We start from the raw sequence: 56,624 nt of genomic DNA on the forward strand, positions 1-56,624 counted from the left end.
GGCTCAGGGCGGGCGAACGCTATGCCGCGAAAAACAGCTTCGTCATCAAGGCCGAGCTCGGCAAGGCCGGCGCGAGCCATGACCACTGATCCGGAGGCGCAACGATGAAACAGATCACCGCAATCATTCGCCCGCAACGGCTCGAAGCCGTGGAAACGGCACTCCATGCATTGCCGCACCTGCCGGGTTTCACGGTCTTCACCGCCAGGGGGCACGCGCGCGGCCACGGTCAGGATCACCGTTTCGTTGCCGACGAATGGAACCCGGATGGGCACGATGCGCTGGTGCTGCTGGTCCTGTGCACTGACGACGATGCGCCCGCAATTGTGGAGGCCGTGACCGCAGCGGCCCATACCGGCCAGCCGGGCGACGGCATCGTCGGGGTCACTGAGCTTGCCGCCGCGGTGCGCATCCGCACCGGCGAACGCGACGCTGCGGCACTTTGAGGGATGGCCCATGTTTGAACGCATCATCCGATTCGCCATCGATCAGCGATGGATCATCTTGCTGGCCGTGCTCGGCATGGTCGGGCTGGGCATTTACAACTACCAGCGCTTACCGATCGACGCCGTGCCGGACATCACCAACGTCCAGGTTCAGATCAACACCGAAGCGCCCGGCTATTCGCCGCTGGAGGCCGAGCAGCGCGTCACTTTCCCGATCGAAACGGCCATGGCGGGCCTGCCGCTGCTCGAGGAGACGCGCTCGCTGTCGCGCTACGGGCTGTCGCAGGTCACGGTCGTGTTCAAAGACGGCACCGACATCTACTTCGCGCGCCAGCTTGTCAACGAACGTATCCAGGAGGCACGCAGCAAACTGCCCCCGGGGCTCGCGCCGGCGCTCGGACCGATCGCCACCGGTCTCGGTGAGATTTACATGTGGACGGTGGAAGCCGAGGATGGCGCCCGGAAACCGGACGGCACAGCCTACACGCCGATGGACCTGCGCGAGATCCAGGACTGGATCATCAAGCCGCAGTTGCGCACCGTGCCGGGCGTGACCGAGATCAACACCATCGGCGGCTATGCCAAGGAGTTTCACGTCGCGCCGCTGCCCGACCGCCTGGTGTCGTTCGGGCTTTCCATCAGCGACGTCGTGACGGCGCTGGAGCGCAACAACGCGAACGTCGGCGCCGGCTACATCGAGCGCAGCGGCGAGCAGTACCTGATTCGCGCCCCCGGACAGGTGTCGAATATCGATGATATCGCCAACGTCATCGTCGGACACGCGCGCGGCGTGCCGATCCGCATCCGCGATGTGGCCGAGGTGGGCCTGGGCAAGGAGTTGCGCACCGGCGCCGCAACCGAGAACGGCCGTGAAGTGGTGCTGGGCACGGTGTTCATGCTCATCGGCGAGAACAGCCGGGACGTGTCGCGCGCGGTCGATCAACGCCTGCAGGCGGTCAACAAGACGCTGCCCGCAGGCGTCGTCGCGAAGACCGTCTACGACCGCACCTTGCTCGTCGACAAGGCCATCGCGACGGTCAAGAAGAACCTGACCGAAGGCGCATTGCTGGTCATCGTGATCCTGTTCCTGTTTCTCGGAAACATCCGTGCGGCGATCATCACCGCCCTGGTGATTCCGCTGGCGATGCTGTTCACCTTCACCGGCATGGTGAGCAACAAGGTCAGCGCCAACCTGATGAGCCTGGGCGCGCTCGACTTCGGCATCATCATCGACGGGGCGGTGGTGATCGTCGAGAACTGCGTGCGGCGCCTCGCGCACGCACAGACCGCCGCCGGGCGCCCGCTGACGCGCAACGAACGCTTCCATGAGGTGTTCGTGGCATCCAAAGAGTCGCGGCGCGCGCTGCTCTTCGGTCAGCTGATCATCATGGTGGTGTATCTGCCGATCTTTGCGCTGACCGGGGTCGAGGGCAAGATGTTCCACCCGATGGCGTTCACCGTCGTGACCGCGCTCGTGGGGGCGATGATCCTGTCGGTGACCTTCGTGCCGGCTGCGGTGGCGCTGTTCCTCTCGGGCCCGATCAGCGAGAAGGAAAACCACGTCATGACCTGGGCCAGCCGTGGCTATGCGCCGAGCTTCGACTGGGTGATGGCGAGAAAGCCGCTGGTGCTGACGATCGCGTGCGTTTGCGTGGTGTTGTCGGGCTTGCTCGCGACGCGCATGGGCAGTGAATTCATTCCGAGTCTCGACGAGGGCGACGTGGCCTTGCATGCGTTGCGGATTCCGGGCACCAGCCTCACCCAGTCGATCGACATGCAGGTGCAGCTCGAGCAGACGGTGAAAGCCTTCCCCGAGGTTGACACCGTGTTCGCCAAGATCGGCACCCCCGAAATCGCCACCGATCCGATGCCGCCGAACGTGGCCGACAACTTCGTGATCCTCAAGCCGCGCGAGCAGTGGCCCGACCCGGAGCGCCCCAAGGCCGAGCTCGTCGCCGCGCTGCAGGCGGCAGTGCAGCAGGTGCCGGGAAACAACTACGAGTTCACCCAACCGATCCAGATGCGTTTCAATGAACTCATCTCGGGCGTGCGCAGCGACGTCGCGGTGAAAGTGTTCGGCGACGACATGGAGGTCATGGCCGAGACCGGCGAACGGATCGCCGAAGTGCTCGAAGGCATTCCCGGGGCCGCCGACGTGAAGGTGGAGCAGACGACCGGCCTGCCGATGCTAACGGTCCGGATCGACCGCGACCGGACCGCCCGACTGGGCCTGAACGTCGCCGATGTACAGGACAGCGTCTCCGCCGCGCTCGGCGGGCAGGAGGCCGGTGCGGTGTTCGAGGGCGACCGGCGTTTCGACATTCTGGTGCGGCTGCCCGAAACCTTGCGCAGCGACCTCGATGCGATGCAGCGCCTGCCGATTCGCCTGCCGGGCGGGGACAACGGCATGGCCCGCGGGTTCGTGCGCCTCGGGGATATCGCGAGCATTCAGTCGGCGCCCGGTCCCAACCAGATCAGTCGCGAAAACGGCAAGCGCCGTGTGGTCGTGACCGCGAACGTGCGGGGGCGCGATATCGGCTCATTTGTCGCGGAAGCGGAAGCCCGGATCACCGAGGCGGTGCAGGTGCCGACGGGTTACTGGACGACCTGGGGCGGCACTTTCGAGCAGTTGCAGAGCGCGACGAAGCGCCTGCAGATTGTCGTACCGGTGGCACTGCTGCTGGTGTTCACGCTGCTCTTCGCCATGTTCGGCAACGTCAAGGACGGCCTTCTGGTGTTCACCGGCGTGCCGTTTGCGCTGACGGGCGGGATTCTCGCGCTGTGGCTGCGTGACATCCCGCTGTCGATCTCGGCCGGCGTCGGCTTCATCGCACTGTCCGGGGTCGCTGTGCTGAACGGACTGGTGATGATCTCGTACATCCGGAGTCTGCGCGACGACGGCCTGGCGCTCGACCACGCGATCCGCGAAGGCGCGCTGACGCGCCTGCGTCCGGTGCTGATGACGGCATTGGTCGCGTCGCTGGGCTTCGTCCCGATGGCCATCGCCGTCGGAACCGGTGCCGAAGTGCAGCGGCCACTGGCGACGGTCGTGATCGGTGGAATCCTGTCCTCCACCGTCTTGACGCTGCTGGTGCTGCCCGCGCTGTACCGACTCGCGCATGGCCGCGATGAGCAAAGGCAGTTGTCCCGAATCGCGGTCGCCACGGCGGCTGCAGCGCCCGTTGTAAGCATCTGATTGAATTTAAACAGGGTACGAACGCTGCCGCACCGCCTACCAGCGAAGCGCGCTCGAATTCGTACCCAACTGAGAGAGGTCCAAATGAAAGCACGTAGAAAAATCGTTATTTGTGCAGCCCTTGCCGGCCTGACCGGATGTGCGAGCCCCACTGTGCTCGAAGGGAAATACTCGGAGGCGGACGGGTGGCGCAAAGGAACCATCGTCGAGATCGGACCCGCGAAAAGTCTGAAGCGGCCGTCCTTTTATGACTGCAGGACCGAGGCATCGTATAAGAATGACAACGAGCTGTATGTACTGGTCGCGTTGTTGACAAATGGACACCCGCATGCACGTGCCGCTAAGTTGCCTGCTGATGCGCAATTGCAGGTCGGTGACAAGGTCTACGTGAATTTTAAGGACTGCAGCGCGCCGATCCCGAAGCGCAGCTCATGAACACTCATCCGGAACGAATTCAGTTGATGCGCTTGTCAGGTGGGATGTGGGGATCGTTTCGGTTAATCAACCGCCCGAGGGATCCTGGTTGGCCGCGTCAGGACCGATACGATGAGTGACGACATCCATCACGAAGCGTGGCGCGATCGAGTGGCCCCAGACCTGCTCGACGCGGTGCGCCAAGGTGACGTCCCGGAGGTGCTGAGGTGGCTAGATGACGGACGGCCCGCGAACTGGCAGGACAGCGAGGGTTGCAGCCTGGTTTTCCTCGCCGTCTATCACCGTCAGTGGGCCGTCATTGATAGCCTATTGGCGCGCGGTGCATCGGTAGACCTGCCCGATCGTCGAGGATGGACGCCGCTCTTTTGGGCCGCTTTCAACGGACATGCGGACATCGTCTCCTTCCTGATCGGCCGCGGCGCGAATCCCGACGTGCGGACCGAAGACGAGGAGTGGCCCTTGTTCTGGGCCGTCTTTAAGGGCCACACGTCAGTTGTCCGGCATCTCCTGCTCGGCGGCGCAAAGCGCGATCAACTCGATGGGGACGGACATGACGTGCTCTGGCTCGCACGCACGTTGGGGCGACAGGACATCGTTGCCATCCTGGAGGGGCCGCGAGCCCGGCGCACGAACCGCCCCCTCCCGGAGAATTCCGATGGGACAATTTGATTCCGCCTCCCCCTGTCACGCCGAACGCATATCTTGGCGCCACGACCTCGCCGACGTCTGGTGAGGCGAAGCCGAGATCTCCCCGTTCAGCCACCCCGGTGCGGGCGGCAAGTCAATGCCCGTGCCGGTGATGAATATCGGGGAAATGGGGGTGTTTGTGGGTCAACGGAGGGTGGCTGTGCCAATGTTCATGTGGCTCCCTCCCGTCCCACTCGAAATCGTGTTCATGCCGATGGTGTTCGTCATGCACGTGACGGTGGCGATGCGCAAGCGGTTCATGCGTGTGTTCGTGTTCGTGATGCTCCGTCAGATGCAGCCACACGCCCCAGCCCATCAGGCCAGCTGCCAGCCAGAACGCCGGAGAGGTTGATTCGCCGAGCAGGAGCAGTGCCACCGCCGCGCCGATAAAAGGGGCGGTGGAAAAGTAGGCGCCGGTCCGTGCCGTGCCGAGGCCGCGCAGAGCCAGCACGAACATGACCAGGCTGATGCCGTAGCCGAGCAACCCCACCGCCATGGTTGCGAGAACCGTTGCCGGAGGCGGCATCGCGGCACCCAGTGACAGCGCGAGCACGCCGTTGACGGTCCCTGCGATGATCCCCTTGCTGCCCGCGATGAACAGGGCGTCGGAGGCCGAGACCCTGCGCGTCAGGTTATTGTCGATCGCCCAGCACAGGCAGGCTGCGGCCACCGCGACCGGACCAATCCAGGTCGTTGTATCGCCATGCCCCGTCGCCCACGACAGCACGCCGCCACCCGCGACAATGGCGAGCATGCCCAGCACGATGCGACGATCTGCGTTCTCCTTGAACACGATCCAGGCGATCACGGCCGTGAGCACGGCTTCGAGGTTCAGCAACAGCGAGGCCGTCGAGCCGCTCGTATATCTCAGCCCAAACAGCAGAGCGACGGGGCCGAGCACGCCACCGAATAGAATCGCGCCCAGCAACCAGGGCCACTCTGCCCGGGTGAGGCTAGACGCCTTCCAGCCACGATCCCGAACGAGGCGGACCAGCGCAAGGCCGATGCCGCTGCCGAGATACAGCAGACCACCGAGCAAGACTGGCGACAACTCGCCGATCAGCAACTTGGCGAAGGGCGTGCTCGCGCCGAACAAGACAGCTGCAAAGAGGGCATAGAGGACGCTGCTACGCATCGTTCAGGCGGTTCGCGAAATTGACCAAGGGCAATCTGCCGATCATTAATTATGGCATGACGCTCCCTACCGCTGGGCGCGGTCGGGGAACCCGGATCAGAGCACGCGTTCGATCTGTCCGTATGCGCCGCGCGTCTTCAGTGTGATAGTGACTTCACTGCTCGAACGGTTGCGCCAGAACCAGCCGTGCTTCCCATCGAAGGCCGCTTGCAGCGTACCGGCCTGTGCCGGCCATTATGGAGATTCCATAAGGGTCGAGCAATACCTGCAGACGTCGCACCATTTACACGCCCCCTCCTGCCTCTCTCGCCCAGCCCAGTCTATGTTTGAAGCATAGCTCGCGTATTTCCACTGACGCAAGGCGAGTTGGGGACGTTGTATGCGTTCGGGAATGACCCTTGCTGCGTCGACCGGACTCAAATTTCTTGTCCGTCCCGCCGATGACACTGCAGCAGTTGATCCCCGTATTGATCGGCAGGAAACGCAGGAGACGCAGCGCATCGAGGCCAATCGCAGCGCCCTGATACGCATGCACGCGCCAACGCTGGGCAAGGCCGATGCGCCGGTCATCATCGTCGAGTTTCTCGATCCCGCGTGCGAAACCTGCCGGGCGTTCTATCCGCGCGTGAAGGAGATGATGGCGGCGAATCCGGACAAGATTCGCCTGGTGCTGCGCTACGCACCCTTCCACAACGGGTCCGACAAGATCGTCGCTGTGCTGGAGGCGGCCCGCCGGCAGGGCAAGTTCTGGCCGGCGCTCGAAGCTCTGCTGGCGTCGCAGGACGAATGGGCACCCCATCATACGCCGCAGCTTGGGCTGGTATGGAAGCACCTCGAGCAACTGGGGCTGGACTTGGAACGCATGGCCCTGGACATGACTTCGCCCGAAATCGCCAAAGTGATCGAGCAGGACCTTGCGGATGCAAGAACCTTGAATGTAACCAAGACGCCGGAGTTCTTCGTCAATGGCAAGCCGCTGCCGAGTTTTGGCTATGAACAGTTGCGATCGCTCGTCGACGCGGCGCTGTCGGAGGCGCGTGCGCGCTGATGCGATGCAGCGAATCACGGCGTGCGGTACCCGACCAAGATCATCCTGGTCACGCCCAACGGGGGGCCGGGCGCGCGAAGCGGGCTATGTACTATGCGTGAAAGACCATCACCCGAAACTGACCGAGTGGATCCTGCTGACCCAGGCTGGCGTGGGAGGCTCACTGAGCGAAGAGACGCGCTCGGAAACCTCCACCACCGGTCACTGCCGCAACGAAGTACGCCGATGCTGGGCATTCGACGCGATCGATCGTCTCTATAAAGCCGAACGGTGGCAGAACCTCAAGAGTTTTGCCACCTTCAAGGGTGAGAGCACGGTCGGCGGCCGTACGACATGCGAGCGTCGCTACTACATCAGCAGCCTGCCGGCCGACGCCGAGAGCTTAGCCAAGCCGCTCGAAGCCACCGGGAGGTCGAGCATCGAGCAACAGCTTCAGCGTCTGCTCCGGCAATTCTAGTCATAAGACGTGCCTCGAAATCTTTCACAAGTCTTACAAGTCGCTGACTTAAAGGTAATTGGCGAGTCATCCTCTTGTCGGTGCCGCCTCCTTAGCATTGCGCTATGGTCTCCACAGTTGGAGGCCTGAGTTCAGCCGAATATGTTGAAGGAGAAAACACCATGTTAAAGATCACAGCAATCGCCTTTGCTTCCACTTTCGCACTTTCCGCCTTCGCAGCCGGCACTACTGACGTCCAGCGCTCCGTCGAGCTCAAGGACGGAAGCACGGTGCACGTTTTTCAGGACGGCAAGATGGGGATGGAAAACAAGTACGGTCGGGCTTTCCTGATGCCTCAAGGGCACGTTATGGAGGCACGCGACGGCACCCGGATCGAGATGAAAGGAAACGAGGTCTGGCGCGTCGAAGCGCTAAACAGGTTCTCAAGCGGGAGCTGATATTTTTCGTCCGCACCGTGCGCGAGCTCAGCCCCTGTTAAGGGGCTGAGCCAGTTTCGGGGGGGACGAAAAGGGGCTCTCGGGATCCATGCACTTTCTTTGTACCATCGACCGCAGCACCGCTTCTTCGGCCACGAATGCTGCAATTGCAATCGGGTCGAACTGCGTCCCTGCCGAACGCAAAATCTCCTCGCGTGCCGTGTTGAAAGGCAGTCCGCGGCGATAGGAACGATCCGAGGTCATGGCGTCGAGCGCATCGATTACCACGAACAGGCGGGCACCGAACAGAATCGCTTCGCCGCACAGGGCACGCGGATAGCCCTTTCCGTCAAAGCGCTCCTCGTGGGACGCCACGATCTGGACGGCAACCTCCATTCCGGGCAGGCGACAGACGAGGCAGTAGCCGTCCCCGGGATGTCGGCATATCACGTCCCTCCTTGTCGCATCGACGCCTTCCTTCAACAGGATGCGGTCGGGCACGCCGATCTTGCCACTGTTGTGAAGTTAGCCCCCCAATAGATCTGGGGCGACGCCTCCCAGTTGGGTTGGGGGTCTTCACCTTCTTCGGCCGATGGCTGCACCGGGTTGAACGCCATGAAGCACTTCGGGCAGATGCCGGGGCCGACTTGGCGCATTTACGGATGCATCGGGCAGGTGTATTCGCTCCCGGGAGCCTTGTCCTGCGCCGGTTCGGCTGCGGAGGACGTCGGATTCAGCAGGTAGCGTCAGGCACGACGTCGACGTCAATCACCGACCTGCGCTCCGCAAACCGTGTTGCATTGGAGAAGAGGTTCGAGATGCCCCGCCGAAATTGACGACGAAGGTCCACACCTGCGTCGATGTGCTGGGCAATCCGATTCGCCGATTCGCCTCCTTCTGACGGCCAGCCAGGTGGCGGATGTGACTCAAGGCGCTGCCTTTGTCGACGCGATCCCTACCGATGCCGTCATCGCCGTCAAGGGCTACAACAGCGATGCCCTGGTGGCCGCCATCGAGAGCACCGGCACCGAGGCCATCATCCCGCCGCACAGCAATCGCAACACCCAACGCAACGTCGACTGGCTTCGATACAAGGCTCGCAATCTCGTCGCGCCATTATTCAATCGCCTAAAACAGTTCCGCCGCCTGGAGCCTCGCAACGACAAGCTAGCGAACCGATTCCATGCCTTCTTGCATCTCGCGTGTGCCTATCGACGGTTGCGAAAACCTCTACGCCGGGAACAGCACGGGTCATTTCTCTCCGTCGTGAAGACTTGTTTCGTTCACGTCTATTCCCATCGACATTCTGTCATTTGAATGACGCACATGTAACACACACGCCATCTTTCGGTCAGCCATACTGATGCAAACTGAGAACGTAGAGGATCAGGAGGCGCCATCATGTCAAACATCGTAAGCAAAATAACCATCGGATCGCTGCTGCTGGCAACCTTGGCTGGTTGTACGTCAACGGGGTCAGTAGCTGACATCCCCGAATCCATCGCGAACGCCACAACGCCTGCGGAGCATTTGCGAATATCTCACTATTTCGCAAAAAAAGCATCTGACTATGAAGCGGAGGCCCAGCAGCACGAAAGAATGGCAGTTGCCTACGCGGGACGTCCGAGAGGTGATGCGGGCATGTGGGTCTCCCACTGTGGATCCCTGAAATCAAGTCTCACAGCTGCCGCCAAGGAAGCACGGGCTCTTGAAAAGGAACACCGTCAGATTGCTTTGGAACTTGAAAAATAGCCCGCGTAAGCAGAACGGGTGAGACGGACGGCCGAGCATAGGAACTTTTCCGGGCGACTAAAGATGGGAGCTGTAGCGGCGCCGGTGCTGACAGGTGTATGACCAAAATGTAATCGTTGGACTTGTGTACGGTAAGGTCTTCGTGCCTAGAATACATAATCCAATACCAGTAAATCCTCAAAGCATATCAGGATGAGAAAGTTATTGATCGTCGCTACCGCGAGTATTCTCACGACCTGCGCATTTGCGGACGATTCGGCCCGCAGCCCAAACGCCGCGTGAAATGAAGGATGGGGCGACCATCTAAATCTTCAAGGACGGCAAGACGGCCATGCAGGACAAAGCGGACTGTTTGCAATTTGACTGAAAAAGTCTTCTACAGTAAGTCCTGTACGCGTTTTCACCGACGCCTTGATTGCATAATGCGCCCAAGATGACTGAAGAAAACTCCTCCTGCCAGACATTTCCTCTGCCGTTTCTTGAGGTCATTCCATGAAGACAATTATGGTCGCTACCACTGTTGTGGCCCTTGTAGCGCTGGGAGGATGTGCGGGCCCCACCGTGCTTGAAGGGAAATACTCGGAGGCGGACGGTTGGCGCAAAGGAACCGTCGTCGAGATCGGCCCGGCGAAAAGTCTGAAGCGGCCCTCGTTCTACGACTGCAGGGCCGAAGCGTCGGACAAGGAACGCAACGCCCCGTATGTGATGATCGCGTTTAGGCGCAATGGACACCCCTATGCGCGTGCCGCAAAGTTGCATGCCGACTCGCAGCTACAAGTCGGTGACAAGGTCTACGTGAATTTCAGGGACTGCAACGCACCGATCCCGAAGCGCGGCTCATCAACATCCGATGGGGAGGAATTCAATTGATGCGCGTGTCGCGTGGGATGCCGGGGATTGTTGCGACGGATCAACATCCGAAGGGTGTGGGTTCGCTTCGTCAGAACGATTACGATGCATGACGACATCCAACACGAAGCTTGGCGCGATCGAGTGGCCCCGGAACTGCTCGACGCGGTTCGCCAAGGCAAGGCCCCGGCAGTGCAGAAGCACCTCGAGGCAGGACTGTCCCCCAACTGGCAGGACGCCGATGGGTGCAGTCTGGTGTTCCTCGCCGCCTATCATCGTCAGTGGGCCGTTATTGACAACCTGTTGGCGCACGGAGCATCGGTCGACTTGCCCGATCGCCGCGGGTGGACACCGCTCTTTTGGGCAGCTTTCAACGGCCATGCGGAGATTGTTTCATTCCTGATCTCCCGTGGCGCCAATCCCGACGTGCGGAACAAGGATGGGGAGTGGCCTTTGTTCTGGGCCGTCTACAAGGGCCACGCGGCGGTCATCCGGCATCTTCTGATCGGCGGCGCAAAGCGCAACCAACTCGACGCGGACGGCCATGACGAACTCTGGCTTGCAAGGTCTCAGGGGCGTCAGGACATTGTCGCCATTCTGGAGGGGCAGCGAGCCCGGCGTACCTAGTGCTCGTTGCCAGGGACTTGTGGCAGGTCAGTTTGCCCTACCTCTCGATTTCGCTCCTGCAACGCGCATTACCCGCGTTCGTTTGCCTTAGCGATGCAACTGAGATCAGGACAGACACCTTCGGGCGACATATTGATCTACGAGTTCGGCGTGCGGATCGATGAAAATTCGCGCTCCGCCGTCGAAGACCAGATCATCCGCGCTCGCCGGTTATACAACGACTTGGTGGCGCAGATCCGCGCCGTTGTCGCCGAGATGAATTCTTATGTGCTCAACAATTCTGGGGGGCGGGCGCAAACACTACACGCTGAAGTCGAGGCACTCGACAACGAGTTCGACTCAGCGCGGGCCAGGAACGACGAGTCGGCCATGAAGTCAATTGCTGAAACGCGCTGGAGCAGGTCGCGTGAATTGCACTCGGCCCTGACCGAAACCCGAAAGCACTTGAAAGGCGAGCTACAGTCGCGCTTCCTTGCGCGCATTGGCAAGAATTCCGCCTGCGACACCTACCACGTACGCAGCGAAGCAGTTGCCAGCGGACTGGGTTGGGCTACCGCCAACGCAGTCCTTGAGTCCGCACTACAGGCTTTCAGGAAATCGATCCAGCAAGGCCGGGGACCGCGCTTCAGCATCGGCGCCGACAAGGTACAGGATACGTTGACATTGCAGTTCCCCTCTGCCGGTGGTGTGCTGGCCAAGGCCCTATTGGAAGGCAAGCATCGAGAACTGGCGCTTTTGCCGACCAATGGCTGCGGACGGCGCAAGTACGGTGAGTTCCGCTTCCGCCTCGGTGCCGCCACTGCCAACACCTATGCCACGGGTACTTGGCAGTATCACCGCCCACTGCCCGAAGGCGCGCAGATCGTGGTCGCACGTCTTGTGCGGCGCAAGATAGGGAAGGATTACAAGTGGGCAGTGCAGCTCATGGTCAGGCTGCCCGAACCGGTGTTCATTGTGACCGAGGCGCGCAAACCACTGGCGTCCGTCCACTTCGGATGGGCGACCGATGTCGAGGGCCGGCGGGTGGCGGCGATAGCAGATTCGGCCGATCCACACGCGGCGCGACTCGTGTGCCTGCCGCGACAGGTCGAGGAAACGCTGAAACGGGTTGCCGCGCTGCAGTCCGAACGCGACACCAGCCGTGACGGGATCATCCCCTTGGTGAAGGCAATCGAGGCGAACGAAGACTGGGGCGATGACGTACTCGTCGAATTGGCGGCGCTGCGCAAGCTGCCGGTACACCACGTGGCCATCAGCCGGTTGCACCGATTATGCCGCATGCTGCGCGAAGCGCAGGCCCTGCCCGAATGGCTGGACGTCTGGCGCAAGGAAGACCGAATACGTTGGCAGTCAGTCGCGCACATGGCCAGGCACGCACGCAACACGCGGCGCGATTATTACCGTGATCTTGCTGCCGACCTTGTCAGACGTTACGACGCAATCGTGCTCGAACCGCTCGAGTTGGCCGATACGTTGAGGAAGATCGACGAAAACACTGGCGAGCGCGGTAAGTTCGGACGTAAGGCGCGTTCCGGCCTGATGGTCGCGGCGCTTTATGAACTCGAGTCTGCGATTCGTTGGTCCGCAACCAAGGCGCGGTCAGCGGTCCTGGAATTGATCGGCAAGACGGCGAACTGCTGCGCTGTGTGTGGCGGACAGGTGCGGGCCGCTGATGAAGATCACCAACTGCTCCGTTGCCTGGACTGTGGTGCCGATCTTGATCGCAAGAAGAATGGCGCCGCCATGGCATGGCAGGTGTGCCTCGCGCAGCGTGAAGACGCGGTGCGCGACTTCTGGATCGAAAGGCGAGCGGCACATGAAAAGCAACGCGCGACCAAGGCGGAGCGGCTCGTTCGGATGACCGAGGGACGTCGGCAGGCGCGAGGGGGCAATGCAGCCAAGCCTCGGTGAGCTTCATAGCTTGCTAGATGAAGCATGCGGTTCCCAACCAACCCGTAAAAAGCTATGATTAAATGCGTTCCGCCTGAGGCGGGAGCGAGCCATTGCTTCGGCATCGTAGAAGCGACGAGTGGGAAAACAAGTCTTTCTCTAACTGAACCCGAGACGGCATCTGCCGTCTAGCCCATATTCGAGGGCGGGCATGAGGCGGTTCTTCGGCTGCCACTGGTAGCCCAGTTCGGTCACACTCTTTTCGGCGGCGTCGAAGTGACGCTCCGCGAGCAGGTTGAAGTTTGAGCTTGCCCCGAAAAGCGGACGCCATGAAGTGAGGTTCTAAGGCTTCATGTAGGAACGTGAGATGAACGCAAGGATACCGAAGCATTCCCCTTCTTACACCACGCCGCGGGACACGATCTTCAGGCATTGCCCCTACGTCCAACAATCCGCGACGGAAATGCGACACGTGCGAATGGCCATTCGCCGGAAGGACAGTCGAAAACGACAGGTTCTGGGCCGTCTACAAGGGCCACGCTGCCGTCATCCGGCATCTTCTGATTGGCGGCGCAAAGCGCAACCAGCTCGACGCGGACGGCCATGACAAACTCTGGGGCGTCAGGACATTGTCGCCATTCTCGAGGGGCAGCGCTCCAAACGTGACGCGTGAGGCAAGCAGCAGGTCCGGAGGCCCCGCGGTTAAACAAAACTCCAGAGTGCAGCGCACGTCCGCCTGCAACAACAACGCGGGCGTGACGCGCCTGACGGAATCTTAGCGCGAAAATCGCGCCAACTCCGAGTTCCAGGCTGACACAGCGTGGTGAACGTATCTTGACAATGAGAAGACCGATGCAATGTCCTACTTGAAGGGGTGCTCAAACGAAAGATAAAGCAGCACTCCTCGCGTCCCCGAGGACGCCCCCACGTCGACGGGCCGGAAGAACCCATAAACGATTACCCGAAAGGGCCGCGGAAATCGCTGCCCGGTCGCCGAACTTGAAGACGCCTTTGGCCTTCCACATTAATCGTGCCCCACGACCGGGATCACCTGATCAAGTGCAGTTACGCAGCCCCACCCGGCGTCCGATTTTCCGGTTCGCGCGTTTTGGCGAATGGCCGCCAAGCTGAGTCGGCCTGTTCCTCTTCACACAGCAGTTCCTGCTTATATTCGTGGATCACGGTATCGCCGACGTCCATCGACTAGTGCTGCTCGCCGGCATCGACGGCCCCCAGCATGCCTTGGCCGGTCGCAACAAAAAGGTTGCGAGCGCCCCCGGCCGACTTGAGCGACTCGGTAATCAGCGCGATCAAGACTCTCCACGCCTTCGCATCGGATGGATTCTGCGCGAACCAGTGCTGCAGTAAACGGAGTTCCGATTCCCCTGCAAGAGGCGTTTCACCGGGTATGTCCTTCACTGCACAACCGCCGGATCTACGCCACCTCGCTCGATTACGAGAGCTTCGCGGTTTTTGGCCCGCTCGCCCTGCTCGGCAACGCCTTCTATCCGGTTCTTATCCATCGGCTCGCAACTTGTGCTCCAGGCTTCCACGCAAGACTCGGTCGCCCTCACGCAGTTGCGCTTGGCTTCGTTCGAAGTGATCAACCCATGGCGGGACTTGCACCCGCAGGAGCGCGCCCTTGCTGGGCGCACCAAAAGCAACACCGGCTTGCGGCCGGTGTCAGGTGACAATTTGTACAGGGACCGTCAGCGACCACCACGGTTTGGATGCAAGGCCCTTTCAAGGCGCCAGATCTCATCGCCCTTCATCATGATCTTCTGACCATCTTTGGTCTCCATCACGTGCCCCTCCGCCATCCTTTCAACACGGCCGAATTTGTTCTCCATGGCCATCTTGCCATCCTTGAAAATATAAACCGTCGAACCGTCCTTCATTACATACGATTTTTCGACGGTACTCTGGTCGACTGCAAAGGCCGACGTCGCCACCAAAACAGACGCTGCAGCGAGAATAAGCTTCTTGAGCATGATTTACCCCTTTACATTCACAAACTACAGCTGACGAAGTTTAGCGGATGATCAACCGGCGGATTTCGAGCCTTAGTCATGCTCCGCATGCCCCATGCCAGACATTAGTTCACAGTTCGAACTTTCCAACAAAACTTGGCACCGACATATTCCACCCCACTCTCTGCGCAGACTGAGAAACTCAGCATCCGCAACTGCGCCACAGGAAGTCGGGCATTCCAAAGACTTCTAGGGAGTGTCAACTACCTCCGCGATCACGATGCAACTCCCGCTCAAGACGCCAGATTTCATTGCCCTTCATCATGATCTTCTGACCGTCCGCTGTTTCCATCGTGTGCCCTTCCTTCATGGTAACAAGGCGCCCGAATTTGTCCTCCATGGCCATCTTCCCATCCTTGAACACATACACCGTTGATCCATCCTTCAACGGGTACGACTTCGTCACGTTCCCGTCGTCTACGGCCAACGCAGATGCGGTTACGAGAAACGACGCAGCGACAATTGCGCACTTCCTGAGCATAATTATCTCCTCGTAGGGAATATGCCAATCCAGAATATTGGGGCGGCACGCACCCTACTTCAGTACATCTATTCTGCACTAAGCAGTTGCTTATACCCCACTTCCGATGCCCTGCGCTCAGCGACCTCCTCGGTACATCGGATTCTCGTCAACATATACAGTTACCTGATCCGTGCCTGGGATGATCTTCGATAGCGGAAAACTAGCAGTTCCCAACGTGTCGAAGGTCCACGTAACAGTTTTTTCACCGACGCGTATTGCAATAGTTTCCATTCGCACTACATTAATATGGCGAGTCTGTCCGTCAATGGTAATGCTCCGCTCCGCCTTCGCCAGCGACGTATATCCATAGCGGGCGAGCTGGCGCTCCTGGGCAGCGCTTGCGGCAACCTCGATCAATACTCCCACTTGCGTTCCACTCGGCTCGGAATACTGCTCGCCCGCAAGTGCGTTCGCAGTCCCAAACAGCAGGACTGACGCGCAAGCTACGCTAAATACAGTACTTTTCATCCTTCACTCTCCCGTAGTATCTGGCGCTATCGCTCGATTTCGCTACGCCACGAGTAGATACTAGTCTGGAGCACCTGACGGCAGAATGACTTTCCAATTACTTCCTACTCATTATCCTGCAACCTTGCGGAAAGCAACAACGTTGTTTGAGCAGGATTTACGCACGAACGATGGCAGATCGGCCTGCTCCGCCGTTACAGCGCGCAGGCCGATCAATCGTAGTCACACGACGATCGCAAGTAATTCAGTTTGTCTGATGCTCGCGATGTAGCTCGTTCTCTAGACGCCAGATTTCGTTACCCTTCATCATTATTTTTTTTCCATCCTTTGTTTCCATCGCGTGGCCTTCCTTCATCGTAACAACTTGCCCAACTTTGTTCTCCATCGCCATCTTGCCGTCCTTAAAGACGTAGACCGTGGAGCCATCTTTCAACTCATAGGCTTTCTCGACATTTCCTCGGTCAACTGCGAATGCCGAGGTGGCGATGATCACGGATGCGGCTGCGGCGATTGCTTTCGTAAGCATGATTGACTCCTGACAGTTAAGTGGTAGAACTTAAAAACTAACGTTTACTGCACGACGCCTTTTGGTTGTGAAACCGGTGTGCTATGTGCAAGAAGCACACTTGATCAACGCCCCCGATACATTGGGCTCTCATCCACGTACACAGTCACGCCGTCGACTCCAGGCAAAATATTCGACAAGGAGAAATTTCTCCGTGGATATGCATCGAAGGTCCAATTAACCACCTTTTCTCCGAAACGGATCGAAACAGTCTCTAGTTGGACGACATTGATATGCCGGGTGTTCTTATCTACGAGCAAGGTACGGTCAGGAACTCCGGTTGATTCATACCCATAAGGGGCTTTCTGTCTCTCCGTGGGTTCGCTCGCTGATCCTCGAACGCCCTCGACCCAGTGCGAAGTGCCAGCTTCTGAATAGTCAGTGTGTGCAATTGCCGACGAGGCCGTTGTGAACAGCAGCGCCGAGATAGCAGTGGCACGGCAGATATTGCGGTTCATAATCATTCCCCAGGACCAATCAAGCGAGATGCTCCTTATCGAGCGACCGTAACCTGATGGTAGCAGCGAGCATCTGACATTGGCATGACGTAAAAATTACATTCCTGTCATCGACGTGTCACTTTGTAAAAACCACTGTGAGCACGTATATAATTTATCCATGCACGCTCTGACAACGCAACAAATCCTTAGCCAAGAGCATTCGCGCGCCGGAGAACTAAAAGTGCAAAATTCTGTCCTGACCGAGAATCGTTAAGCAGAGCACTTCTCGGAGTAGACGGGCAGCCCTTCTTTCGAACGGATCCCGGACTGACGGAATCCACTTTGGAGTTCCAGTCATGCTCATATCCGAACTGCTCGCTGCCCATTTCATGACACCTTCGGCGATTTCGTTGTGCGTCCGACAAGGATGGATTGGCAAGCTGGACGATCACGTTCGCCAATGAAATTTGGCTGGCGCAGCTATCCGCGATCACCGATTGGAACTCGTCGATGATGTTCTTCCTGACCATGATGCCCCTTGCAAAGTAGCCGCTGACAAGTCACGACATGAGCTGCCAGTATTAATAACGAATGCGTACAGTCTATGATACGAAAAGGTATGTGCCGTCGCTTGCGGCAACATTTAGTTGCCACTACACGTGCAAATGAATGATTCTGTGATTGCCCCGCGTTTGCGCCGTCCCGGAGTTGTAGTCACGGGGCGTCTTCGCATTCAACTTGCTACGGGGAATTCGTTGCTGGAGATAGGAAAAATGGAGTCGCGGAAGCAATATGCAACATGGCTAGAGCTTGCTGTTGCACCTGAATGGATGCGAGGTTCATGCAAAATCAAGGTGCACGAGGTTGGCGGAAGAGGACGGCCTTGCTTTGCAATTTCAATGAACAACCGGTGGTTGTGCGCAGCCAGCGGATGCCTGACAGTATTCTTCGGCCTCGGTTCGGCGCTGCATTTCCTGAAGCTTTGGCGCATCGAAAATTTTGAACCTGGCGAGGCTCACATTGGCAGTGTCGAATGTAGCGACTCCCGCCACTGTCTCAGCATCGGGGGCGATGGTAGTCTGAGGCGTTGCAGGGCCAACCCGAGTAAGTAACGCTCAAGGACCCGCTTCCGCTTCTCGTCTGGCAGGTTGATGCCGTTGTCGGGAGGGGAGCATCCATCTCATTGCTTACGCAGAGCCCACTCTTCAGGCATCGAAGATGCGTTGCTTTCGATACAGGTGCAGCGACGGGTATGGACTGCGCCGGCAGATTGACTGAAGGTGCCTGCCTTCCCTCGCCTTGTAGACATCCCTCACTCGAAGGATGTCGGCTATATATGACTCTTCTTAGAGGCTTACCCTGTCTTCACGATCGCGTAGGATTGAAACCTATCGATGGAAGCTCTTTATTTCGCCGTCCTCATCTGAAACCTCGCCCGCCCCAATGCCTCCCGTCTGGGAAGCGCGGTTTTTGGCAGTGATTGATTTCTAAAGCGGGCGGGCAGTAAGTCCTGCGAATTGATTACAGGTGCTTATGGAACTTACTGTGATCGTGGAGAACTTTCTTCGCGTGTTGCGGCGTCGCTTCCGCACTCTTCTGTGCGGGAACAGCGAGCTTCTCTTGCATATGGTTATGGGGGCTGACGCGCCCTTCGGTCTTCTCGTTCTGCACCGCTACAGGTGCAGTTGTTGAGGCAGCGTTCCCCGCAGGCGCCAGGATTGCAGACGCGGATAACAGAGTCGTGATAAGAATCAGCTTCGTTGTCATGGCACGATCTCCCACAAAAAACACTATCGAAGTGCGCTAGTGTCGCCTTGATCTGCGCACACCCTACCGGTAGTGTGCTCCACATAGCCTGTCGAGGGCATGACGCGGATATTACACATTCGTAACTTGATCAAATCGCACTTTAAGACTTCTACGTTGATTTAGTGGGTTCAGACACGCATTTCATGTCCACCATCTGACGCAGTACGGCCTCCTCGGCGAGCAGCGCATTGACCGCAACAGGGTCGAATTGGCTGCCAGACATGTGGAGTATCTCCGCCTTCGCCGCATCAAATGTGAGCCCCTGACGGTACGGCCGGTCTGACGTCATGGCATCAAGGGTGTCGATGACGGCAAATAGCCTCGCACCGAAGGGAATATCCTCACCCCGCAGGCCACGCGGATACCCGCCGCCGTCGAACCTTTCTTCGTGACTGCGCACGATATCGGCCGCCTCTTCCATGCCGGCCAGTCGGCCAACTAACCGATGGCCATCATCCGGATGCCGACGCATGATGGTCCATTCGTTTTCCGTGAGCGGCCCTACTTTCAATAAAACACCATCTGGCACTCCGATTTTGCCCAAGTCATGCAGAAGAGCGCCCCAGTATATTTGGGCCAATCGCTGTTCATCGTTAGGAAAAATGTGCTTAGCCAGGACAACCGTGTGGCACGCGACACGCCGGGAGTGCAAGCCAGTCTCATGCTCACGCAGATCAAGAGCATCTGCGAGCGCTTCCGCAAATGCTGCGTTCAGCTCACCACAGCGTGAGCACCCGCCGGACAACTCTCCGAGAAAACAGCGCTCACAAGTCTGCTGGCTTGATTTCCACGGCGTACGAGAAACGACACGGGTACCGCAGCAATGACACGTCCCTGCGAAGGTAGGTCGAAGCTCCAATGTGTGCCTCCTGTAACGACGCCCCCATCACTCGGTTGCATCGGGCGGTTGCCGACCCATGACGGGGATGAATGCCGGCGTGCGTTCCCGGTACTGCACGTAGGCTTCGCCAAATTCAACGAGTACGTCACGTTCTTCTTGGTGCGCCAGGCGCGCGTACACGATAAGCAACACGGGAAACAGCGCCAACGTGATCAAGGTGGGCCACTGCAACAGGAATCCAAACATCACGAGGACGAAGGCAACATACTGAGGATGCCGAATTCTTGCATAGGGACCGGTGTCCGCCACGCGATGCTCACGCTGTGCGCGATAGAGCACCGGCCAAGCTTTTGAAAGCAACCAGAAACCGCCGACGATGAACACCGTGCTAAGGAGATGAAACGGGCCAAAATGCGGGTTAGATCGCCAACCGAACATGACTTCGAGCAGGTGGCCCGAATCATGAGCGAGGAAATCAACACCCGGAAAGCGCGAGGATAGCCAACCGGACAGCACGTAGATTGTGAGCGGAAACCCGTACATCTCCGTGAACAAGGCAACGATGAAGGCGGAGTAAGCGCCGAGCGAACGCCAATCGCGCGTGCTGCGGGGCCTTGCGAAGCTGAACGCAAACGCGATGAAAAAGATTGAGTTGATGATGACCAGCGACCATAGGCCGTAGGAAGGCGTGTCGGTCATTTCTCATCTCCTTCCGTTTTATTCTGTGTGTCCCCCTGATTGTGCCCACCATGCCCACCGTGTCCGCCGTGCATGAAGATGTGCATCAACGGACAGGCCAACAGGAAAAGCCACGGCAGGATGCCGAGGAGATGAGCGCGGTGTTCAGTGAAGAGAAAAAACGCGGCCAGCGCGAGAAAGCCGAAGAATACCCATTTCACCCGTGAGTCAGCCCCCCCGCGTCTGTGGACCGGATGTTCCCTATCATGTTGCTCTGACATGTCATAGCTCTCGGTTAGCGTCGGCGGTATTCGAAAAGTGCTTCGATCGGCTGTGCTATCCCGGGCCGTCGAACCTCGATAGCGATTCGGTATGGTCCATCACCGGACAGGATGAAGTAAGCGCCGAAGCTCAGCGCGTCGTCGATGTGCATGGGCTCAAGCCGCTTGTGCGTACCCGCCATGCCTAGTTCAGCGACGCTCGCCCGCACGTCGGCCTCGGTGATGCGTTGCCCAGCCGTATCGATGAGCGCGACGACTAGATGGTATGCATCCTTCTTGCTTGGAACTCCGCCATGCATGGCGCGTTCTTCATGAGGTGCCGGATGCTTGCCTGCCACCTGTGCCGGCATGAGCCCGTAATAGACTTCTATCCCTTGCACCGTCATGTGCTGCCCCGATTCGACCGCATGGGCGAACGCCGACGTGACCAGCATGACGAGCGCAGCCATCCAGCACCGAATCAATAGTGGGTACTCTTTTTTCATGATCCTTCTCCTTGCGTTGAGCCTGAACGTGCCACCCAGAACGCTAGCAACTGCATCCAACGCCCCTGCATTTGGACAGAGCCGAACCCGTTTCGCTGCAGAAAAGCGGGAATCTCGCCGCGCAGGTTTCCGGCGGTCATTGGCATGGCCAACAAGGGCCAGAGCAGCCACCACCACAGCGGGTTCGCCGGCCGGTCGAGGTCGGCAATGACAAGACGTCCCGAGGGCTTCAGGACGCGGCGCACGCTCTTGAGCCCGGCTTCCTTCGCTTCCGGCGGCAGGTGATGCAACATCGCGCTCGCCAGCACCACGTCGAAGGTGGCGTCGGGAAATGGCAGCGTTTCGATGGCCGCAAGCTGGAAGCTCGCACGACTACCTGCGCGGGCGGCATTCTCACGGGCGACGACGATCATGGCCGGTGCCGCGTCAATGCCGATTGCCTCGCCCGACGCCCCGATCGCTTCTGCGGCGAGCCGGGTCAGAACGCCCGTGCCGCAGCCGACTTCCAGCACGTGCTCGCCTGCCTGTAGTGCGGCATGGCGCAGCGTCTCCATCCGAAAGGCTTTGCCGAGGCCGAGTTTGGGGAAGTACCAGTCGTAGATCGGTGCGGCCCAGCCCATAGTCATTCCCGCCGTGCGGGGGGGCGGGCCAAGGGGAAAGGCGCCTGACTGGCGCAACTGCAGGCCGCCCCATACCAGCACTCCCGGGCAGGCGAGCAGAACGGCGACAAGAGTCGCACTTGGCCACGTGAGTCCCCACAGCGACACGACGACTGCTGCCACCCCGATCGCCAAGGCAGGACAGATCCACATCCAGTTGTCGATTGATCGTCGGCTCATGGCAATCTCCGATAGCGAGGACAGCGCTGCTTTGGCTAGGGCGAGAATACTTTTTAGGGGACGAGCATGTCTCGGGATGTTGACCGCGTTATATGCGAGGACATCGTTTCCCTACCCCCTGTTAAGCGTTCTATGTCAACGCGTCAGAGTGTTGTGGTGCGGAGTCTTAGTGCATTCCCGACCACGGAGGCCGAACTGAGACTCATCGCCAGCGCCGCGATGAGCGGCGACAACAGAAGACCCAGGAACGGGTATAGCACGCCAGCCGCGATCGGCACGCCGAGCGCGTTATACAGGAACGCGAACGTGAGGTTCTGGTGCATGTTGCGCACCGTTGCTACGGACAGCGCGCGCGCGGTGGCGATGCCGCGCAGGTCGCCCTTGACGAGCGTAAGGTGCGCGCTGTTCATCGCGACGTCGGTGCCGGTGCCCATCGCGATGCCGACATTCGCGCGCGCGAGCGCGGGCGCATCGTTGATGCCGTCGCCCGCCATCGCGACGATGCGGCCTTCGGCCTGCAGCTTCGCGACGAGGTCGTCCTTGTCCTTCGGCTTGACCTCGCCGTGCAACTCGTCGATGCCTAGCTGTCGGCCGATCGCGCGCGCGGTCGTGAGGCCGTCGCCGGTCGCCATGATGATGCGCAGGCCGGTCGCGCGCAGCCCTTCGAGCGCTTCGGCCGTCGACGCCTTGATTGGGTCGGAGACGGCGAGCAGTCCGGCGATCCTGCCCGCGACCGCGAGGAGCATCACGCTTGCGCCTTCCTGCCGCAACGCCTCGGCCCGTGCCTCGAGCGGCCGCCAGTCGACGCCTTCGTCTTCCATCAGCGCGGTGTTGCCGAGTGCGACGGCCTGTCCGTCGATCGTGCCGCGCACGCCGATGCCGGACGAGGATTCGAAGGTGCCTGCGGTGCTAAGGCCGAGAGCGCGCTTTTTCGCCTCGGCGACGATTGCATGCGCGAGCGGGTGTTCGCTGCCCTGGTCGAGGCTCGCGGCGACGCGCAGGACTTCGGCCTCGGTCCAGCCAGGCGCCGCGGCGAGGCCGTGGAACGCGGGTTTGCCTTCGGTCAGAGTGCCGGTCTTGTCGACGATCAGCGTATCGACCTGGCGCATCGATTCGATCGCGGCGGCATCGCGGAACAGCACGCCGTGCGTCGCGGCCTTGCCCGTCGCGACCATCACCGACATTGGTGTCGCGAGCCCGAGCGCGCACGGGCAGGCGATGATCAGCACGGCGACCGCGTTGATGAGCCCGTACGCCCAACTCGGCTGCGGCCCGAAGAGGCCCCAGACGAACAGCGTCAGCAGCGCGATCGCGACGACGCCGACGACGAACCAGCCCGCGACGCGGTCGGCCATCCGCTGCATCGGCGCGCGCGAGCGCTGCGCCTGGGCGACCATCTGCACGATCTGCGACAGCACGGTCTGCGAGCCGATCTTCTCCGCGACCATGACGAGCGCGCCGCTGGCGTTGAGCGTCGCGCCGATCAGCTTGTCACCGGGCCGCTTCGTCACCGGGATCGGTTCGCCGGTCAGCATCGACTCGTCGACCGCGCTCGACCCTTCCTCGACAGCACCGTCGACCGGCACCTTCTCGCCTGGACGCACGCGCAAGCGGTCGCCCGGATGGACGTGGGTCAGGGGGATGTCCTCCTCGCTGCCGTCTTCGCGGATCCGGCGCGCCGTCTTCGGCGCGAGCCCGAGCAGCGCCTTAATCGCCGCGCCGGTCTCCGAACGGGCCTTAAGTTCGAGGACCTGGCCGAGTAGCGTCAGCGAGATGATCACCGCGGCAGCTTCGAAATACACCGCGACGTGCTCTCCGATCCGGAACGACGGCGGAAACACGTCGGGTGCGACGGTTGCGATCACGCTATAGACGTAAGCGGCGCCGGTTCCGAGGCCGATCAGGGTCCACATGTTCGGGCTGCGGTTGCGGATCGACTGCACGCCACGAACGAAGAACGGCCAGCCGGACCACAGCACGACCGGCGTCGCGAGCGCCATTTCGACCCACGACCGCGCCGGTCCGAGCAGCGGATCGAACATGCCGCCCGACATCGCGACCACAGTCACGATGACTGTCAGCGGCAGCGTCCACCAGAAGCGGTGGCGAAATTCCGTCAGCTCCGGATTGTCGCCCTCGTCTTCGCCGGGAAGCACCGGTTCGAGCGTCATACCGCATTTCGGGCATGTGCCCGGGTCCATCTGGCGGATTTCGGGGTGCATCGGGCAGGTGTATTCAGTGTCTGCCGCGACGTCCGGCGTCGCTCTAACGTGCATTGCCGGTGCCGGTTTCAGATAACGCTCCGGCTCCACCTTGAATTTGTCGTGACACTTTGCGCTGCAGAAGTGATAGACGTGACCATTGTGGCTCGCATGATGTGGAGAATCCGGTTTGACGGTCATGCCGCACACTGGATCCTTGGTCGCTACGTCATCGCGCGGATTATCGGAATCGTAATGATCGTGCAAGGCCAAGGCTTTTTGGGGGGGATGATCGTGTCGCAAGGCGGCATTCTCCCTAGAGTGGGGCACGGCGCGTCCGACGCGGTGGGCGCGCACAGCGCGTAGCCGGCCATGCATCGCAATGTTGATCGATCAGACTCCAGACTGTTCTGAACGAACGCAACCGGTTCGGTACAGCGAGTGACGTCTTGACTGCACTGCAGTCCACCACGACGAACCATCGAGCCGGCTACAAACTCCCTGTCGGATCATTGCCATCGCCCCTGGATCCGATGGAGTTGTAGCTTACCCCGCCCATGCTGTCCCGCGCATGACGCTTCAATTACAACTCTGTAATCCTGCAACCATACAGCGCGCAGAAGCCGCGCTTTGGTTCGCGAACGACGAGGCCTTCAGACGCTACTGCACCGTTGCGCGTGGATCAGTGTCGCAAATTACAATTAGATAACTGCGATGTAATGCTGTCTTCATTGCCGCGTTAAGATCCGACTCCTACAATTTGAGCCGTTGCATGACTGTTTCCCGCGTTGGCCGAAGCGCGGTGCGGCAAGCCGAAAAATCGCTTGCCATATGAATGTCGATTTCCCGAGTGGATTATCCAGATTCTACCGCCCGCCACCCGCCGGCGAGGACGAGCAAAGAGTCAATTGCAGCGAGCAACTCCAAGACCTGCGCTGGCGTGAGAAGAAATCCGCATCCACCGAAACGCGCTTCGCAAACTTCGTGACTGGCTGTGGTGCGTCGGAAAAAAAGTACCGATAAGAGGTGTTCGATGGAATCAAAATCGTCAGTGACCCACGGTCACCTTTGCGTCTGCCGTCTGCTCGCCGCTGCCGTCGGCTTACCCCCCGGCGCGGTGAACTACCGCTTCTGCTCCCGCGTGCTTCAGAAGCGCTGGATCGTCGATTGCGACCATGGCATGTGCAACAAGCCCGCGACGCACGACACCAGCGGAAAATGGCACGACGTTGGGCCGATCGACCCCGCAATCAAGGCAGTCCTCGTTCACGAGGAGTAGCGGGCGCCTCACTGCCATTTGAGAGATAACGCATGGCCGCATGTGCATCACTCCATCGCATGTGCATACGGCGTGGAGGGCAAATCGCGGCACATTGGTCTTCGCGTCCTGGTCTTTGATTGCGGCGGTGTTCTACCTGCCTTTGTCGTGCTTACGACTGCTTCTATATGCTAGTTGTAATTCAGCCATTCCAACCGTACATGCCGCGGACATTTTTGCAAGCTTGTGTAATTGATGGCGCGCAGCTGACGGAAACGTAACCTTGTCGTCACTCCACCGTCAGCTCGACCGTTTCATGATGTAGTCACATAGAAGAGTCCGTTCAGGACGGCCTTTGCCCACGCGCAAGAACGACGGCTTCGCTTGGCAGGTGGGCATGTTTCGCGAACAGCCAACCGTAGAGTGGTTCGCTGCGTAGTGAACGGGAGATGAGACGATGCGATCAGAGCACGACACTGACACGCCCCCCGACCCACAGCGCCGCCGCTTGCTGGTCGCCACTTCGGCAGCGGGAGGTGCCGCGGTGGCGGCGGGTGCGGTTCCATTCATCGTCAGTCTGACGCCGAGCGACCGAGCGCGGGCCCTCGGCGCGCCAGTGGAAGCGAACATCGCGAAACTTGGCGACGGCGAGATGACCACCGTCGAATGGCGCGGCCAGCCGATATGGATTTTGCGGCGCACGCCCGACATGATCGAAGGGCTCGAACGTATCTATGAGTTATTGCTCGACCCCGCCTCGCAGCGGCTGCAACAGCCACCCTATTGCCAGAACGCGACGCGCTCGATCAAGCCCGACGTTTTCGTCGCCATCGGCCTTTGTACGCATCTGGGCTGCGTTCCAACCTTCCGCCCGGAATTATCGCCGCGAGACCTCGGTCAGACCTGGCCCGGCGGGTATTACTGTCCTTGCCACGGCTCCAAGTTCGATCTCGCGGGCCGGGTATTCAAGCATGTGCCGGCCCCATCGAACTTGGTCATCCCGAAGCACAAGTACCTGTCCGATACGCAATTGCTGATCGGCCAAGACGATTCGGGCGCATGACCGCAGACACACATGGGATCGATGGGCGCGCTCGCCCATCCTTGGCACGGGAGGCAGGGCATCAACACGGGCGATCGCACCGAGGGGGTGTCGTAATCGAATCCGCTGGCCCGAGCAATACCGCTCACTACTCGCAAGAAAAAGAGGGGGAATCGTGAACAAGTCAAGAACCGCAAGCCTTATTCAGGCCATGATGCAGGCGGCAGCCGCGGCGCTGTTGTTCCTGCTGTTGAGCGCCCCGGCACAGGCGGTGCCGAGCTTCGGGCGCCAGACTGGACAGCCATGCGCGTCGTGCCATACTGTCTTCCCCGAGCTTACGGCGTTCGGTCGGCAGTTCAAGCTGCGCGGCTACAGCCTGGGTAACCAGCTCGACGACAACAAATTCCCGTTCAACCTGCCGCTGTCGGGCTCGCTGATCGGCTCGCACAGCTCGATCCGCGACTCCCGCGCGTCCGATCCGTCGGAGGACTTCCCACGCGCCGGCGAGACGATCCTGCAGACGGCGGCGGTCTACTACGCGGGCAAGATCACCGACTCGTCCGGAGCCTTCGTCCAGTACGGCTATGACGGTATCGAGCGGCGCTGGGCGATCGAGATGGCCGACATCCGCTATGCGAGCAGCACAATGCTGAGGAACAAGGAGCTGCTCTTCGGCGTGACGCTCAACAACTCACCCGGCGTACAGGACGTCTGGAACAGCGCCCCGATGTGGTCTTTCCCTCATCTCGAGGACGCCGGCATCATGCCGGAGGTCGCACCGGCGCTCGACATGGCCCTCGCCGGCCAAGCGGCCGGGCTGGGGCTGTATGGCTTCTGGGACAACATCCTGTAAGGCGAAATTGGCGTCTATCGCACGGCCAGGAAGGGGGTGCTGCGTCCATTCAGCGCGGGAGTGCCGACCGAAACGGTGGTCGACGGCTATGCCCCATACTGGCATCTGATGTTCAACCGTGAAATGGGCAATCAGAGCTTTGCCGCCGGCATCAAGGGAATCATTGTGAACATCTTCCCTGATGAAGATGAACCAAGCGGCCCGACCGATCGCTTTCGCGACGTGGCCCTGGAAGCCCAGTACCAGTATATTGGCGCCGTTCACACCTTCACCGCCGACGCCACGTGGATGCGCGAGACGCGCGATTGGGACGCAAGCTTCCCGATGGGCATGGCCTCCAACGCATCCGACAAGCTGCGGACCTTCAAGGCCAATGTTCATTACTACTGGCAGCGCCGCGTCGGTCTCGGCGTGGGCTACTTCGACACGCAGGGCGACCGCGACATGCTGAAGTACGGCATGGCCGACGACCCGAGCGCCATGGGCAGCGCGAGCGGCAGTCCTGACAACCGCGGCTGGATCGCTGAACTCAACTACCTGCCGCTCAAGGACACACAGAACCTGAAGCTCGGGCTGCGATACACCTCGTATTCGCGCTTCAACGGTGCCCGCAGCAACTACAACGGCTTCGGCCGCGACGCATCGGACAACAACCTGCTCTTCGGCTACGTCTGGTTCATTTTCTGATTGAGACAAGGTGGGGGGGCGATGAAGCATTTCGACCAACTTGCGCAGCCCCCTACTCGAATTGCCGCCGGATGCGCCAGACGCCGACGCAGAATACCGCCCCGCCCAGAAGCAGGGTCCGAGGCACGGTGGCGATGAAGTGCTCCAGTCGCGACGACGTGAAGCCGGACAACGCCGTCAGCGCAAAGAACAGCGTCAGGCTACCCTTGATCAGCACGTGAAAGACGGGCCCGAGGACGGCGAAGACGCTCATCATCGACCCGGCCAGAACGACGAGCGTCATCGCGAGCACCTTGGGCACCAGGATCTGCAGCGGCGTGAGCGGCGAAACCAGCAGCAGCTGCTCGATGGTCCCGCGTTCCTTCTCGCGCGCAACCGTCCCGCACGACAGCAGAAGCGTCGCCATCATCAGCAGTTCGAGATGGGAAAAACCAGAGTTTTGATTCGGGTTGAACCAGGCACACTGCTCCTCACGAATGACCGGCAGCGTCTCAAGGGTCCCCGCGCCCAGACAAGCGAGCGCGAGTGCCGTTCCGAACTGGCCTGTTATATGCACTGCATAGGCCGCAGAAAGCAGGACGAGCGACGAATTGGTGGTATCCGCCTATGGATGTACGGCGGCCGGTTTGCCGCGCAGCAGCGACTTCTCGAAGTCGGTTGGAACGTCCATCGTGATCATCATATCGCCGCAGTCTAGGAGCCGGATGCCAGTTCCGAGTTTTCCGTCCGTGCCGTGCAGCAGGTAATAAGGCGCGGTGAACCGGCTCAACAACTCGCGCGAGGCCGCGCTCTTGTCGCCCTCGAGCACATACATGATCGCGTTCCGGAGTTCGAATCCGACACCCCCACCACCCATGCACTTCGGCTACGTGAGGTGGAAGTCGACAAGCCCGACTGAATTCGCTGCGCAGGCCCACGTGGCCACCACGCCGGGGCTCGGTCGGAAAACGGTTGCGCTGCAAGCATAGGTGACTGTGACGCGGCACGTTTTCTAGTCGCGCCTCACTTTCGAGATGCCGCGCCTTAAACGTGATCGCGTCTCACGCCCTCACTTACTGCTTCGACAGGCTGTTAATGATGCCCTTTTGGATTTCTACTCCAGTTGACCACCAAGCGGACCACAGAGACATGCCGATTTCGGTGCTCTCCGCAATGTATTTCGACAGGCCGTTGTCAAGGAACAATTCACGACCGGCTTCCGCGAGAGCAAGCGCACCATTCGTGGCATCCGTGCTCAAGTCAGCGAATCCCTTGCAGCATTTCAAACCAAGATCACAACAGGAGCGCGACAGATCGAGCTGTGCCTGGTAGGTTTCCCGCAAGTGATTCGTATGCGCTTGCAAATCCTTGTCGTTCACTTTGTCCTCCTATCGCTATTCAACGTCATGAAGACTCAACGCGCCGCCGTCCTCAACCCGATCGTCTAGGCAGTCACAGGCAAAGTGAGGGCCAAGGGCAGTGTGACGCTTCAGTGTTCGAGTACGTCCCGTGCAGATTGATCGGGGGCACACGCTACTTCATATCACGCATATGATCGTGCTGCTTTGTCTGTTGGCTTCGCGGCGCTGTGGACTTGTCGGACACAGGATCTGCCGGCGTATTGGCTGTAACGCCCACTCGCTCAGCGGTATGGTCATGCCGCGTCTTCGGTTGCGGAGCCTGGTTCCCGTCGCTTTCGCTTTTCGTCTGTTCAGCCGCAGCGTTGGGCTGCGGATCCACGGAATGCTCTGCACCAATGGCCATCGTTGCGGTAGCAGCAAGTAAGCTGGAGAACAATAAAGTCTTGAATGTCATGCCACCCCCCTGAGGGACAAGTCAATCCTGTGACAAGAGACGTCTACCGCGCTCCTGCCACTCCGGTTTCGAGAACACAGACTACCCGCCGCCACCTGTCATGAACATGGCGAGCGGATTACATATGCGTTATTAATTCAGCCTGCTTCGCACGCAATTCTGCTTACTTAATCGCGAACCTTGCCGTCGCAGGCGATTTGCCAGGCAGCGTAACCACTGCGACCGCCTTGGTCCCGGAAGCCAGTTTGTAAGCCCCCTTTGCTTCGAGCTTGTTATCGCCGGCCGGGCTCAGAATTGCCTCCTTCTTGTCCGCACCGGCGAGTAACGTGACCTTCCCGGAGGCACCTGCGGTGTCGATTTTCTGGCCGTGGTCATCGACATGTAGGGTAAGCGCGTCAGATGTGGCGACGAGTTCAAAGACCACACCACCAGCTTCGGCGGCGACGCCGCCGTGCTTCGGCCTCAGGTCATGACCGGCTCCGGCGAACACAGCCGAGGCGCTGAGAATGGCCGCGACAGCGACAAGGGTTTGTAGTGCTTTCACGTATGTCTCCTTGAGATTAGGTGTGAGCGAGGCTAGAGAGGATGAGGGTCAGAAGGCGTCTTTGCCAGAATCTTCGACCAGCCGTTCAATTGGCGTGCGCCCGAAGAGCCAGACAATTGCTGGCGTGAGGAAGGTATCGAGGAGCGTTGAGCTGATCAGACCCGAAAAGATCACCACCGCGACCGGGTGCAGGATTTCGGTGCCCGGTTGCTCGGCCTCGAAGAGCAGCGGCGCGAGTGCGAAGGCTGCGACCAGCGCGGTCATGAGCACCGGGGTCAGGCGCTCAAGCGAACCGCGGATCAGCATCTTCTGATCGAATTTTTCTTCCTCGAATGCGCACAGGTTGATGTAATGACTGACCTTGAGGATGCCGTTGCGCGTGGAGATACCCGCGAGCGTGATGAAGCCGATCAGCGCCGCGACCGACAGCGGCTGGCCGGAAAGCCACAGGCCGATCACCGAGCCGACCAGCGCGAGTGGGATGTTGGCCATGATCATCAGCGCGAGCGCGGTGCTCTTGTAGCGGCTGTAGAGCACGAGGAAAACCATCGCAGCTGACACCAGCGACAGCAGGCCGATCAGGCGGCTGGACTCCTCCTGCGCCTCGAACTGGCCGCCCAAGTCGATGAAGTAGCCTTCCGGTAACGGCGTATCAGCGATTACCGTTCGGATGTCGGCGATAACGTCCGAGAGCGGGCGCTGCGATGCGTTAGCGGAGAGAACGATGCGACGCTTGCCGTCGTCGCGGCTGATCTGATTCGGACCATCGGAGTCGTCGATGCGCGCAAGTTTCGAGAGCGGAACGCGACCGCTCGGCGTGTCGATGAGGACGTTGGCGAGGCCGTCGACCGAGCGCGCGGCGTCGGGCAGGCGCAGCACCAGGTTGAAGCGGCGGTTACCTTCGATGACCTGGGTGATGCGCTCGCCATCGACCAGCATCTTCAATTCCTCGAGCAGCTTCGAGGGCGGCAGGCCGTAGGTTTCGGCCGCGTCGAAATCGACGCGCACCTTGATCTGCGGCGTGAGCACCTGCTTTTCAATCTCGAGGTCGGCCAATCCCTCGATACCTGCAAGGCGACCGCGCAGTGCGTCGGCCTGGGCGCGCAGGGTGTCGAGGTCATCACCGAAGATCTTGATCGCGATCTGTGCGCGCACCCCGGAGAGCAGGTGATCGATGCGGTGGCTGATCGGCTGGCCGATGCCGATTGCTGCCGGCAGACTCACCAGCCGCGCACGGATGTCTGCATACACTGCGTCGAGCGGTCGTTCGCTTGGGCGAAGCTGGATGTCCAGTTCCGAGGAATGCACGCCTTCGGCATGCTCATCCATCTCGGCGCGGCCCGAGCGGCGCCCGACGTGCACAACCTCGGGTACCTGCCGGATCAATTGCTCGGCCTGTGTCGCGATGCGCACCGACTCGGTGAGCGTGGTGCCAGGGTTCAGACGCAGACCGACGAGCACGGTGCCTTCATTGAAGGGCGGCAGGAACGTGGTCGGGAAGAAAGGCACCAGCGCCAGCGCGGCAGCAATTGCGACCGCCGCGGCGGCGAGCAACATGCGGGCATGCTCGAAGCACCAGGCGAGGGTGGCCGCGTAACGCGCCTTGAGCCACTGAACGAGTTTGGGGTCGCCGTGCCCGAGGCTCTTCATACGCGGCAGAAGGTAAAACGCCATTACGGGGGTCAGCGTTACGGATACCAACATCGAGGCGAGAATCGAGGTGATGTACGCAACGCCAAGGGGCAGGAAAAGCCGCCCTTCGATACCAGGCAGCGCGAAAAGGGGCACGAATACCAGCACGATAATGAAGGTCGCGTAGACGATTGCGGAGCGCACCTCCAGCGTTGCCTTTCCAATCACTTCCAGCGGACTTAGGCGCGAATGGCCCTCGGCGCCGCGCTGGCGTTCCTGTTTTAGGCGCCGCAGGACGTTTTCGACACCGACAACGGCGTCGTCGACCAGTTCGCCGATCGCGATCGCCAGGCCGCCCAGCGTCATCGTGTTGATCGACATGCCGAAGTAGCGGAACACCAACACGGTCGTCAGAATCGACGCCGGAATTGCAACGAGCGAGATCAGCGTTGTACGCAGGTTGGCGAGGAAGAGGTAGAGCACCACTGCAACGATTGTCGACGCAGCAATAAGCTTGCCCTTGAGGTTTCCGATTGATGACTCAATGAAATTCGCCTGCCGGAAGGTCACGCGCGGTTCTTCCATGCCTGCAGGCAGGGATTTCTTCAGCTCGCCAAGCGCCGATTCAATCTCCCGCGTGAGCTTCACGGTGTCGGCGTCGGGCTGCTTCTGGACCGAGAGGATTACCGCCGGCTCGCCATTGAAACCCGCGTCGCCACGCTTGATCGCCGGAGCGAAGGTAACCGACGCGACTTGCTTGAGCAGGATGCTGCGCCCGTCGCGGGACCCGACCGGCAGACGCTCGAGGTCCGCAAGGCGCGTTGTGTGGCCGATGTGACGGATGAGGTATTCGCGCGCATTGAGTTCGAGGAAGCCACCGCTGGTATTCGCCGAGAAGCCCTTCAGTGCGCCGGCGATGTCATCCACCGTAACACCCAGCGCAGCCATGCGTGCAGTGTTCGGCTGCACCTGGTACTGACGCACTTCACCGCCAATCGGGATCACCTGGGCGACACCGGGGACCGACAGCAGCCGCGGGCGTAACACGAAATCGGCGTATTCGCGCGTAGCCATCGGGTCGATCTTCGCGGGGTCGATCGGAATCGCGATCAGCAGGATCTCGCCCATGATCGAGCTGATCGGCCCCATTGCGGCGTGTTCGATGCCTTGGGGCAGTTGGTCGCGAACGGTGGTGAAACGCTCATTGACGATTTGGCGGGCACGGTAGACGTCGACGCCCCAGTCGAAGCTCACATACACGAAAGCGAGGCCAACGGAGGAGACTGAGCGTACGGAACTCACACCCGGCAGGCCGCTCATCGACACTTCGAGCGGGATCGTGATGAGTTGCTCGACCTCTTCGGGGGCCATGCCGCCGGCCTCGATCTGCAGCGTGACTTGCGGGCGATTGAGGTCGGGGAAGACGTCGACCGGCGTGCGGGTGAGCGTCAGACCACCGTAGAGCATCATCACGGTGGCAAGCGCGAGCACCAGCAGGCGGTTACGTAGGGACTGATTGACAAGCCAATCGAACATGAATCGTCCTCAGCGCACCTGGTTGACCAGCGGCGCCCCCTGGACGACCACCCGGTCGCCAGCGGTAAGGCCGTCGGTGACCGTGACGGTCGCGCCATCGAGCGGGCGGTAGCGCACGGTGCGCGGCGCGAAGCGTTCGGCCGAGGTGTGCACCCAGACGATCTCCTGGTTGGCTGGATTCTTGACCAGCGCGGCAGCGGGAATGGGGATGCCGGTGATCTGCTCGCGCGTCTGCACCACGACCTGCAGCGGTTGCCCGACGGCGAGCGGTGGCGCCTTGCCTTCGACCGTCCGGAACAGCACCGGCAGACTCTGTTCGCGCAGCGCGCGGCTGGCACCCACCCATGCCAGGGGGAAGGCGGTCCGGCCGCCATCCACGGAGGCCGAGGCCTGGGCCACGCCTTGCGCCTGTGCGGCATCGTGCGCGATAGCCTCGACCTGCAAACGCGCGGGATCAACGATCTCGAACAGCACTTCGCGAGCCTCGACGACCTGACCAGCGACGACGCTGCTTGTGGCGATGACGCCCGACACGGGGGCGACGAGGGCCTCGGCGGTGCTCAGGCTGCCAGCGACCGCGGCGAGGCGCTCTCCGAGGCTACGTACCTCGGCCTGTGCAGCCTCGATTTCCTTGCGTGGCACGCTACCTTCCAATTCCTGTAGGCGGGTGAGCTGCTTCTTGGCAATCTCCAAATTCGCACGCAATTCGGCAGCTTGGGCGTTCTGTTCGGCACGTTCGATCGGATTCGCGATGGGGCTGACACGTGCCAGCACCTCTCCCTTCCGCACCGCCTGACCGAGCACCGGCAAGCCGCGCGGGCCGGCCTCGATACGGCCGTCGATCGTGGGCTGAACCTTGCCGCCTGCGTTGGGATCCATCACAACCTTACCGACCCACTGCCAAGTCTGCGGCAGGGATTGCGATTCGGCGAGCACAGTACGCACCCCAAGTTGACGCTGCGACAACTTGGGCAAGAAAACGGAACCGTCTGGCAGGCGCTTGGGCGCGTTCGGGTTGGCGACAACAGGCGGTTCATTACCGTGGTCATGTCCGGCGTCGCCAAACGCTGTACCGGAAACGCCGCTGACGAGCAGGATAATCAGCAGGGCGGAGCGAACACGGGGTAGCGTGCGGCACAACCGCAAGTGGGAAGACTTCTTCATGGATCAGTTTCCGTGAGCGTTTCTCAGGCCACCGCACGGCGGCGACGCAGACCGAAGGTGAGTGCAGCAATAGCACCTACCCCCCCCACACCCCACCACAGCCAGCTGCCCGAACTAGGCGTACCGTTCATGACGGACGCGGACGCGGACGCAGCCGAGGCCGGGCGCACGATGAGATCGGCGGCGAGCAAATCCACCTCGTTGCCCGCGGTAATGGTCAGCGTCACCGGATAGGTCCCGGTCGCACTGAATGGCACGTCGGCGAAGCGGTAGAGCCCCCGATCCGAGTCGAACTCCCCCGTGGCCTTGTAGGCTCCTGATTCGAGTTCGACCTGCGCGCCCGAGACAGGCTCGTTCGTCGCGTAAGTGTCCAGCGACAGCACCAATGCACCACTATTTAGGATGCCGACGACTTCGAAAAGGTCGGAGTGCGCCTCGAACCGCGGTTCTACCGAATCCACCGCAGCAGGCTGCCCCCCCTCCTCCTCGTGGCCACCGTCATGCCCTGGGCCAGAAAATGCCGGAGCAGCAAAAATAAACATCAATAGCAGCAGAAGCCGGCGGACAACTGATGGTATGGAACGTGAATCGGGGTTCATGGCAACAGTCCGTTGGCTTGTTGGAGTCGGGAAGCGGCTCGGCCGGCTTCGCTACGCGCACGGCTTAGCGAAAGTTCAGCATCGAAATATTCGTTCTCCGCACGCAGACGGGTCGGCAGATCCACTTGGCCGAGGTCGAAAGCCTTCACAACCAGTTGCCGGCTGTCTGCCGCAAGGCGAGCACGTTCGGCGGCAAAGGACTCGACGCGACGAGCTTGGTAAAATTCGTCGCGGGTGGCATCGAGCTCTGCGCGGAGGCGTTCGCGCTCGAGCGCGAATGTAGTCTCCGCGTCGATGAGTTCCGCATTCGCAGCGCTGATCTGCGGGCGATTGCGTGCATCGGTGCCAAAGGGCACACGGATGCCGATCGTCGTTGTGTTTGTATAGCGTTCACCGAACTCCCCGCGTTCGCTGGTCACTCCGAGGATGAGCTCAGGTGCGTCGCGAGTTGCCGTGCTGGCTTGGTGGAGGTGTGCCCGCGCCAGTTCGGCAGCACGGCGTCGTGCGATCAGGGCCGGATGACTGTCGAGTTCGCCTGCCACCGCATCCGCTTCGCGATCCACGGGTGGTTGGGGAAGGCCCGTCAATGCCGAATAGAGCCTCTGCTCGCGCAGCAGGCGGGCCTGTGCTTCGGCCATTGCCGCGCGGGCCTGCTGCACTGCAGCCTGCGCAGTGTTGGCATCGATGCGGGCGAGGTCGCCGGCCACGACCCGACGCTGCACATCGGCGGCGAGTACTTCGGCCTCGGCGACGCGGCGCTGGTTCGCGTCCAGATCGTTCTGCGCAAGCCGCAATGACCACACGGCTTCACGCACTTCGCCGGCGAGTTTCAGTCGGGCCAGCGCCAAACGCGCTTCCAGTTCATCGCCTTGCGCGTCTGCAAGTGCCGAGGCGGCAGCACGTGTCCCGGGCATCCACAACGGCATCTCCAACTCCGCCTCGACCTCGTGCTGGCCGTCATTGCGGTGGAGGCGGTCACTGCGCTGAGACAGCGTGAAGGTGGGCGGTTCGGGCGTCCAACTCGTTGCAGCATCGCGCCGAGCAACCGCTTCGTCGCGCCGGGCGGCCGCTGCGCGACCGTCTGCACTACGCTGCCATGCCGCTTCGACAGCGTGCCGGATGCTCTGCGTACCGGCCTCTCCTGACGCGTGAAGAGCGGCCTGCTGGGCTGCGGCGGGACATGAGACTGCGAGCCCGAGCAGCACGATGCGGCGCATCGAGAGTGTCCGCCGAAAAGTCATCGACAACATCTCGGCGACTGTCCGGGCGGCAGTATGCAGTGACGGCACGGCGCTGTTTACCCGTCTGGCGCGGGTAACCTGTGTATTCTTGCTGCTCATATGTTCGCGGCGACGGGGGCTGGGGCATCCGACGCGGGCCGCACTTCGCGGCCTCGTCTCAGTTGCCACTGTTTGACCAACGCATAGAGCGCCGGGATCACGCCGAGGGTCAGCACGGTCGACGAAATCATCCCCCCGACCATCGGCGCTGCAATGCGGCTCATGACCTCGGACCCGGTGCCGCTACTCCACATGATTGGCAGCAGACCAGCCATGATGGCAACGACAGTCATCATCTTTGGCCGCACACGCTCGACGGCGCCTTCCATGATGGCCTCATAGAGGTCTGCGACTGATGGCTCTTGGCCGTCGGCAACACGCTTCGCCTTGATCGCCTCCCATGCATGGTCGAGATAGATCAGCATGATCACCCCTGTCTCAGCAGCGACACCGGCCAGCGCTATGAACCCAACCGCGACCGCCACACTGATCTGATAATTTAGCCACCACATCAGCCACACGCCGCCAATGAGAGCGAACGGAACCGACAGCATCACGATCAATGTTTCAGTGAGACGTCGGAAATTGAGATACAGAAGCACGAAGATGAGGGCGATTGTCAGCGGCAGCACAATCTTCATCTTCTCCTTCGCTCGCTCCATGTACTCGAACTGACCACTCCAGGTGGCGTAATAGCCAGGCGGGAATGTGACTTGCTCGGCGACCGCTTGCTGTGCACGTTTGACGAACGCACCAAGGTCGGCATCACGGGTGTCCACATAGACATAGGCAGCCAGCAGCGCATTTTCGGTTCGAATGCCAGGCGAACCGCGCGTGAGCCGGATCTCCGCGAGTTGGCCGAGGGGAATCGGTCCGCTCATGGTCGGCACATACACTTCGGCGGCAATGCGTTGCGGGTCATCACGCAGATCGCGCGGATACCGCACGCTGACGTTGTATCGCTCGAGGCCCTCGACCGCCGTCGTCACCATATCGCCGCCCAGCGCGGTTGCGACAACTTCCTGCACGGCCCCGACCGACAGGCCGTAGCGCGCGAGTTGATCGCGCCGTGGCACGATGTCGACGTAATAGCCGCCGGTAACGCGCTCGGCGTACGCGCTACTCGCACCCGGGACGTTCCTGACCGCCGCCTCAATCGCCTTCGCAACCTTCTCGATGGTGTCCAGATCCTTGCCGAACACCTTGACGCCGATCGGGGTGCGGATCCCGGTTGACAGCATGTCGAGGCGCGCCTTGATCGGCATCGTCCACGAGTTCGCGACGCCGGGAAATTTCAGCGCGGCGTCCATCTCGGCGATCAGCTTGTCGGTCGTCATGCCGGGGCGCCACTCGGCTTGCGGTTTGAGGTTGACGACCGTCTCGAACATCTCGAGCGGCGCCGGGTCGGTCGCCGACAGCGCACGCCCGGCCTTGCCATACACAGACTCGACTTCGGGGAAGGTCTTGATGATGCGGTTCGTCGTCGCGAGCAGGCGACCCGCTTCGGTCACCGACATTCCAGGCAGTGCCGCAGGCATGTAGAACAGCGTGCCTTCGTTGAGTGTCGGCATGAACTCCGAGCCGAGTTGTCGCGCCGGAAAAACAGTTGCCGCCATCGTCACCAGTGCGGCCACGATCGTGAGGATCTTGTGGCGCATCACCCAGGCGATGATCGGACGATAGAGCCAGATCAGCACCCGGTTCACCGGATTCTTCGCCTCCGGCAGGATGCGGCCGCGCACGAAGAACAGCATCAACACTGGCACGAGCGTCACGGACAACAGTGCCGCGCCGGCCATCGCGAAGGTCTTCGTGAACGCGAGCGGCGAGAACATACGGCCTTCCTGGCCTTCGAGCGTAAACACGGGCAGGAAGGAAACGGTGATGATCAGGAGCGAGAAGAACAGTGCCGGGCCGACTTCCTTGCAGGCACGGATAATTGCCTCACTGCGCTGCGTCTGCGTCGCTCCCTCGGGGAGGTGCTCTATGCGTTTGTGGGCGTTTTCGATCATGACAATCGCGGCGTCAACCATCGCACCGATCGCAATCGCGATGCCACCGAGGCTCATGATATTTGAGCCCAGATTGAGCGAGCGCATCGCGATGAATGCGATCAAGATGCCAAGCGGTAGTGTGATGATGGCAACGAGCGCACTGCGAACATGCAGAAGGAAGATCACGCAGACCGCGGCGACGATCAGGCTTTCCTCGAGCAGCGTCCATTTCAGGTTCGCGATCGCGCGCTCGATCAGCGTCGAGCGATCATAGACGGGGACAATCTCGGCCCCCTCGGGCAGCCCGGGCGTGATCTCGGCGATCTTCGCCTTGACGTTGGCGATCACGTCGAGCGCGTTCTGACCAAAGCGCGCCATGACGATGCCCGAGGCGACTTCGCCTTCGCCGTTGAGCTCGGCGATGCCCCGGCGCTCGGCCGGAACGAGTTCGACGCGGGCGACGTCAGCGATGCGAACCGGTGTGCCGCCTACGCTCTTCAGCACAAGGGCCTCGATATCCTGCACGCCCCGCAGGTAACCGCGGCCGCGGATCATGAATTCCTTTTCAGCCATCTCGATGACACGCCCACCGACGTCGCGGTTCGAATCGCGGATCACCTTGCTGACCTCGTCAAGCGCGAGGCCAAAGGTTGCAAGCCGGTGGGGATCAACGGTGACCTGATATTCGCGCACGAAACCGCCGATGCTCGCGACTTCGGACACGCCGCCGGCCTTCGTCAGTTGGTAGCGCACATACCAGTCCTGCAAGCTGCGCGTCTCGGCGAGCGACAGATTCTTGCCGGTTATCGCGTACTGATAGACCCAGCCGACACCGGTCGCATCCGGGCCGATCTGTGGCGCCACGCCGGCGGGTAGACGGCCGGCAACGGTACTGAGGTATTCGAGGACGCGCGAGCGCGCCCAGTAGATGTCGGTGCCGTCCTCAAAGATCACGTAGACATACGACGCGCCGAACATCGAGAAGCCGCGCACGACCTTCGCGCGCGGCACCGCGAGCATCGAGGTCGTAAGCGGGTAAGTCACCTGGTCCTCGACGACTTGCGGCGCCTGGCCGGGGAAGTCGGTGAATACGATGACCTGAACGTCCGACAAATCCGGCAGCGCGTCGAGCGGCGTATTTTTCACCGCGTAGACGCCGCCACCAATCAGGAACAGTGTCCCGAGCAAAATCAGGAAGATGTTGCGGGAAGACCAGTCGATCAGCCGGCCGAGCATGTTAGTGCCCTCCGTGCGCTGGGGCCGGTGCCACGGGCTCGCCACCGGCCGCCGGTGCAGATTTCTCAATTCGGGTGACGACGAATTCGCCAGGCGCGCGCTGTATGAACTCGAAGCGCACCTTTGTGCCTGGCGCAACTCCGGCAACGAGATCCTTCGATGCGATTCCGAAGTCCATCGTCATCGCTGGCCACTGCAGAGCGGGAATGTCGCCATGCGTCAATGACACGGTGCCGGCAGCGTCATCGAGCGCGTCGAAGGTACCTTCCCCGCGGTAGATCTGCGCAGCTGCGGACGATCCCCCACCCTCTGCCGCCGTGGCATCGGTCAGGTTCGACAAAGCGGCCTTGAGCTGACTTTCGGAGTCGATCAGGAAATTCGCCGACACGACAACACGATCGCCCGCCTGGACGCCGTCCGTTACTTCGACGTATTCCTTGCCGCGCTGGCCGATGCGCACCGGTTGCGGCTTGAAGCGTCCTTCGTCGAGCGCGAGCAGCACGACCTGGCGCTTGCCGTCGTCGATCACCGCTGAAGTCGGCACGGTTACTCGCTGGGTCGCCGCGCCGAACGCGAGGTCAACGTGCGCGAACATCCCCGGGCGCAGCAGGCCGTCGCGGTTGTCAAGCTCGAGGCGGACTTGTGTGCTGCGCGTTTCAGTATTTAGTGTTGGGTAGAGATAGCCGACCTTCGCCTCGAAGCGGCGGTCCGGGAAGGCGTCGAGCGTGACCGACGCCAACTGGCCAACCTGGATGCGGGCGAGGTCGCGCTCGTAGATGTCGGCGATGATCCAGACCTTCGACAGGTCGGCGATGCGATAGACCGCGTCGCCGGGCATGAAGCGGGTGCCCTGTACCGCCTTTTTCTCAAGCACGACGCCGTTCGTCGGTGAATGGAAAGTCTGGCGCTGCGGCGTCTCGCCACTCGCGGGCGCGGCGATGTCCCAGTTGCGCAGGCGCGCCCGCGTCGCATCGGCGAGCCGACGCGCAGCGTCGGCAGCGACTGTATCGGTGGCCGCGCTGTCGCGCTGCAGTCGCTCGGCGATGCGTAGCTCCTCGCCAGCCGATTGCAGTTCCGGGCTGTAGATCGTGAAGAGCGGCTGCCCGCGACGCACCGGATCTCCGACGGCGTTCACATACAGGCGCTCGATCCAGCCTTCGAAACGCGGCGTGACATCCACGATCGCGCGTTCGTTGAGCTCGACACGTCCGGCCGCACGTACAACCGCATCGACGACGCGCATTTCGGCGACCGCCGTTTTGACGCCGAGAGTCTGCACGCGGGCGGGGCTCACGACGACCACCCCGCTATCGTCAGGCTTATCGTCGGCATACACCGGGATGTAGTTCATGCCCATTGAGTCCTTCTTCGGCACGGGCGAGGTGTCGGGCAGACCCATTGGATTACGGTAGTAGAGGACCTTGCGTTCGCCAGCTGCACTCGATGGCGTACCACCTGCTGGCGCGGCGTCACCCGCCCCGACCACGTGGCTACCCGTTACCGGACCCTGTCTATCGGCGCGATTGCCCGCCCAGTAACCTGCGCCTAACGCGAGCGCGACCGCCACAGCAGCCAAGGAAAGTTGTACGCCGGGCTTCAAGGCATATCTCCTGCAAGTTTTTCAAGTTCAGCAAGCGCCATCCGAGTGTCAACGTCGGCCTGCAGCATCGCCATGCGCGTATCGACGAGTTGGCGCTCGGCTTCGAGCACGGTATCGAAGTCGACACGCCCCGTCGCGAATGCGGCGCGCGTTGCATCCCGTGTCGCCTCAGCTTGCGGCATGAGCGTCCCGCGCAAAAGTTGCAGCGTTTCGCGGCCGCTCGCGTACGTCGCGTAGGCACTGCCAAGCTCGCCCAGCAGCTTCGACTCGGCCGCGGCGCGCTTTGCGTCCGCGGCAGTGACCATCAGCGTCGCCTCACGTTCGCGCGCTCGACGAGCAGACTGCTGCAGCGGGATCATCACCTCAAACATCACATCCCAGGATTGATCACCGCCGCGAGGTTGGTTGTTGGTCAGGCCGAAACTGAAGTCCGGGTATCGGTCCCGCCAAGTTCGATCGCGCTCGATCCGCGCCGCCTCGATACCGCGATCCTCGGCGGCAATCATTGGGTTAGTCGCACGGGCGCGCTCGACAAGGTCCGTAAGGATGAGCGTCTGTGGCAATGGCGCGGGATCCTGGGGCAATGCAAGTTCATTGCCCGGCGCACGTCCGAGCAATGCGTTCAGTGCCGAGGCCATACCGCGGCGCCGCTGTTCGATGCCCACAAGCGCAAGACGTTGAGAGGTGATCTCACGCTGCGCACGCAATACCGCCTGCTGCGGCAGCAGGCCGAGTCGGTAGCGCGACAGCGTGATTTCCTCAAGGCTCTGCAGCAATGCGAGTCCGTCACGGTTCAGTGCGGCCTCGCGATCGGCCGCGTAGTAACGCAGCCACGCAATCTTGATCTCTGCAGCAAGATTGCGCCATGCTGCGTCGCGGTTCGCATCGGCCTGATCGGCACGCGCACTTGCCGCGTTCGCTGCTAGTTCGCGCTTACCCCAGCCCGGTAATGACTGGATGATGCGATAGCGCGTTTCCCCAACTTCGCCCGGAATAAGTGTCGTCGAGCCCCCACGCATCGTGTTAGTGAAGTCCATGAGTTCAATCTGAACGGTCGGATCGGGCAGTGCGCCCGCCGGTTCAACCCGTTCCCGGGCCGCGGCAGCTTCGGCGCGATCGACCGCGAATGCCGGGTTGTTGAGGCGGGCCTGTTCTATCAGACCAACCACATCGGCACCCAAGGAGGGGTTTTGGGCGTGTGCGGCGCCTGCACTCAGACTGGCGGCGAGCACGGTAATGCCTACGACTCTATGCAAGGACCGGAGGCCGAGAATATGCGTTTTCATCCGAAACGACTTGAAAATAGAGGCCGATACAATCGTGAATGACAGGTGCCCACGGCGTCCGGGACTACATCCCTCCCGGTGACGCTGGCGTCAGTTTGCGGCTTCAAGCTTTGTGACAGTGAACACGCCGTCAACGCGCTCGGCCCTGAAGCGGACCTTGTCGCCTATTCTGACCTGCTCGAGCATGGATGAATCGGCGGCACGGAAAACCATCGTCATTGCCGGCATGGCGAGATTTTCGAGCGGGCCGTGGCTGATCGTAATTTTGCCGGTGCTCTTGTCAATCTTCTTGATCGTTCCGTCAGACAGCGCCGATACGACCTCGCTACCGGTGTCGGCAGCGCCAGCATGATGGGCATCGTGGCCGTTCGACGCAAAGGTCGGAGTGGCCATTGCGAGTGCTGCGAGGAGCGCAACGGTAGGAAGATTGCGTTGGGTAAGCATGACAAATCCTGCGTCGTGACTAATTGAGACTCAGTATGAAGAGTCGATTTGAACCGGAAGGTGACTGGAAAATTACTTTTTTGTCAGCTTGCATGGATCAATCGGCTCAAGCTTGGGACACAATGATCGTACCGATCATGCCCGCTTGGTAATGACCGGGGATCAGGCAGGCGAACTCGAAGCGCCCGGGGCGATTGAACGTCCAAATGATTTCGCTCATCCCGCCCGGGGCAACGTGAGTCATCCATGGCGCGTCATGCTCCATGCCAGGAAACTTCGTCATCAATTCAGCATGCTCATGGAGTGCCCACTTTGTCCCGATGACCATTTCGTGAAGGACATCATCGACGTTGCGATGAACAAAGCGGATCGTTTCTCCAAGGCGTACTTCGATGCGATCTGGCGAGAAGCGCATTCCATTCGTTATTAGAATGGGGACAGTACGACTTGCCTCGCGCGGATCGCCGGCCACCCCCCAGTCCTTCTGTTCATTACTAACCGTCGCAGGTCTGGCGCCCGAGCGCGTCGCTTCTCCGTGAGCCAATGCTGCGCGACCAGCAAAGAGTGAGCCTGTCGCGAACAGGCTTGTAGCCAAAAAATGACGTCGTGACTGCATCGGCGCTCCATTATCACAATTGGATATTTCATACAGCTTGGGAAAAATTGGGCAGTCGTCCAGCATCACTACCCCGTGTGGCGACTGGGCCCGCGAACATTGATCATTCCGGGAGAGCCGGTGGTAGTCCCCGGCATTGATTGACCGCCTGTACCAACTGTCCGCACTGGGTCCATGACGCCCCCTGCCCACTCATGAGCGACGCGCCCCACCGGATGTTTGTACCAACCGGGGTTCGAGTAGTCTCCTGGCCTCTGATCACGCCGAACCTTGACGACGGTAAACATGCCGCCCATCTCGACTGCGCCGAACTGCGCTTGGCCTGTCATCATCGGCAAAGTGTTGTCGGGCAGCGGCATCTCCATTTCGGCCATCTCAGCCATGCCGCGCTCCCCCATCGCCATGTAGTCCGGTACGAGTTTCTGGATGCGCTCGGCAATACCTCTGTGATCGACACCAATCATTGTCGGCACGTCGTGACCCATCGCATTCATCGTGTGGTGCGACTTGTGACAATGCAGCGCCCAGTCGCCTTCCTCGTCAGCGACGAATTCGATCTGACGCATCTGGCCAACCGCGATATCGACGGTAACTTCGGGCCAGCGAGCCTCCTTCGGAGTCGGACCACCGTCGGTCCCCGTCACATCGAACTCGTGTCCATGCAGGTGGATCGGATGGTTGGTCATGGACAGGTTGCCAATTCGAATCCGTACGCGATCGCCACGGCGCACGTTGAGGGAATCGATACCCGGAAAGACGCGGCTGTTGAACGTAAACAGGTTGAAATCAAGCATCGTATTGGTCTTGGGGGTATAGCTGCCGGGCTCAATGTCGAACGCGCCCAAGAGGAAGCAAAAATCGCGATCAACAGGGTCGATCAGCGGATGCCGCTTACGCGGATGCGTGACCCACAACCCCATCATTCCCATCGCCATTTGCACCATCTCGTCGGCGTGGGGGTGGTACATAAAGGTACCCGGCCTGCGGGCGATGAACTCATAGACGAATGTCTTGCCAGGAGGGATATGCGGTTGCGTCAGCCCCCCAACCCCGTCCATGCCGTTCGGCAGACGCTGCCCGTGCCAGTGGACCGTCGTATGCTCGGGAAGACGGTTCGTGACGAAAATGCGCACCCGATCGCCTTCAACCACTTCAATGGTGGGGCCAGGCGATTGGCCGTTATATCCCCACAACCTCGCGGTCATCCCCGGCGCGATGACGCGCTCGACCGGTTCCGCAACAAGATGGAACTCCTTGACGCTGCCGTTCATGCGCCATGGTGCTGTCCAGCCATTGAGGGTCACAACAGGGTTGTAGGAAGCGCCATCGGCGGGTAGCAGCGGCATCGCCGTGTCGGCACTGTGCCGTAGGGCCACCTCGGGTAGGACTGCCAAGGCAGCACGGCCCACCCCACCGATCGCAAGCAAGCCTGCACCCGCGAGAAATTGTCGTCTATTGGGCATTCTCAATGCTCGCCATACTAGTGTTGAGCGACAGGTACCGCCGGGCCTGATCGCACGACCGTCGGCGCAATCGGGTAGCCGAGCAAGGTCGCGTTCAGTGCTGCATCCGCAAGCCAGAAGTCACGCTCAGCTTGTATGGCCTGAATTACGCCTAACGTTTGGTTGCGGGTCTCCGCGAGAAGCTCGAAAATGCTGATAAACATCCCGTTGTATTGAAGAACCGCCTCGTCCGCGATGCTTCTGCGCAACGGGATGACCTCGTCGCGGTAATGGCGTGCCAAGTCAAACGCGTTGCGATAGCTGTCGTAGATCGAGCGCACCTGCGAACTGGCATTGCGAACGACCTGTACGGTACGGTTGACGGCAGCGAGATAACGCGCCTGGTCTCCCGCGCGGCGTGCGTCGCCGAAGTCGAATATCGGCAGCGGCAATTCGATCTCAACACCACGCTGTGGGCGTGTGCCTGTCTCGCTGTTGCGCACGCCAGCGACCTCGATCCCATTGACTACGCTGGTCACCTGCGTAAGTCCCAGATCTTTCGCGGCTGTTTCAAGTGCAGCGCGTGCGATACGGACGTCGAGGCGCTCGTCGATTATCGCGCGAGCAACCGTCGCTTCATCGATCGGTTCCACCGGCAAATCCGGCAAGCGCTCCGGGAGTCGAAGGGCAAGCGCCTGGTGCGGCGACAGGCCTACCAACTGAATCAGGGTTTCACGGGTCCGTACCGCATCCTGACGCGCACGAATCTGAGCGCTCACGGCATCTGCATACTGCGCTTGTTCTCGCGCTCGCTGAAGACGACTGTAGTTGCCCGCGCTCTGCATACGGCGCGCGAGCTCGGCTGTCGCTGCCGTGGCACTGGCCACCTCGTCGTGGTAATTGGCGACCTGTAACGTCGAAACAGCCTCGACCCATGCACGGCGCACGTCAGTTACAAGCGCCAAGACCGACGCCGAGGCCCGCAACCTGATTTCCCGTTGTTTCAGCTCGGCGCGGTCGAGACGCGCAGGTAGGAGCAGCACGTCAAGCAGAGAGAAGCTCAACGCTCGGCCAAGCTCGAGTTCGCGCTCGCCGCCCCCTGAACGCAGCAGACGCTCGTAGCTAAACACCGGGTTAGGGACGCGCGCTGAGCGCGTAGTATCGGCCGATGCCGCCGCCGCTTCTGCAAGCACCACCTGAAACGCCGGACTATAGCTGAGCGCTATCCGCACGGCATCATCCTTACGCAGCGGCTGAGCCAGCAAGTGAGCAACTTCCGCCTCCACCTCGACGCGATCAGGATCGCTACGCAACCATCGCGGCGCGCTTCCAGCATGCTCCTGACTGAATCGCGCTACTGCCTCGTAGTTACTGTCAATTTCGGCCGTTGCGCAGCCCGTCAGGATGACAGCGGATACCAGGACAAAAGACGTGGAGGTCTTCACCTCACTTCCTCCGACCTTCCACCCTGTGACGCTGCATCGTTCGAAATCGACGTATTGCCGCGATTTCCTTGACGGTCCTCCCGTCGGCCCACTTCGTCGTTGACCTCACGCCAGGGACGCAGAGGCTCGTCCACGCGGTAAGAACGATAGCTATCAAGCACGGAACGGAACGAGGGCACCTCAATTCCGGCATCCGCGCCTGTCGCAAGTGTAGCGTCGCGCACGCGGGCGGATTCTGGTGGCGAGGACTCGTTCGACGCCGCGGCGCGGTCTGTGTGAGCTTGTAAGACCAGACAGACGAGCGTCGCAGCGCCCCGCCACGAAACGGCGAAACAACCGCTCTTCATTGGGGACTCATTCTTTCTTGTGGCCTCAGCCCCGAGGAGCACTCCCGGAGGCAAACCTCCTCTTATTTCATGGGGTTCGTCGGTCCCGCCTTCATGTGCATTTCCATCATCTGCTGCATCATGTCCATGCGCTTTTCCATCATCCGCATGTGGTCACGCATCATGTCTGGCGCTTTTCCGCCCATCGTGCCACCGGCCATCGGGCATTCCTCGGGCATATCACGCATCGCCGACTCCATGGCAGTCATCTGCTCTTCCATCAGGGCCATGCGACGCGCGGGGTCTTTCTCCGTACGGATCGCCTTCATGCGTTGTTGGAGCGCAGGCATGCTGGCAGCTGGCCCTGTCGTGGCGGGTGTCACTTGCGCCACGTCCGGATGATGACTTTGGTGCTCCTCATCCGTCGGCGCTGCCGCAAACGTAACAGACATTGCAGCCGCGGCAGCCAACGCGAACACAACGCGCATCACCATAACCGGTTTCATACAACTACCTCCTTCGAAAGCATAGAAGCGATGCCCTCGGCACGGGCCGACACACCGCCATATTGCGACTCAGAAGGTGTCAGGAATCTGTCTCCCGAATTACATCTTGGTAATCTCGAATTGAAGCCCGGTTTAGCGATGCAAAATGTCGTCGCATGAACGAGATAGAGGGCAACCATGAAAATCCTGATCGTTGAGGATGAGCCGAAAACCGGCGATTACCTGCAGCAGGGACTGGGCGAAGCCGGCTTTGTTGTGGACCTCGCGCGCGACGGGCTGGATGGCCTGCATATGGCGCTCAATGGCGAGTACGACCTGATTGTGCTCGACGTAATGCTCCCCTCACTTGATGGCTGGGGCGTGCTTCGAACCGTCCGACGTAGCGGCAGAGAAACGCCCGTGCTGTTTCTTACTGCACGCGATCAGGTCGAAGATCGGGTACGTGGTCTCGAACTCGGGGCCGACGACTATCTAGTGAAACCCTTTGCGTTCTCAGAACTGCTCGCGCGCGTGCGCACACTGCTACGTCGAGGAAAGGCCAAGGAGCCTGAGGTGTTCAGGGTTGGGGACCTCGAACTTGATCTTCTGCGACGGCGAGTGACGCGTGCAGGCATAAAGATTGATCTCACAGCGAAGGAGTTCTCATTACTTGAACTGCTGTTGCGGAGGCAGGGCGAAGTGTTGCCGCGGTCATTGATTGCCTCGCAAGTGTGGGACATGAACTTCGACAGCGACACGAACGTCATCGAAGTAGCGGTCCGCCGGTTGCGAGCGAAAGTCGACGAACCCTTCGAACCCAAACTTATCCGTACCGTGCGTGGCATGGGCTACGTTCTGGAAGTGCCGGAGGCTCAGTGAAGCTCCGGTACCCTCTATCGCTCACCACACGACTTGCGCTGCTCTTCGCACTGACGGCAGCGAGCTTACTGATAGCCGTCGGCGTACTACTCGGTCGTGCCGTCGAAGCGCATTTTGCGGAGCTCGACGACCACGAACTGCGCGGAAAACTCGCGCTGATCGAAAATCTACTCCAGCGGGCCGATTTGCCGTCCGCACGGGATATGTTGCCCCAACGGCTCGACGACGCTTTCGTCGGCCATGATGGTATCGCAGTGTTCTTGCGCGATAAGGAAGGGGTTGTAAGTTACGCAATCCATCCAAGCTCTTTTCTGGCGGGAGTCCTCGCCGGAGATGAATTACCATCCGGCATCGCCAAATGGGAGAAGGATGGACACCACTATGCGGGACGTGAGCAGTCGTTGCGTATGCAGGGGGCCGACGGAACAACGACCTACATTCGTGCTGTGGTCGGGCTGGATATCACCCACCATGCGACGTTTCTCGACGCAGCGCGGCTTCGCCTTTGGCTTGCCATATCGTTAGCGGCGGTAATGGCCGCCCTGCTCGGCTGGTGGGTCGCGCATGCGGGTCTCGCCCCCTTACGCCGAGTATCCGAGATCGCTCGCGGGTTGTCGGCTGAACGTCTTAGCCAACGCTTGACGGAAGCCAAGGCCCCGGTTGAAGTGCGTGAACTCGTCGATGCATTTAACGGCATGCTCAGTCGCCTCGAAGCTGCATTTCAACGTTTATCCGATTTTTCGGCCGATATTGCCCATGAACTACGGACTCCCATCTCGAATCTGATGACGCAAACGGCTGTTTCCCTGTCTCGAACGCGTACCGCTGACGAGTACCGTGAGGTCCTAACGTCAAACCTTGAAGAATACCAACGGATCGCGCGCATGGTTGCCGACATGCTGTTCTTGGCAAAAGCCGATAATGGGCGCCTGCCTGGCCCACACGAACTGGTGGCCTTGGCCGATGAGGCGCGTGCGCTCGCGGAATTCTATGAAGCACTCGCCGAGGAGCACGATGTCAACGTCGTGGTCCGAGGCGCAGCAACGGTCCACGGTGATCGCTTGATGCTGCGGCGCGCGATCTCAAATCTGCTATCGAATGCCCTGCGCCATTCCCGCCCGGGAAGCACCATCGAGATTGATGTCGCCGATGACGGTCCTCAAGTCATGCTCCGCATTCAAAATCACGGCGACACGATTCCGGCAGATCAACTATCACGCATCTTTGAACGTTTCCATCGTGCAAGCGCCGAGCGACATCATCACGGAGAGGGCGCCGGCCTCGGTCTGGCAATCACCCGTACGATCATCGAAACACATGGCGGAACGGTAGACGTCGAATCCGCCGACGGCGTCACCGCATTTCGCATTCATTTGCCGCGCTTGATCCACGGCCAGACGAGCACAGAGTAGAGTTTGCCCAAGGTATTTGCCAGGAGTGACCGATATGACCATCAAGACACTGTTTCCGATCCGCGAGCGCGCTTTGCTTGCCGCAACTGCGCTGTCCCTCACGTTCAGTCTTTCTCCTGCACTTGCAGCAGGCGACGAAGTCATCGTTTACAAGGATCCGAATTGCGGCTGTTGCGGCAAATGGGCAGAGCATATGCGGTCCCAGGGCTTCAAGGTCAAAGAAATTGCCACACCGAAAATGGGCGAGGTGAAACGCGAGGCCGGCATCCCCACAGCGCTTAGCTCGTGCCACACGGCCAAGGTCGGTGACTACGTCGTCGAAGGGCATGTGCCCGCTACGGATGTGAAGCGGCTGCTGGCAGTCAAGCCGAAGATCGTGGGCATTTCCGCGCCCGGTATGCCTCAAGGATCGCCGGGGATGGAGGGGCCTTTCCCTGCTGACCGTTACGAAGTGGTCAGCTTCGACGAGAAGGGCGTGATCACCACATTCGCAAGGCACTGAACCGGGGAGCATACTCGGCGCTATCGCACAGAGGTGCATAGTGCTGTCCTACATGCCCGGAGTGCCTCGCCAGCCCCACGACGAGCCAGACTGCTGCATCGCGGCTGAACACGGCTAGCACAGGCATTCTACATTCATCCGGCAGGAGGAACCCATCGCCATCGACACCGACGTGCGATCCTTGGCGGCCGGCATATGCTTTATGCCCATGCTCCGGACCTTTACGTTCTCGATGACAACTCAGGACGGCGTAGGCGATGCGTCTGGGGTCCGGATGTGGGAAGCGCGTACCCTAGATGGGCAGGATTGACCACCTCAATTAACGCTGTTAGAAATGATGCTCAAGTCAATGAGGGGTCGTTATGCAAGATGCTCTGTTGCCGATTGCACAAGCCTACAAGGCCGATCCCGAATCGGTCTATAGCACTTGGTTCATCAGCAGCGAAGACCGGATCAAGGCGTTTCGCAGCATTCGCCGTGGTGTTGCAGCGGTCATCGACGATATCAAGCATCAACGCTTCCCGAATGACTTCAAGGGATCGTCCTTGGAGTTCGTATTGGCGTGCATTTCCGAGCAAAAACAGGTATTCGAAGGGGCCGCACATCCGTTCTACTGGAAGCCAAAATTGCGTATCCCCGACATCTACGAGAATGATCTCAACAAACAGGCATTTGGCGAGTTCCTCTATGCCTGTCTCGGAACTACCGATGTACGGGCGCTCGAAAGGGAGGTTCTGAAACTCGCCGGTAAGCGCATCAAAGGCTTGGGCCCAGCGGTCGCGAATATTCTGTACTTCCTGCATCCGACGCTGTTTCCACCGTTCAACACGGCAATGCTGAACGGATTCAACGCGTTGTTTAGGACAAAGAAGAGACTCGGCTCATGGGACAGCTATTTGGAAATGCGTGAGACAATCATCGTTGCCAACGCTGCACTGGGCATGCTCTCACGAGATCTGGGCGCATTCAGCGGCATGCTTTTCGAGATTGGCGTCGGACGGCTCGGAACGGCCGATGATGATTCAACTGCCCTGACCATCGAACGTGAAAAGATCGAGCAGGTGCGTCGCAAGCGCCACGCCCAGGTTGAACAAGACATGGCGGAGGAGCGCCTCCATACGAAGGTCCAGTACCAATTGAGCGAGTTGGGCCGTGCACTGGGCTATGACGTGCTGGTCGCCCGTAATGATCGCAGCGCCATCTACCGCGGCCGCCCGCTGGGCTACAGTTGCTTGAAATGCTTGCCAGACCTTGGGCTCGCACCAGAAGTACACGCCACCGCAGAACTTATCGATGTCTTGTGGCTATACCCGGGCGAACCGAGAATCGCGAGTGCCTTTGAAGTAGAGAAGAGCACGTCGATTTACTCAGGAATTCTACGCCTTGCCGATATGGCACTGTCAATCCCTGGCCGGCATGAGCATCTATATTTGGTTGCTCCGGCTGCACGCGAGAAGGAGATCGTCGTGCAACTCAAGCGCCCAATGTTCCAGCGTCGCGAGGACTTCTCACTGAGTTATATCCTGTTCGAGGACCTTGACCAGCACTTCGAATCGCTGTGCAAGCTCGGCGAAGATCGGCGGATCCTCGAGCGCCTTGCGTGTCGCTGTGTCGCATAATATATTTATTCCTGTATTAGCTCGGCCTTCCGGTGGAAAAGATCGCCGGCACCGTCGCAGCGCCCGCCCCTATCCACTCCGGCGTGATCGCCGAGCGCGACAAGCCGTGGCAAACCTCGAAGGCCAGCTTCAGGAGCAGAAGCAGCGATCGATGAATCTCGAAACCGAGCTGTCGACGACACGGAAGGAGGCCCGCGAGCTCGCGACCAAGCTTGCCGAGGTCATGGGCGAATTGGAGGCGTCACGGGCTCGGAATGCACCTCAGCGGGACGCTGACATGAATCCCGCTCCGACAGCCGAAACCGGCGACTCCTGACGGTCCGGTGGCCCAGCGGCGCCTGTCGGTCAGTGCATCGCGCGGCGACGCTAACCGTCTTGGCCTGTGCACGCTACGCTGGGACCAGTGCAGAAAAGGAACGTGTATTACAAGGACGTACCGCCCGAGCTCAAGGATGAGTTATGAACTCGGTTTGCAATGGCAGTGGAACCGTTACGTGCTGCCCAAAAGCTCGGGGTGGTGCTATTCCAGTTCCCGCCCTGGTTCGTGCCCTCCAGGGCAGCTTTCGATCACATCCTGGAATGCGCTGAACGGCTCCGGGGATTTCAGTTGGCGGTGGAGTTCCGGAACCGGACATGGTTTGAGGGCGATCGGGCGGCCCAGGTGATGGCGTTTGAACGCGAACACCGGTTGGCACACGTCGTCGTCGATGAGCCCCAGGGCTTTGCCAGCAGCGTCCCGGCACTGTGGGAGGTGACGTGCCCACACGTGGCGATTGTCCGGTTTCATGGGAGGAACACCGACACCTGGGACAAGAAGGGACTGAGCTCGTCCGGGGAACGGTTCAACTATCTCTATGCGACTGCGGAGCTAACCGAGTTGGCTGAGCAGGTCCGAGGGCTGGGGAGAACGGCCAAGTCGGTCCACGCAGTTTTCAACAACAACTTCGGTGACTATGCGCAACGGAACGCGGCCCAGTTCCTGCAGATGATTCTGGGACTATGACGGAGCCCTGATCGCACGACGCCTTCGACAACGACGATCGCCGAGCCGCGGATCTACCAATCTGTGACGATCATCTGCCGTCGGCTCCCAGAAAGTTTCGCCCCAAGACGTCCGTTCAAAAGCAAATCGTTGTAACGGATCTTTCACGTCAAAGCTCTTTATACTCCGCAACGTATACATCCTTTCCTGCAGCTTTCGACGGTGAATCACTCCCTATGACGATGAATCTCAGCAACTTCACCCTTATCCAACTCAAACAGCTTCATGCGCGAATCGAAAAGGAGATCGCAAAACAGCAATCGACCGGAAAGGACGCCTTGCTGAAGAAACTCAAGAGGATGGCTCGCGAGCAGGGGTTGTCACTGGAAGACGTGCTGGGCGGCTCTCCCGAGTCGGAAAAGCCGAAGGCCAACGGCGCAAAACGCCCTGTAGCCCCCAAGCGCCCTGTTGCAGTGAAATATCGTCATCCCTCGAAAATGGATCTCGCCTGGTCAGGGCGTGGCAGGAAACCTCACTGGGTAGAAACATGGCTGGCTCACGGCGGCGCGCTCGACGCCCTCGCCACTGCAGCAGCCAAATTCGACAAGAAGCAGCAGCGTGTAGCAAAGTCAGCCACCGATTCAGTCACTCCGACAACTACGGCTACCCCCGTAGCTGCCGCAGAAGCTGAGGTAGCGCCGGCGAACTAACGCCTTGGCCGACGGCTCCCCTTGCCCGACCACGCGTAACGGGAGCTGTAAATCGCCCCGTCCTCGCCGACGTATTTTCGGCTGGAGCTGATCGCGAACTTTCTCCCAACGACCGGCAGCGCTGCGGCCTGCCGCTGCTGCTCAACCTTGATTTGGTCTGGACGCCAGCTCGCTCGGCAGATGCTTCCCTGCGCCGCGCAGGCGGGTTTCGTCGCGTCATCACCGATGAGCTGAAACGGACTACGCGGCGACGATCAGGTATCGCGCCGGTACGCCAGCCGTGCGGGCGGCGACAGTGGATCGCGAATGGGAAAGATCGGCAGATAGCACGCGCGTCGAGGCCGACGCGATGGGGCGCGCATGGCGATTCGTTCGCTTATGTGAGTCGGTTGTGACTGGCCGACCTCAGTGCGAACAGGATAAGACAGCGGCAATGGTTTACGTGGCGTCGGCAGCCGCCTCGCTCGTGGAACCAGCGAGCTCGCGCTTGGGTTTGTAGTCGGCTCGCTCGACCCGCCCCAGGCACAGCGTGACGTCGTCGGCGGTCACCTGGAAGCCGGGCACCTTGTCGGGGGCGCCCTCCGGCGAGTACATGAACTGCTTGAGGGCGCCTTCGACCTGGACGCGCGCGCCTCGCCGCAGCACGCGCGCGGCGTCCTCGCCGCGCTGGCCCCACAGCGACACGCTCATCCAGAATCCGCCGACCTGCTGATACTCGTCGTTGGCTTGGTCGTAGGCGTAGTCGTCGAAGAACACACGCATCTCGGCGACGACCTCATCGACCCCGTTGATGGGGACGTGCTTGAGGATCGGCGTATCGCCGAGATTGCCTTTCCCGCGAAATACATTCGGCATGTTGTACTCCTTGGCGTCGACGTTGAACACGACGGGGCCGACGCCCATGCCGCCGCCGTGCGGAATACTACGAATCGCGCTGCCGGGCATGCTTCAGGGCGAGGCGCGCCTCGATTTCACGCCGGTTGAGCTCGATGGCGCGCCGGTGGGTACGCTCATACCATTCGCGCAGCGCCCCCGGGAGTCGGGCGAAATGGGCGTGGATTGCGCCCCAGGGGATGTGGCCGGCCCGGGGCCCGGCGCCTGCCGCACGCCAGCGCAGGTGAAGTTGCCCTGTGGCCTTGCGCCGATGCACCGAAAGATAGAAGGTCCGCCCGCGTACTCGCCGTGTGAGCCGCGACAAGTCCTCCTGTTGGCAGTGAATCGTGTCGACACGGGCCTGCGCCTGCCGCACGTCGGCGGGGGCGCCGCCCCTACCCGTAAAGGCCTTTGCGTCAGCATCCGGTTGACAAGGCGTACTGTCGCAGCGCTGGCCGACGACGTCGGCAGCACCCGGCGGTTCGAGTTGCGCCATCTCCGTTACCGGCACCTCAGTCGACCAGCCCATCATCCGTTGCCTCATCGCCCGCTGCGCCACGTTCCGAATCGATGGCGGCGATCTCGGCGGCCACGCGCTCAAGCATGGCCTTCTCGGTGTCCGAAATCGAAATGCGGCGCTGGGAGTGGCGCGAGATCTGGTGGCCTGCGTAGATGCCCGCTGGCACAGCACCGAAGATACCGGTGACGGCTGCGACACGCTTCTGCGCATTGGCATCGACGCCGGGCAGGAAGTCGGCGCGGCTGAGCGGCAGCAGGTCCGGCTTGGTGAGCCAGTTCTCGAAGCGGATGAACTCCTCGAAAGCGGCGCGGATCGGCCGGGTGAATTGACGGATGGCGTCATGCGCCTCCTTGTCGGAGAACAGGGCCTTGCGGCCAAGCGTCTTGACCACCCGGATGTAGTAGTCGAACTCCACGATCAGCTCGGCAATGACATAGCCGTACGGGCTGCGGAATCCGAGTTCCAGGACCTTCGGCTCGCGGGACTTGAGGATGCCGAAGCCCAGTCCCTTGTCGGCCCGCTTCTTGAGTTCGGCGCTGAGCAGGGTCGCCTGGCGGTCGAGTGCCCGCCTGAGCTCCGGGATGCGGTGGTCGGCACGAAGGAGCGCCCAGTCCGCGTATGGGTTGTTGTTGCGCGTGAGCGCCCACAATGCTTTCAGGCTCGAAGCGACCCGTTTGCCGCCCGGAATCGCGTTGTAGTGCCCCGCCGGGTCACGTCGGCGGCCCATAAACATCCGAAAGCCCTCTTTTGTATGGAGGGTCATGGTGTCGACACCGTCGTCCACCAGCGAGCCGAGATCGCGTAGCTGGGTCGCGACCGCGGGTTCGACCGTGGCGTCGGCTCCCGCGGTGACCCGGTATTCAGCCTCCATCTGCTTGAGCTTGTCGCAGCGTTGAAGGTAGAGCTCGTAGCGCGCCCAGCGCGGATCGTGGGGATCGGGGTCGTCTGCCTCGATGAGATCGGCAAGCTTCTCGCGCTCCTTGGCAATGCTGTAACGATCGGGAAACGGGGAGCGATCGTCGGTCTCGAAGGGGATTGGGGTTCCGCCTGGAAAGACGGGATCGAGGAGTCCGGGCTGATCGTCGACAGGTGCCAGCGAGGACCGGGGGATCGGTGGGGCGATCGGGTGGAATGACATTTGTCTTCCTCTAGGTGGCGTCGGTGAGGTCGTCCGCAGGCGACTCGACGGGTTGCAGTTGGGCCAGCGCCGGAATGGGCGTGAATCCGGGTAGGAAGTCGCATTCGGGAAGGGGGCCGCTCAAGAGGTGCCGGAGCGCCGCCATGTCGACGGTGTACGCGCCGGTGGCGCAGCGGACCTTGCGACTGCGGATCAAACCGTGCCTTTCCAGGCGCAGCAAGGCGCGCTGGACAACCTGGTGTCCCAGCAGGGTGTACTCGGCCAGTGCGCGGCTGGAGATGCGCACTGGCGCCCGATCTGCGGCCCGCCACAGCAAGGCGAGGAGGACGGCGGTGGCGGCGTAGTCACCGTCCAGGCGAACGAGAACCTCGAGGGTGATCTGCGGCTCGGAAAGGGAATGTCCAGACATCGGTGAAGCACGGCTGGGTAAATGGAATCCCAACGAAGTCGGCGTTGCTGTTGGGTTGGATGAATCCAGTGGTTTACGGCTTTAACGTTGGATTGGATGAATCCAGAAAATCGATGCCCTCGACATCCGCGTCGAACTCATGCACGACATGCCACAGCGTGGCGATCGAATGGTCCGGGAATGCGCGATGGAGATCTACGAACTGACGTTGTGGCGGGT

The 56,624-nt window shown here is 60.7% G+C and carries 59 protein-coding genes and 1 pseudogene (1 of these 60 running past the window's edge); 22 read left to right on the forward strand and 38 right to left on the reverse strand.

Features of this window, described 5'->3' with window-relative positions; all coding sequences use genetic code 11:
- On the reverse strand, positions 1-473 hold a 473-nt coding region (locus GPA27_RS29605; protein ID WP_444541838.1), incomplete at its 3' end, for a hypothetical protein.
- Here GPA27_RS29605 and GPA27_RS13810 point away from each other — a divergent pair.
- The 3 genes from GPA27_RS13810 to GPA27_RS13820 all read left to right on the forward strand — a co-directional run bounded on the left by GPA27_RS13810 (position 457) and on the right by GPA27_RS13820 (position 4,746).
- Positions 457-3,642, forward strand: coding sequence for an efflux RND transporter permease subunit (locus tag GPA27_RS13810; protein WP_169141208.1), 3,186 nt, complete (start codon positions 457-459; stop codon positions 3,640-3,642). The two genes, GPA27_RS29605 and GPA27_RS13810, sit on opposite strands and share 17 nt — an antisense overlap.
- Positions 3,643-3,726: 84 nt before the next feature.
- Positions 3,727-4,077 carry a hypothetical protein gene (locus GPA27_RS13815; RefSeq protein ID WP_211164994.1) on the forward strand — a complete coding sequence of 117 codons (351 nt, stop codon included), beginning with the start codon at positions 3,727-3,729 and terminating at the stop codon, positions 4,075-4,077.
- Between the two features lie 111 nt (positions 4,078-4,188).
- A complete protein-coding gene (locus GPA27_RS13820) occupies positions 4,189-4,746 on the forward strand; it encodes an ankyrin repeat domain-containing protein (RefSeq protein ID WP_169141209.1) in 558 nt (185 codons plus the stop codon).
- Between the two features lie 112 nt (positions 4,747-4,858).
- On the opposite strand, the gene GPA27_RS13825 is transcribed toward GPA27_RS13820, so the two are convergent.
- Complete coding sequence (locus tag GPA27_RS13825; RefSeq protein ID WP_169141210.1) at positions 4,859-5,899, reverse strand: DMT family transporter; 1,041 nt, start codon at positions 5,897-5,899, stop codon at positions 4,859-4,861.
- Positions 5,900-6,290: 391 nt separating this feature from the next.
- Between GPA27_RS13825 and GPA27_RS13830 the strand changes: the two genes are divergently transcribed.
- From GPA27_RS13830 to copK (GPA27_RS13840), 3 genes and pseudogenes are all read left to right on the forward strand, one after another.
- Positions 6,291-6,947 carry a DsbA family protein gene (locus GPA27_RS13830; RefSeq protein ID WP_169141211.1) on the forward strand — a complete coding sequence of 219 codons (657 nt, stop codon included), beginning with the start codon at positions 6,291-6,293 and terminating at the stop codon, positions 6,945-6,947.
- A gap of 13 nt (positions 6,948-6,960) precedes the next feature.
- Positions 6,961-7,370 (forward strand): annotated as a pseudogene (locus GPA27_RS13835) (ISAs1 family transposase); the annotation flags it as partial.
- A 195-nt stretch (positions 7,371-7,565) separates the two neighbouring features.
- On the forward strand, positions 7,566-7,841 hold the full coding sequence (copK, locus tag GPA27_RS13840; RefSeq protein WP_169141213.1) for a periplasmic Cu(I)/Cu(II)-binding protein CopK: 276 nt from the start codon (positions 7,566-7,568) through the stop codon (positions 7,839-7,841).
- Positions 7,842-7,868: 27 nt separating this feature from the next.
- Here the strand turns inward: copK (GPA27_RS13840) and GPA27_RS13845 are convergent, their stop codons facing one another.
- Positions 7,869-8,321, reverse strand: coding sequence for an HD-GYP domain-containing protein (locus tag GPA27_RS13845; protein WP_256222952.1), 453 nt, complete (start codon positions 8,319-8,321; stop codon positions 7,869-7,871).
- Between the two features lie 291 nt (positions 8,322-8,612).
- On the opposite strand from GPA27_RS13845, the gene GPA27_RS13850 reads away from it, so the two are divergent.
- The 5 genes from GPA27_RS13850 (at position 8,613) to GPA27_RS13870 (ending at position 12,959) form a co-directional block, all read left to right on the forward strand.
- A complete protein-coding gene (locus GPA27_RS13850; protein WP_256222953.1) occupies positions 8,613-9,137 on the forward strand; it encodes a transposase in 525 nt (174 codons plus the stop codon).
- A gap of 84 nt (positions 9,138-9,221) precedes the next feature.
- Entirely contained in the window at positions 9,222-9,572 is a 351-nt protein-coding gene (locus GPA27_RS13855) for a hypothetical protein (RefSeq protein WP_169141215.1), read from the forward strand.
- Positions 9,573-10,064: 492 nt separating this feature from the next.
- A complete protein-coding gene (locus GPA27_RS13860; protein ID WP_169141216.1) occupies positions 10,065-10,442 on the forward strand; it encodes a hypothetical protein in 378 nt (125 codons plus the stop codon).
- A gap of 84 nt (positions 10,443-10,526) precedes the next feature.
- Entirely contained in the window at positions 10,527-11,048 is a 522-nt protein-coding gene (locus tag GPA27_RS13865; RefSeq protein ID WP_169141217.1) for an ankyrin repeat domain-containing protein, read from the forward strand.
- Between the two features lie 132 nt (positions 11,049-11,180).
- Positions 11,181-12,959 (forward strand): hypothetical protein, encoded by a 1,779-nt coding sequence (locus tag GPA27_RS13870; RefSeq protein WP_169141218.1) that lies wholly within the window; start codon positions 11,181-11,183, stop codon positions 12,957-12,959.
- A 1,044-nt stretch (positions 12,960-14,003) separates the two neighbouring features.
- On the opposite strand, the gene GPA27_RS13875 is transcribed toward GPA27_RS13870, so the two are convergent.
- From GPA27_RS13875 to GPA27_RS13935, 13 genes are all read right to left on the reverse strand, one after another.
- Positions 14,004-14,138, reverse strand: a complete 135-nt coding sequence (locus GPA27_RS13875) for a hypothetical protein (RefSeq protein WP_256222954.1) — start codon at positions 14,136-14,138, stop codon at positions 14,004-14,006.
- 509 nt (positions 14,139-14,647) lie between these two features.
- A complete protein-coding gene (gene copK / locus GPA27_RS13880) occupies positions 14,648-14,929 on the reverse strand; it encodes a periplasmic Cu(I)/Cu(II)-binding protein CopK (protein WP_169141219.1) in 282 nt (93 codons plus the stop codon).
- A gap of 238 nt (positions 14,930-15,167) precedes the next feature.
- Complete coding sequence (copK, locus tag GPA27_RS13885; RefSeq protein WP_169141220.1) at positions 15,168-15,449, reverse strand: periplasmic Cu(I)/Cu(II)-binding protein CopK; 282 nt, start codon at positions 15,447-15,449, stop codon at positions 15,168-15,170.
- Between the two features lie 117 nt (positions 15,450-15,566).
- Positions 15,567-15,959 carry a CzcE family metal-binding protein gene (locus tag GPA27_RS13890; protein WP_169141221.1) on the reverse strand — a complete coding sequence of 131 codons (393 nt, stop codon included), beginning with the start codon at positions 15,957-15,959 and terminating at the stop codon, positions 15,567-15,569.
- A gap of 244 nt (positions 15,960-16,203) precedes the next feature.
- Positions 16,204-16,485, reverse strand: coding sequence for a periplasmic Cu(I)/Cu(II)-binding protein CopK (copK, locus tag GPA27_RS13895; protein WP_018992676.1), 282 nt, complete (start codon positions 16,483-16,485; stop codon positions 16,204-16,206).
- Between the two features lie 104 nt (positions 16,486-16,589).
- On the reverse strand, positions 16,590-16,988 hold the full coding sequence (locus tag GPA27_RS13900) for a CzcE family metal-binding protein (protein WP_308446333.1): 399 nt from the start codon (positions 16,986-16,988) through the stop codon (positions 16,590-16,592).
- A gap of 1,497 nt (positions 16,989-18,485) precedes the next feature.
- The gene (locus GPA27_RS13905) at positions 18,486-18,731 is read right to left on the reverse strand and encodes a hypothetical protein (protein ID WP_169141223.1); all 246 of its coding nucleotides are present in this window, start codon (positions 18,729-18,731) and stop codon (positions 18,486-18,488) included.
- Positions 18,732-18,882: 151 nt separating this feature from the next.
- Complete coding sequence (locus GPA27_RS13910; RefSeq protein WP_308446334.1) at positions 18,883-19,632, reverse strand: HD-GYP domain-containing protein; 750 nt, start codon at positions 19,630-19,632, stop codon at positions 18,883-18,885.
- Between the two features lie 27 nt (positions 19,633-19,659).
- On the reverse strand, positions 19,660-20,313 hold the full coding sequence (locus tag GPA27_RS13915; protein WP_169141224.1) for a methyltransferase family protein: 654 nt from the start codon (positions 20,311-20,313) through the stop codon (positions 19,660-19,662).
- Positions 20,310-20,573 (reverse strand): DUF2933 domain-containing protein, encoded by a 264-nt coding sequence (locus GPA27_RS13920; RefSeq protein ID WP_169141225.1) that lies wholly within the window; start codon positions 20,571-20,573, stop codon positions 20,310-20,312. Before GPA27_RS13920 ends, GPA27_RS13915 begins: the two co-directional genes overlap by 4 nt.
- Positions 20,574-20,587: 14 nt before the next feature.
- Positions 20,588-21,058, reverse strand: coding sequence for a hypothetical protein (locus GPA27_RS13925; RefSeq protein ID WP_232299393.1), 471 nt, complete (start codon positions 21,056-21,058; stop codon positions 20,588-20,590).
- Positions 21,055-21,897, reverse strand: a complete 843-nt coding sequence (locus tag GPA27_RS13930) for a class I SAM-dependent methyltransferase (protein WP_211164995.1) — start codon at positions 21,895-21,897, stop codon at positions 21,055-21,057. The genes GPA27_RS13925 and GPA27_RS13930 overlap by 4 nt, the downstream gene beginning before the upstream one ends.
- A gap of 143 nt (positions 21,898-22,040) precedes the next feature.
- On the reverse strand, positions 22,041-24,401 hold the full coding sequence (locus GPA27_RS13935) for a heavy metal translocating P-type ATPase (protein ID WP_373322761.1): 2,361 nt from the start codon (positions 24,399-24,401) through the stop codon (positions 22,041-22,043).
- A gap of 730 nt (positions 24,402-25,131) precedes the next feature.
- On the opposite strand from GPA27_RS13935, the gene GPA27_RS13940 reads away from it, so the two are divergent.
- From GPA27_RS13940 to GPA27_RS13955, 4 genes are all read left to right on the forward strand, one after another.
- Positions 25,132-25,377, forward strand: coding sequence for a hypothetical protein (locus tag GPA27_RS13940; protein ID WP_018992666.1), 246 nt, complete (start codon positions 25,132-25,134; stop codon positions 25,375-25,377).
- Positions 25,378-25,813: 436 nt separating this feature from the next.
- Positions 25,814-26,419, forward strand: coding sequence for a ubiquinol-cytochrome c reductase iron-sulfur subunit (gene petA, locus GPA27_RS13945; protein WP_050415488.1), 606 nt, complete (start codon positions 25,814-25,816; stop codon positions 26,417-26,419).
- A gap of 154 nt (positions 26,420-26,573) precedes the next feature.
- On the forward strand, positions 26,574-27,251 hold the full coding sequence (locus tag GPA27_RS13950) for a hypothetical protein (RefSeq protein ID WP_211164997.1): 678 nt from the start codon (positions 26,574-26,576) through the stop codon (positions 27,249-27,251).
- Between the two features lie 75 nt (positions 27,252-27,326).
- Positions 27,327-27,938 carry a hypothetical protein gene (locus GPA27_RS13955; RefSeq protein WP_256222955.1) on the forward strand — a complete coding sequence of 204 codons (612 nt, stop codon included), beginning with the start codon at positions 27,327-27,329 and terminating at the stop codon, positions 27,936-27,938.
- Positions 27,939-27,990: 52 nt separating this feature from the next.
- Here the strand turns inward: GPA27_RS13955 and GPA27_RS13960 are convergent, their stop codons facing one another.
- From GPA27_RS13960 to GPA27_RS14040, 17 genes are all read right to left on the reverse strand, one after another.
- Positions 27,991-28,347: an ABC transporter permease subunit gene (locus tag GPA27_RS13960; protein ID WP_050415490.1), complete on the reverse strand. Its 357-nt coding sequence runs from the start codon at positions 28,345-28,347 to the stop codon at positions 27,991-27,993.
- Positions 28,348-28,542: 195 nt separating this feature from the next.
- Positions 28,543-28,752 (reverse strand): hypothetical protein, encoded by a 210-nt coding sequence (locus GPA27_RS13965; protein WP_018992662.1) that lies wholly within the window; start codon positions 28,750-28,752, stop codon positions 28,543-28,545.
- Positions 28,753-28,990: 238 nt separating this feature from the next.
- The gene (locus tag GPA27_RS13970) at positions 28,991-29,296 is read right to left on the reverse strand and encodes a hypothetical protein (RefSeq protein ID WP_169141227.1); all 306 of its coding nucleotides are present in this window, start codon (positions 29,294-29,296) and stop codon (positions 28,991-28,993) included.
- A gap of 154 nt (positions 29,297-29,450) precedes the next feature.
- Complete coding sequence (locus tag GPA27_RS13975) at positions 29,451-29,732, reverse strand: hypothetical protein (RefSeq protein WP_169141228.1); 282 nt, start codon at positions 29,730-29,732, stop codon at positions 29,451-29,453.
- 163 nt (positions 29,733-29,895) lie between these two features.
- Entirely contained in the window at positions 29,896-30,276 is a 381-nt protein-coding gene (locus tag GPA27_RS13980) for a hypothetical protein (RefSeq protein WP_169141229.1), read from the reverse strand.
- 48 nt (positions 30,277-30,324) lie between these two features.
- The gene (locus GPA27_RS13985) at positions 30,325-33,444 is read right to left on the reverse strand and encodes an efflux RND transporter permease subunit (RefSeq protein WP_169141230.1); all 3,120 of its coding nucleotides are present in this window, start codon (positions 33,442-33,444) and stop codon (positions 30,325-30,327) included.
- A 9-nt stretch (positions 33,445-33,453) separates the two neighbouring features.
- On the reverse strand, positions 33,454-34,608 hold the full coding sequence (locus tag GPA27_RS13990; RefSeq protein WP_169141231.1) for an efflux RND transporter periplasmic adaptor subunit: 1,155 nt from the start codon (positions 34,606-34,608) through the stop codon (positions 33,454-33,456).
- A gap of 23 nt (positions 34,609-34,631) precedes the next feature.
- Complete coding sequence (locus GPA27_RS13995) at positions 34,632-35,207, reverse strand: hypothetical protein (protein ID WP_169141232.1); 576 nt, start codon at positions 35,205-35,207, stop codon at positions 34,632-34,634.
- A complete protein-coding gene (locus GPA27_RS14000) occupies positions 35,204-36,547 on the reverse strand; it encodes a TolC family protein (protein ID WP_169141233.1) in 1,344 nt (447 codons plus the stop codon). The genes GPA27_RS13995 and GPA27_RS14000 overlap by 4 nt, the downstream gene beginning before the upstream one ends.
- Positions 36,544-39,717, reverse strand: a complete 3,174-nt coding sequence (locus tag GPA27_RS14005; RefSeq protein WP_169141234.1) for an efflux RND transporter permease subunit — start codon at positions 39,715-39,717, stop codon at positions 36,544-36,546. The genes GPA27_RS14000 and GPA27_RS14005 overlap by 4 nt, the downstream gene beginning before the upstream one ends.
- 1 nt (position 39,718) lies before the next feature.
- On the reverse strand, positions 39,719-41,317 hold the full coding sequence (locus GPA27_RS14010; RefSeq protein WP_169141235.1) for an efflux RND transporter periplasmic adaptor subunit: 1,599 nt from the start codon (positions 41,315-41,317) through the stop codon (positions 39,719-39,721).
- Positions 41,314-42,603, reverse strand: coding sequence for a TolC family protein (locus GPA27_RS14015; RefSeq protein ID WP_169141236.1), 1,290 nt, complete (start codon positions 42,601-42,603; stop codon positions 41,314-41,316). The genes GPA27_RS14010 and GPA27_RS14015 overlap by 4 nt, the downstream gene beginning before the upstream one ends.
- A gap of 90 nt (positions 42,604-42,693) precedes the next feature.
- Positions 42,694-43,047: a copper-binding protein gene (locus GPA27_RS14020; protein ID WP_169141237.1), complete on the reverse strand. Its 354-nt coding sequence runs from the start codon at positions 43,045-43,047 to the stop codon at positions 42,694-42,696.
- Between the two features lie 106 nt (positions 43,048-43,153).
- Complete coding sequence (locus GPA27_RS14025) at positions 43,154-43,729, reverse strand: cupredoxin domain-containing protein (protein ID WP_373322762.1); 576 nt, start codon at positions 43,727-43,729, stop codon at positions 43,154-43,156.
- Between the two features lie 2 nt (positions 43,730-43,731).
- A complete protein-coding gene (locus tag GPA27_RS14030; RefSeq protein ID WP_169141238.1) occupies positions 43,732-45,126 on the reverse strand; it encodes a multicopper oxidase family protein in 1,395 nt (464 codons plus the stop codon).
- Between the two features lie 17 nt (positions 45,127-45,143).
- Positions 45,144-46,550 (reverse strand): TolC family protein, encoded by a 1,407-nt coding sequence (locus GPA27_RS14035; RefSeq protein WP_169141239.1) that lies wholly within the window; start codon positions 46,548-46,550, stop codon positions 45,144-45,146.
- 409 nt (positions 46,551-46,959) lie between these two features.
- Positions 46,960-47,382, reverse strand: coding sequence for a hypothetical protein (locus GPA27_RS14040; RefSeq protein ID WP_211164999.1), 423 nt, complete (start codon positions 47,380-47,382; stop codon positions 46,960-46,962).
- 177 nt (positions 47,383-47,559) lie between these two features.
- Here GPA27_RS14040 and GPA27_RS14045 point away from each other — a divergent pair, with 177 nt between their 5' ends.
- From GPA27_RS14045 to GPA27_RS14075, 7 genes are all read left to right on the forward strand, one after another.
- Positions 47,560-48,240, forward strand: coding sequence for a heavy metal response regulator transcription factor (locus GPA27_RS14045; RefSeq protein ID WP_018992647.1), 681 nt, complete (start codon positions 47,560-47,562; stop codon positions 48,238-48,240).
- Complete coding sequence (locus GPA27_RS14050; protein WP_169141240.1) at positions 48,237-49,652, forward strand: heavy metal sensor histidine kinase; 1,416 nt, start codon at positions 48,237-48,239, stop codon at positions 49,650-49,652. The genes GPA27_RS14045 and GPA27_RS14050 overlap by 4 nt, the downstream gene beginning before the upstream one ends.
- A 34-nt stretch (positions 49,653-49,686) precedes the next feature.
- Positions 49,687-50,154, forward strand: coding sequence for a DUF411 domain-containing protein (locus tag GPA27_RS14055; protein ID WP_169141241.1), 468 nt, complete (start codon positions 49,687-49,689; stop codon positions 50,152-50,154).
- Positions 50,155-50,516: 362 nt separating this feature from the next.
- Positions 50,517-51,773, forward strand: coding sequence for a type II restriction enzyme NmeDI-related protein (locus GPA27_RS14060; protein WP_169141242.1), 1,257 nt, complete (start codon positions 50,517-50,519; stop codon positions 51,771-51,773).
- Positions 51,774-51,924: 151 nt separating this feature from the next.
- Positions 51,925-52,089 (forward strand): hypothetical protein, encoded by a 165-nt coding sequence (locus tag GPA27_RS14065; RefSeq protein ID WP_169141243.1) that lies wholly within the window; start codon positions 51,925-51,927, stop codon positions 52,087-52,089.
- Positions 52,090-52,248: 159 nt separating this feature from the next.
- The gene (locus GPA27_RS14070; RefSeq protein WP_169141244.1) at positions 52,249-52,776 is read left to right on the forward strand and encodes a DUF72 domain-containing protein; all 528 of its coding nucleotides are present in this window, start codon (positions 52,249-52,251) and stop codon (positions 52,774-52,776) included.
- Positions 52,777-52,991: 215 nt separating this feature from the next.
- Complete coding sequence (locus GPA27_RS14075; RefSeq protein ID WP_169141245.1) at positions 52,992-53,465, forward strand: H-NS histone family protein; 474 nt, start codon at positions 52,992-52,994, stop codon at positions 53,463-53,465.
- 438 nt (positions 53,466-53,903) lie between these two features.
- On the opposite strand, the gene GPA27_RS14080 is transcribed toward GPA27_RS14075, so the two are convergent.
- From GPA27_RS14080 to GPA27_RS14100, 5 genes are all read right to left on the reverse strand, one after another.
- A complete protein-coding gene (locus GPA27_RS14080) occupies positions 53,904-54,368 on the reverse strand; it encodes a single-stranded DNA-binding protein (RefSeq protein WP_169141246.1) in 465 nt (154 codons plus the stop codon).
- A 19-nt stretch (positions 54,369-54,387) separates the two neighbouring features.
- Positions 54,388-54,870, reverse strand: a complete 483-nt coding sequence (locus tag GPA27_RS14085; RefSeq protein WP_169141247.1) for a hypothetical protein — start codon at positions 54,868-54,870, stop codon at positions 54,388-54,390.
- Entirely contained in the window at positions 54,851-55,996 is a 1,146-nt protein-coding gene (locus GPA27_RS14090; RefSeq protein WP_169141248.1) for a PFL_4669 family integrating conjugative element protein, read from the reverse strand. Before GPA27_RS14090 ends, GPA27_RS14085 begins: the two co-directional genes overlap by 20 nt.
- A gap of 10 nt (positions 55,997-56,006) precedes the next feature.
- The gene (locus GPA27_RS14095; RefSeq protein WP_050416215.1) at positions 56,007-56,405 is read right to left on the reverse strand and encodes a MarR family transcriptional regulator; all 399 of its coding nucleotides are present in this window, start codon (positions 56,403-56,405) and stop codon (positions 56,007-56,009) included.
- 73 nt (positions 56,406-56,478) lie between these two features.
- Positions 56,479-56,624 carry the 3' portion of an STY4526/YPO1902 family pathogenicity island replication protein gene (locus GPA27_RS14100; RefSeq protein ID WP_169141249.1) on the reverse strand. 448 nt of this gene lie beyond the right edge of the window, so only the last 146 of its 594 coding nucleotides appear in the window; the start codon falls outside the window, past its right edge — the gene reads right to left on this strand; its stop codon occupies positions 56,479-56,481.

Source organism: Aromatoleum toluolicum (assembly GCF_012911005.2).
In the GTDB taxonomy this organism is placed as follows: Bacteria; Pseudomonadota; Gammaproteobacteria; order Burkholderiales; family Rhodocyclaceae; genus Aromatoleum; species Aromatoleum toluolicum.

Excerpts from the sequence above, each read along its gene's own strand:
- GPA27_RS14080 (WP_169141246.1), bottom strand. The coding sequence starts at position 54,368 with ATGGGCGTCGGCCCCGTCGTGTTCAACGTCGACGCCAAGGAGTACAAC.
- GPA27_RS14060 (WP_169141242.1), top strand. The coding sequence starts at position 50,517 with ATGCAAGATGCTCTGTTGCCGATTGCACAAGCCTACAAGGCCGATCCC.
- GPA27_RS13985 (WP_169141230.1), bottom strand. The coding sequence starts at position 33,444 with ATGTTCGATTGGCTTGTCAATCAGTCCCTACGTAACCGCCTGCTGGTG.
- GPA27_RS13960 (WP_050415490.1), bottom strand. The coding sequence starts at position 28,347 with ATGATGGCGACGCTTCTGCTGTCGTGCGGGACGGTTGCGCGCGAGAAG.
- GPA27_RS14030 (WP_169141238.1), bottom strand. The coding sequence starts at position 45,126 with ATGCCCAATAGACGACAATTTCTCGCGGGTGCAGGCTTGCTTGCGATC.
- copK (WP_169141213.1), top strand. The coding sequence starts at position 7,566 with ATGTTAAAGATCACAGCAATCGCCTTTGCTTCCACTTTCGCACTTTCC.
- GPA27_RS13965 (WP_018992662.1), bottom strand. The coding sequence starts at position 28,752 with ATGTATGTGCTCGAGGGCGACAAGAGCGCGGCCTCGCGCGAGTTGTTG.
- GPA27_RS13815 (WP_211164994.1), top strand. The coding sequence starts at position 3,727 with ATGAAAGCACGTAGAAAAATCGTTATTTGTGCAGCCCTTGCCGGCCTG.
- petA (WP_050415488.1), top strand. The coding sequence starts at position 25,814 with ATGCGATCAGAGCACGACACTGACACGCCCCCCGACCCACAGCGCCGC.
- GPA27_RS14075 (WP_169141245.1), top strand. The coding sequence starts at position 52,992 with ATGACGATGAATCTCAGCAACTTCACCCTTATCCAACTCAAACAGCTT.
- GPA27_RS14005 (WP_169141234.1), bottom strand. The coding sequence starts at position 39,717 with ATGCTCGGCCGGCTGATCGACTGGTCTTCCCGCAACATCTTCCTGATT.
- GPA27_RS13940 (WP_018992666.1), top strand. The coding sequence starts at position 25,132 with ATGGAATCAAAATCGTCAGTGACCCACGGTCACCTTTGCGTCTGCCGT.
- copK (WP_169141220.1), bottom strand. The coding sequence starts at position 15,449 with ATGCTCAGGAAGTGCGCAATTGTCGCTGCGTCGTTTCTCGTAACCGCA.
- GPA27_RS14000 (WP_169141233.1), bottom strand. The coding sequence starts at position 36,547 with ATGAGCAGCAAGAATACACAGGTTACCCGCGCCAGACGGGTAAACAGC.
- GPA27_RS13865 (WP_169141217.1), top strand. The coding sequence starts at position 10,527 with ATGCATGACGACATCCAACACGAAGCTTGGCGCGATCGAGTGGCCCCG.
- GPA27_RS14085 (WP_169141247.1), bottom strand. The coding sequence starts at position 54,870 with ATGATGGGCTGGTCGACTGAGGTGCCGGTAACGGAGATGGCGCAACTC.
- GPA27_RS13920 (WP_169141225.1), bottom strand. The coding sequence starts at position 20,573 with ATGTCAGAGCAACATGATAGGGAACATCCGGTCCACAGACGCGGGGGG.
- GPA27_RS13930 (WP_211164995.1), bottom strand. The coding sequence starts at position 21,897 with ATGAGCCGACGATCAATCGACAACTGGATGTGGATCTGTCCTGCCTTG.
- GPA27_RS13925 (WP_232299393.1), bottom strand. The coding sequence starts at position 21,058 with ATGAAAAAAGAGTACCCACTATTGATTCGGTGCTGGATGGCTGCGCTC.
- GPA27_RS13900 (WP_308446333.1), bottom strand. The coding sequence starts at position 16,988 with ATGATTATGAACCGCAATATCTGCCGTGCCACTGCTATCTCGGCGCTG.
- copK (WP_169141219.1), bottom strand. The coding sequence starts at position 14,929 with ATGCTCAAGAAGCTTATTCTCGCTGCAGCGTCTGTTTTGGTGGCGACG.
- GPA27_RS13875 (WP_256222954.1), bottom strand. The coding sequence starts at position 14,138 with ATGGACGTCGGCGATACCGTGATCCACGAATATAAGCAGGAACTGCTG.
- GPA27_RS14015 (WP_169141236.1), bottom strand. The coding sequence starts at position 42,603 with ATGAAAACGCATATTCTCGGCCTCCGGTCCTTGCATAGAGTCGTAGGC.
- GPA27_RS13905 (WP_169141223.1), bottom strand. The coding sequence starts at position 18,731 with ATGACAACGAAGCTGATTCTTATCACGACTCTGTTATCCGCGTCTGCA.
- copK (WP_018992676.1), bottom strand. The coding sequence starts at position 16,485 with ATGCTTACGAAAGCAATCGCCGCAGCCGCATCCGTGATCATCGCCACC.
- GPA27_RS13830 (WP_169141211.1), top strand. The coding sequence starts at position 6,291 with ATGACCCTTGCTGCGTCGACCGGACTCAAATTTCTTGTCCGTCCCGCC.
- GPA27_RS14090 (WP_169141248.1), bottom strand. The coding sequence starts at position 55,996 with ATGTCATTCCACCCGATCGCCCCACCGATCCCCCGGTCCTCGCTGGCA.
- GPA27_RS13820 (WP_169141209.1), top strand. The coding sequence starts at position 4,189 with ATGAGTGACGACATCCATCACGAAGCGTGGCGCGATCGAGTGGCCCCA.
- GPA27_RS14065 (WP_169141243.1), top strand. The coding sequence starts at position 51,925 with ATGAATCTCGAAACCGAGCTGTCGACGACACGGAAGGAGGCCCGCGAG.
- GPA27_RS13975 (WP_169141228.1), bottom strand. The coding sequence starts at position 29,732 with ATGACATTCAAGACTTTATTGTTCTCCAGCTTACTTGCTGCTACCGCA.
- GPA27_RS13890 (WP_169141221.1), bottom strand. The coding sequence starts at position 15,959 with ATGAAAAGTACTGTATTTAGCGTAGCTTGCGCGTCAGTCCTGCTGTTT.
- GPA27_RS13860 (WP_169141216.1), top strand. The coding sequence starts at position 10,065 with ATGAAGACAATTATGGTCGCTACCACTGTTGTGGCCCTTGTAGCGCTG.
- GPA27_RS14025 (WP_373322762.1), bottom strand. The coding sequence starts at position 43,729 with ATGCTGGACGACTGCCCAATTTTTCCCAAGCTGTATGAAATATCCAAT.
- GPA27_RS14040 (WP_211164999.1), bottom strand. The coding sequence starts at position 47,382 with ATGAAACCGGTTATGGTGATGCGCGTTGTGTTCGCGTTGGCTGCCGCG.
- GPA27_RS13915 (WP_169141224.1), bottom strand. The coding sequence starts at position 20,313 with ATGACCGACACGCCTTCCTACGGCCTATGGTCGCTGGTCATCATCAAC.
- GPA27_RS14020 (WP_169141237.1), bottom strand. The coding sequence starts at position 43,047 with ATGCTTACCCAACGCAATCTTCCTACCGTTGCGCTCCTCGCAGCACTC.
- GPA27_RS14070 (WP_169141244.1), top strand. The coding sequence starts at position 52,249 with ATGGCAGTGGAACCGTTACGTGCTGCCCAAAAGCTCGGGGTGGTGCTA.
- GPA27_RS13825 (WP_169141210.1), bottom strand. The coding sequence starts at position 5,899 with ATGCGTAGCAGCGTCCTCTATGCCCTCTTTGCAGCTGTCTTGTTCGGC.
- GPA27_RS14095 (WP_050416215.1), bottom strand. The coding sequence starts at position 56,405 with ATGTCTGGACATTCCCTTTCCGAGCCGCAGATCACCCTCGAGGTTCTC.
- GPA27_RS14055 (WP_169141241.1), top strand. The coding sequence starts at position 49,687 with ATGACCATCAAGACACTGTTTCCGATCCGCGAGCGCGCTTTGCTTGCC.
- GPA27_RS14045 (WP_018992647.1), top strand. The coding sequence starts at position 47,560 with ATGAAAATCCTGATCGTTGAGGATGAGCCGAAAACCGGCGATTACCTG.
- GPA27_RS13995 (WP_169141232.1), bottom strand. The coding sequence starts at position 35,207 with ATGAACCCCGATTCACGTTCCATACCATCAGTTGTCCGCCGGCTTCTG.
- GPA27_RS13990 (WP_169141231.1), bottom strand. The coding sequence starts at position 34,608 with ATGAAGAAGTCTTCCCACTTGCGGTTGTGCCGCACGCTACCCCGTGTT.
- GPA27_RS13810 (WP_169141208.1), top strand. The coding sequence starts at position 457 with ATGTTTGAACGCATCATCCGATTCGCCATCGATCAGCGATGGATCATC.
- GPA27_RS13855 (WP_169141215.1), top strand. The coding sequence starts at position 9,222 with ATGTCAAACATCGTAAGCAAAATAACCATCGGATCGCTGCTGCTGGCA.